At 61.1% G+C, this 57,671-nt stretch carries 32 protein-coding genes, 5 tRNA genes, 3 pseudogenes and 1 riboswitch (1 of these 41 running past the window's edge); of the genes and pseudogenes, 14 read left to right on the forward strand and 26 right to left on the reverse strand.

Translation table 11 applies throughout. From position 1 onward, the window contains the following. Positions 1–92, forward strand: a pseudogene (locus M2367_RS19315) (transcription/translation regulatory transformer protein RfaH); the annotation flags it as partial. A 189-nt stretch (positions 93–281) separates the two neighbouring features. Here the strand turns inward: M2367_RS19315 and M2367_RS19325 are convergent. From M2367_RS19325 to arcB, 4 genes are all read right to left on the reverse strand, one after another. Next, positions 282–2,255 carry a methyl-accepting chemotaxis protein gene (locus M2367_RS19325; protein ID WP_259237970.1) on the reverse strand — a complete coding sequence of 658 codons (1,974 nt, stop codon included), beginning with the start codon at positions 2,253–2,255 and terminating at the stop codon, positions 282–284. A gap of 301 nt (positions 2,256–2,556) precedes the next feature. Further along, entirely contained in the window at positions 2,557–2,760 is a 204-nt protein-coding gene (locus tag M2367_RS19330) for a DUF1127 domain-containing protein (RefSeq protein ID WP_005892507.1), read from the reverse strand. A 318-nt stretch (positions 2,761–3,078) separates the two neighbouring features. After that, positions 3,079–4,452 (reverse strand): dGTPase, encoded by a 1,374-nt coding sequence (dgt, locus tag M2367_RS19335; protein ID WP_259237974.1) that lies wholly within the window; start codon positions 4,450–4,452, stop codon positions 3,079–3,081. A 4-nt stretch (positions 4,453–4,456) separates the two neighbouring features. Continuing rightward, positions 4,457–6,772 (reverse strand): aerobic respiration two-component sensor histidine kinase ArcB, encoded by a 2,316-nt coding sequence (gene arcB, locus M2367_RS19340; protein ID WP_259237977.1) that lies wholly within the window; start codon positions 6,770–6,772, stop codon positions 4,457–4,459. Positions 6,773–7,093: 321 nt separating this feature from the next. Between arcB and M2367_RS19345 the strand changes: the two genes are divergently transcribed. After that, positions 7,094–8,080 carry a DUF2860 domain-containing protein gene (locus M2367_RS19345; protein WP_259237978.1) on the forward strand — a complete coding sequence of 329 codons (987 nt, stop codon included), beginning with the start codon at positions 7,094–7,096 and terminating at the stop codon, positions 8,078–8,080. A 96-nt stretch (positions 8,081–8,176) separates the two neighbouring features. Here the strand turns inward: M2367_RS19345 and M2367_RS19350 are convergent, their stop codons facing one another. The 4 genes from M2367_RS19350 to M2367_RS19365 all read right to left on the reverse strand — a co-directional run bounded on the left by M2367_RS19350 (position 8,177) and on the right by M2367_RS19365 (position 11,233). Beyond that, complete coding sequence (locus tag M2367_RS19350; protein WP_042040320.1) at positions 8,177–8,881, reverse strand: DUF3334 family protein; 705 nt, start codon at positions 8,879–8,881, stop codon at positions 8,177–8,179. 98 nt (positions 8,882–8,979) lie between these two features. Further along, complete coding sequence (locus M2367_RS19355) at positions 8,980–9,417, reverse strand: HIT domain-containing protein (protein WP_259237981.1); 438 nt, start codon at positions 9,415–9,417, stop codon at positions 8,980–8,982. A 114-nt stretch (positions 9,418–9,531) separates the two neighbouring features. Next, complete coding sequence (locus M2367_RS19360) at positions 9,532–10,170, reverse strand: DUF2057 domain-containing protein (protein WP_259237984.1); 639 nt, start codon at positions 10,168–10,170, stop codon at positions 9,532–9,534. A 163-nt stretch (positions 10,171–10,333) separates the two neighbouring features. Further along, positions 10,334–11,233 carry a LysR family transcriptional regulator gene (locus tag M2367_RS19365; RefSeq protein WP_259237985.1) on the reverse strand — a complete coding sequence of 300 codons (900 nt, stop codon included), beginning with the start codon at positions 11,231–11,233 and terminating at the stop codon, positions 10,334–10,336. A 98-nt stretch (positions 11,234–11,331) separates the two neighbouring features. On the opposite strand from M2367_RS19365, the gene M2367_RS19370 reads away from it, so the two are divergent. Next, positions 11,332–11,934, forward strand: coding sequence for a short chain dehydrogenase (locus M2367_RS19370; RefSeq protein ID WP_259237987.1), 603 nt, complete (start codon positions 11,332–11,334; stop codon positions 11,932–11,934). Positions 11,935–12,064: 130 nt separating this feature from the next. On the opposite strand, the gene M2367_RS19375 is transcribed toward M2367_RS19370, so the two are convergent. From M2367_RS19375 to dapA, 3 genes are all read right to left on the reverse strand, one after another. After that, on the reverse strand, positions 12,065–13,168 hold the full coding sequence (locus M2367_RS19375) for a phosphoribosylaminoimidazolesuccinocarboxamide synthase (RefSeq protein ID WP_224432140.1): 1,104 nt from the start codon (positions 13,166–13,168) through the stop codon (positions 12,065–12,067). 145 nt (positions 13,169–13,313) lie between these two features. Next, positions 13,314–14,441 (reverse strand): outer membrane protein assembly factor BamC, encoded by a 1,128-nt coding sequence (gene bamC / locus M2367_RS19380; RefSeq protein WP_157013878.1) that lies wholly within the window; start codon positions 14,439–14,441, stop codon positions 13,314–13,316. Further along, positions 14,434–15,321 (reverse strand): 4-hydroxy-tetrahydrodipicolinate synthase, encoded by an 888-nt coding sequence (gene dapA / locus M2367_RS19385; RefSeq protein WP_259237992.1) that lies wholly within the window; start codon positions 15,319–15,321, stop codon positions 14,434–14,436. Before dapA ends, bamC begins: the two co-directional genes overlap by 8 nt. Before the next feature lie 190 nt (positions 15,322–15,511). On the opposite strand from dapA, the gene M2367_RS19390 reads away from it, so the two are divergent. The 3 genes from M2367_RS19390 to M2367_RS19400 all read left to right on the forward strand — a co-directional run bounded on the left by M2367_RS19390 (position 15,512) and on the right by M2367_RS19400 (position 17,313). Beyond that, a complete protein-coding gene (locus tag M2367_RS19390; RefSeq protein ID WP_224432138.1) occupies positions 15,512–16,045 on the forward strand; it encodes a glycine cleavage system protein R in 534 nt (177 codons plus the stop codon). A 59-nt stretch (positions 16,046–16,104) separates the two neighbouring features. Beyond that, entirely contained in the window at positions 16,105–16,569 is a 465-nt protein-coding gene (bcp, locus tag M2367_RS19395) for a thioredoxin-dependent thiol peroxidase (RefSeq protein WP_224432944.1), read from the forward strand. A gap of 243 nt (positions 16,570–16,812) precedes the next feature. Next, positions 16,813–17,313, forward strand: coding sequence for a YfbU family protein (locus M2367_RS19400; protein ID WP_259237994.1), 501 nt, complete (start codon positions 16,813–16,815; stop codon positions 17,311–17,313). 70 nt (positions 17,314–17,383) lie between these two features. Here the strand turns inward: M2367_RS19400 and yfbV are convergent, their stop codons facing one another. Beyond that, positions 17,384–17,824 (reverse strand): terminus macrodomain insulation protein YfbV, encoded by a 441-nt coding sequence (yfbV, locus tag M2367_RS19405; RefSeq protein WP_042040332.1) that lies wholly within the window; start codon positions 17,822–17,824, stop codon positions 17,384–17,386. A 303-nt stretch (positions 17,825–18,127) separates the two neighbouring features. On the opposite strand from yfbV, the gene M2367_RS19410 reads away from it, so the two are divergent. The 3 genes from M2367_RS19410 to M2367_RS19420 all read left to right on the forward strand — a co-directional run bounded on the left by M2367_RS19410 (position 18,128) and on the right by M2367_RS19420 (position 22,893). Then, positions 18,128–19,330: an acetate kinase gene (locus M2367_RS19410; RefSeq protein ID WP_259237998.1), complete on the forward strand. Its 1,203-nt coding sequence runs from the start codon at positions 18,128–18,130 to the stop codon at positions 19,328–19,330. A gap of 70 nt (positions 19,331–19,400) precedes the next feature. Further along, complete coding sequence (pta, locus tag M2367_RS19415) at positions 19,401–21,560, forward strand: phosphate acetyltransferase (RefSeq protein ID WP_259238001.1); 2,160 nt, start codon at positions 19,401–19,403, stop codon at positions 21,558–21,560. A 418-nt stretch (positions 21,561–21,978) separates the two neighbouring features. Beyond that, positions 21,979–22,893 (forward strand): TIGR01777 family oxidoreductase, encoded by a 915-nt coding sequence (locus M2367_RS19420; protein ID WP_259238003.1) that lies wholly within the window; start codon positions 21,979–21,981, stop codon positions 22,891–22,893. Between the two features lie 81 nt (positions 22,894–22,974). Here M2367_RS19420 and M2367_RS19425 read toward each other — a convergent pair whose 3' ends face one another. Then, positions 22,975–25,413, reverse strand: a complete 2,439-nt coding sequence (locus M2367_RS19425) for an ABC transporter permease (protein ID WP_259238004.1) — start codon at positions 25,411–25,413, stop codon at positions 22,975–22,977. A 259-nt stretch (positions 25,414–25,672) separates the two neighbouring features. Beyond that, positions 25,673–26,341: pseudogene (locus M2367_RS19430) on the reverse strand (ABC transporter ATP-binding protein); the annotation flags it as partial. On the opposite strand from M2367_RS19430, the gene M2367_RS19435 reads away from it, so the two are divergent. Next, positions 26,340–26,945, forward strand: coding sequence for an arylesterase (locus M2367_RS19435; RefSeq protein WP_259238005.1), 606 nt, complete (start codon positions 26,340–26,342; stop codon positions 26,943–26,945). The pseudogene M2367_RS19430 and the gene M2367_RS19435 sit on opposite strands and share 2 nt — an antisense overlap. A gap of 71 nt (positions 26,946–27,016) precedes the next feature. On the opposite strand, the gene M2367_RS19440 is transcribed toward M2367_RS19435, so the two are convergent. From M2367_RS19440 to gltX, 9 genes and pseudogenes are all read right to left on the reverse strand, one after another. Next, positions 27,017–27,958 (reverse strand): chemotaxis protein CheV, encoded by a 942-nt coding sequence (locus M2367_RS19440; protein WP_042040342.1) that lies wholly within the window; start codon positions 27,956–27,958, stop codon positions 27,017–27,019. A 152-nt stretch (positions 27,959–28,110) separates the two neighbouring features. Beyond that, the gene (locus M2367_RS19445) at positions 28,111–31,140 is read right to left on the reverse strand and encodes a glycosyl hydrolase family 18 protein (protein WP_404972887.1); all 3,030 of its coding nucleotides are present in this window, start codon (positions 31,138–31,140) and stop codon (positions 28,111–28,113) included. Positions 31,141–31,252: 112 nt separating this feature from the next. Continuing rightward, positions 31,253–31,339, reverse strand: a riboswitch (cyclic di-GMP riboswitch). A 341-nt stretch (positions 31,340–31,680) separates the two neighbouring features. Continuing rightward, positions 31,681–31,756 (reverse strand) — tRNA-Ala (locus M2367_RS19450). 58 nt (positions 31,757–31,814) lie between these two features. Further along, positions 31,815–31,890 (reverse strand) — tRNA-Ala (locus M2367_RS19455). A 58-nt stretch (positions 31,891–31,948) separates the two neighbouring features. After that, positions 31,949–32,024: transfer RNA gene (locus tag M2367_RS19460), tRNA-Ala, on the reverse strand. A gap of 64 nt (positions 32,025–32,088) precedes the next feature. Beyond that, positions 32,089–32,164 (reverse strand) — tRNA-Ala (locus M2367_RS19465). A gap of 28 nt (positions 32,165–32,192) precedes the next feature. Beyond that, positions 32,193–32,268 (reverse strand) — tRNA-Ala (locus M2367_RS19470). 384 nt (positions 32,269–32,652) lie between these two features. After that, positions 32,653–32,757: pseudogene (locus M2367_RS19480) on the reverse strand (glutamyl-tRNA synthetase); the annotation flags it as partial. A 42-nt stretch (positions 32,758–32,799) separates the two neighbouring features. After that, positions 32,800–34,215, reverse strand: coding sequence for a glutamate--tRNA ligase (gene gltX / locus M2367_RS19485; RefSeq protein WP_259238008.1), 1,416 nt, complete (start codon positions 34,213–34,215; stop codon positions 32,800–32,802). 447 nt (positions 34,216–34,662) lie between these two features. Here gltX and M2367_RS19490 point away from each other — a divergent pair, with 447 nt between their 5' ends. The 3 genes from M2367_RS19490 (at position 34,663) to M2367_RS19500 (ending at position 38,027) form a co-directional block, all read left to right on the forward strand. Next, positions 34,663–36,765: a methyl-accepting chemotaxis protein gene (locus M2367_RS19490; protein WP_259238010.1), complete on the forward strand. Its 2,103-nt coding sequence runs from the start codon at positions 34,663–34,665 to the stop codon at positions 36,763–36,765. Positions 36,766–36,865: 100 nt separating this feature from the next. Beyond that, positions 36,866–37,531, forward strand: coding sequence for a LysM-like peptidoglycan-binding domain-containing protein (locus tag M2367_RS19495; protein ID WP_224432127.1), 666 nt, complete (start codon positions 36,866–36,868; stop codon positions 37,529–37,531). Between the two features lie 286 nt (positions 37,532–37,817). Then, entirely contained in the window at positions 37,818–38,027 is a 210-nt protein-coding gene (locus M2367_RS19500) for a cold-shock protein (protein ID WP_005317918.1), read from the forward strand. A 205-nt stretch (positions 38,028–38,232) separates the two neighbouring features. Here the strand turns inward: M2367_RS19500 and M2367_RS19505 are convergent, their stop codons facing one another. The 3 genes from M2367_RS19505 to M2367_RS19515 all read right to left on the reverse strand — a co-directional run bounded on the left by M2367_RS19505 (position 38,233) and on the right by M2367_RS19515 (position 56,006). Beyond that, positions 38,233–53,319 carry an Ig-like domain-containing protein gene (locus M2367_RS19505; protein ID WP_259238020.1) on the reverse strand — a complete coding sequence of 5,029 codons (15,087 nt, stop codon included), beginning with the start codon at positions 53,317–53,319 and terminating at the stop codon, positions 38,233–38,235. A gap of 234 nt (positions 53,320–53,553) precedes the next feature. Next, entirely contained in the window at positions 53,554–55,215 is a 1,662-nt protein-coding gene (locus tag M2367_RS19510) for a putative transporter (protein WP_259238022.1), read from the reverse strand. A 158-nt stretch (positions 55,216–55,373) separates the two neighbouring features. Next, the gene (locus tag M2367_RS19515) at positions 55,374–56,006 is read right to left on the reverse strand and encodes a hemolysin III family protein (protein WP_042041269.1); all 633 of its coding nucleotides are present in this window, start codon (positions 56,004–56,006) and stop codon (positions 55,374–55,376) included. Positions 56,007–56,241: 235 nt separating this feature from the next. Between M2367_RS19515 and M2367_RS19520 the strand changes: the two genes are divergently transcribed. Then, on the forward strand, positions 56,242–57,671 hold the 5' portion of the coding sequence (locus tag M2367_RS19520) for an aminotransferase class V-fold PLP-dependent enzyme (protein ID WP_042041274.1). 82 nt of this gene lie beyond the right edge of the window; the window shows 1,430 of its 1,512 coding nt (coding positions 1–1,430); it begins with the start codon at positions 56,242–56,244; the stop codon falls past the right edge of the window.

The following is a 57,671-nucleotide window of genomic DNA, read 5'->3' on the forward strand; positions in this document are numbered from 1 at the left end:
TGACGAGAAGCGCACCCTCTCTGCTGGTCAGCCTGCTCAACCAGGAAACCAGCAGCAGCTTCGACAACCAGGCCTTTCGCCGTCTGGACTGACATGAATCCCGATGGTGAGAAGCGCACCCTCTCTGCTGGTCAGCCTGCTCAACCAGGAAATCAGCAGCAGCTTCGACAATCAGGCCTTTCGCCGTCTGGACTGATAGCGCCCCAGCGGGCACAGGATCCGCCAATATAACAAGGCCCCGCAACCTGACAGGTTGCGGGGCCTTCTCGTTGTGGATCAAGTCATTGTAATTCGAAGCGGCTGATCGCCAGACTGAGCCGCCCTGTGTCTTGAGCGAGGCGGGCAACGATGGCCTCCCCTTGCTGGCTATGATGGCTTGACTGGGCGCTGAGCCCGGCTATCTCCTCCACGATGCCCGCCACTTCCCGGGCGGTGCGCGATTGCTGCTCAGTGGCCGTGGCGATGGTGGCAAGCTGAAGGCAGAGCGCCTGTACCTGGCCGATGGCCCCCTGCAGGGTCTGACTGACGCTGCCGACCGCGCGGCTCCCCTCCTCCACCAACAGGGTGCCACCGCGCACCGTGGCCACGGTCTGACGGGTCTGCTGCTGGATACTGGCGATGGTCTGGCTGATTTCGGCGGTGGATTGGCTGGTGCGACTGGCCAACTGGCGCACCTCGTCGGCCACCACTGCGAAGCCTCGCCCCTGCTCACCGGCCCGCGCCGCCTCGATGGCGGCATTGAGAGCCAATAAATTGGTCTGCTCGGCGATGGTGGCGATCACCTCGGTGACTCTGCCCACCTGCTCGCTCTGGGCGCTAAGCCGCATCATGGCGTCATTGGCCTCGGCTATCATGGCGGCGATGGCGCCCATGGTATCCACCATCTGGCCGAGTGCCTGATCCCCGGCCCGGCTCTGCACTTCGGCATCCGCCGCGGCGCGGGCGGCCTGGGCAATGCTGCCCGCCACCCCTTCGCTGGTGACCGAGATCTGGTCAATGGCTGCGGCGACATTGCCCACCCGCTGATGCTGGCTGGCGAGATCCGCCACTATGGTGCGAGTCGTGTGACTCACTTCACCGCAGGCCCCCTCCACCTGGCTGACCGCGCCCTGGATATCGGCCACCAGCTGGCGCAACTGGGCCGACATCTGGTTCAGAGAACCGGTCAGCCCCCCCAGCTCATCACGGCGGCGCACCGGCAGTGGTTCGGCGGGCAGGCAGCCGGATGCCACCAGACTGGCACGGCGCTCGAGCAGACGGATGTCCCCCGTCAGATGGCGACTGAGCCAGAAGGCCACCAGGGTGCTGAGCAGCAAGACGGCCAGGGTAGAGGCGATCAACATGGTGCGAATACGGCTACTGGCACCATCCATCTGCGCCCCCATTCGCGCCACCTCGGCATGGGTCTGACTGACCTGATCCGCAAGCTGGCCGGCCAGCTCGTGCAGCACAGGCTCAATCTCTTTGGCCATCAGATAGTTGGCTCTGTTCCAGTCCGGTGCCTGACGTTTGGCGATCACCTGCCCGACCAGGTCACTGAAGGGGGTCGACATCTCCTCGAACAGCCCCCAAAGCCTCTTCTGCGCCTCGGTGAAGTCGGCAGCCTGCCCCCCGATCTCCGCGACCCGCTGGCGGTGGAACTGGTAGTAATCCTGATACTTCTGACGGTAGTCAGCCTCCCCCGAGATGAGGTAATCACGCAGCGCCGAGAGTGCGTTGGATAGACCGTTATAGGCATCCCCCACCTGTTTGAGCAGGCGGCGTCTGTCTCCGGGCAGCAGGCTCTCCTCGCTCGCCACCTCCTCGTTGGTGAAGGATTGCAGCTGATCCAGGGCAGCCTCCGCCAGGGGACCGGCTTCTTGCAGCATCAGGGTATGGGCAGGCAAGTTGTCATCGGTGTGGGCCAGATCCCACAGCTGCTGCTGACTCAGCTTGAAGACGGCCAAGCGCTCGCCCAGCGCCGGGGCCATGGTCTGCCCCTCGATGCGCTGCCAGGCATCCTGCCACTCCTGCTTGAGCCGCTGTGCCTGGGCGGGATCCTCACCGAGGATGAGATAACCACGCAGGGCTGAGACGGTGGCCACCAGCGCCTTCTGACTCGCCTCATCTCGCTGCAAGGCGGGCAGGGCCTGGTGCATCAGTGCCTGTTCCGAGGCACTGATCTTGTTTTGTTGATGATGAATGAGTACCGCTGACAGCAGGATCAGCAGATTGACGAAGCCGAAGGCGAGTAACAATTTTGCGGAAATTTTCATGAACATCCTTGTTCCGGGGAGAGCGCTTGAGCGCTGCGTCGATGAGTCTGGCGACCAGCGGATGCTACCTGTAGCGAGCTCTGCTGATGGCGGGGCGGCTCCTTGCCAACCAGGTTCGAGACTATCACAGTCACAACTGGCAGGGGCAGCCACTGGACTCGCTACCAGGTGGCCCTTCAGGACTTATCGGACCGATGGTGGGGGTTCATGAGGGAAAACACCGGGGAAGATAGAATGATTTTCGGCGAAGCGGGCCCCGGGGGCCCGCTGTTAGCCGGGATGGGGGCAAGGCCCCCATCCATCAGGTTATTCGATTCCCAAGCCGGTAATCGGTTTGGTATTCCCGCTCACGCAGGTGGGAAACCTGCACGGCCTCTCCTTCCAACCCAATGTCTTTGAGCAGGGCGGGTGAGAGATTGAGCAGGGTACGGCGCTGCTCGATACGGGTGATACGAAACTCGATGAGGCGCGCGGCGCCACGCAGCAGGGTCAGTTCGATAGACATATGATCTCTCCGTTTGAACGTTGCAGTTCTCCCGAAGAGCGGGGAAATTCACCCGGCGGAAGAACCGCGGGTGATAAATAGTGACAGTGTTACCTGCTCACTCCACGCGGCAAAAGGGTACGAACGGACACACGGTCAGTGCCGTGTCGAGTCGCAACGTTGAACATTGAATGTTGCATATTCGTCTCCTTAACGTGAAAAGTGGAACAAGTGTCGAGAGTGTAAAAAAGCAGCGGATTCAATTCAAGCGTCCCCCTTGCCCTCACCCCCATCTGGGGAGGGAGACCACTTCAGCCTGTCACTGCAGGGATGACCGCCTCAGATGCCGGAGAGCAGCCGGTACTCCTCCAGCACATAGGTATCCGTCATGCCGCTGACGTAATCGAGCAGCAGCCGCATCCGGTAATACCACTCCTGCTCGGCGCGGCTCTGGAAACGCGCATCCAAGCTTGCCACCGCCAGGCGGTATGCCTTGAGGTGGCGCGCCGACAAGCGGTGGAACAGGCGACGGGCGAAGAAGAGCTCGGCCCCCCCTGCTCCTGCCAGCAAGCGGGCAAACTGGGGCTCTGGCAAGGCCAGCAGGCAGGAGTAGGTCGACAGCACGCCACGCAGGGCGGCGTAGCCTTCGAGCTCCAGCGCCTCCACTTCCGGGCGCATGAACACCTGTTCACGGGCCACTTGCTTCAGGGTCTCGAGCACCCGGGCCGCCGGTGCCTGACCACTGAGCAGCGCATGGGGGTAACTGCCGCAGAGGATAGCCTCATGCTCGGCCAGATAGGTCTGCGCCGCCAGAGCCACCAGATCATCGGTCAGCCGCTGCCGGAAATGAGGGAAGAACCCCTCGGGCGCCTGTCGGGATTCTTGCAACAAGGCCTGCATATACTCCCCCTCGTCGGCCCGCGCCAAGGCGCGCCTCAGCTCGCTCTGGCTGAGGATGCGCCTGTCCACCGCATCTTCGAGATCCGCGATGCAGTAGGAGATGTCATCCGCCGCCTCCATGATGTAGACCAAGGGGTGACGACAGCCAGGGGCCAGCCCCAGGCTCAGGCTCAACTGTGCATAGAGGGGTTGCTCGCTGAAGAAGATGCCGCGCTTGGTCGCCCAGCCATGATGCTGGGCCTGGCCGCCGGCGTGGCTGAGCTGCTCCGGGTATTTGCACAAGGCAGCCAGCTGCCCCAGGGTCAGGTTGAGCTCATGCAGGCTGTGCACCAGGCGCAGGCTCTGGGCATTGCCATCAAAGCCGAGCAGGTCGGCGCGCAATAGCGGCCACTGTGCACTCCCCTGCCCCACGGCCGTCGCAAACAGAGGGTCGAGCTGTTCGCCGAGCCACTGCCCCATCACCTGTTCACCAAAATGGCCGAATGGCGGGTTGCCCACGTCATGGAGCAGGCAGGCCATCTCCACCAGATTGATAAACGACCAGGGGCAGACGGCATCCAGGGGCAGTGCCCCTAAAATTTGGCGACTGATCTGGCGGCCGGTCTCCTGCACCTCCAGGGAGTGAGTCAGCCGGCTACGCACCGAGGCCTTGACATCAAGAGGGAACACTTGAGTCTTTTGCTGCAGGCGGCGCACCGGCGCCGCCTGGACGATGCGGGCCCTGTCAAACTCGGTCGCCGCCAGCAGGCTCTCCTCCCCCTCAGGCAGGATCCGGGGATGGATGCGCAGGGCCGGGATCAGGGTCTGGTACATGGGGTCACTCCTGCAGCCAGCTGCGTAGTCGGGCTATGTCGCCGGGATAGGCAAGACGCAGCGATTCAATCCAGTCTTCCACATTCTCCCACCAGGCGGGCTGATCCGGGGTCTGGATCAGCTGGGCCAGCTGTTGCAGGCGGCGCAGGCCGATGGAGCCGGCGGCGCCCTTGATCTTGTGGGCCTCCTCCACGACTCCCGCCTGATCCCTGGCAATCATGTTCGAGTCGAGCACGGCCATGTAGTCCGGCATCATCTTCTCGAACAGATCCACGCTCGACAGCAGGATCGGCTTGCCGACCGTGTCGGCGTAGTCAGTCAAAAAGCCCAGATCCAGCAAGTCGTTCTGCTGCGTCTGCTCGGTGGCGGCCTCAGCCTCCTCGTCGGCCAGATCGGCAAACAGGTGCGCGATCACGGCGCGCACCGCCTGGGAGCGCAGCGGCTTGTTGATCACATCCTGCATGCCGCGCGCGAGGTAATACTGGCGATCGCCGGTGACGTTGGCGGTCAGCGCCACCATGGGGGGCAGGCTGTCGCCATACTGGTCCAGCAGGGTACTGGCGACATCGAATCCGGTCATGTCAGGCAGCTGGATATCGAGCAGGATCAGATCGAAGTCATCCGGATTGGCCATGGCGATGGCCTCACTGCCGGTGCGGGCCACCTTGACCTCATGCCCCAGTTTACCGAGCAGGGCGCAGGCGACGGTGACATTGAGCTCGACATCCTCCACCAGCAGTATGTCGAGGGTGAGACCACTGTCGGGGGACTCGGGTTCGCTCACCGGCTCGACGCAGGCCACCTCCAGCTCGGCGGTGAAGCAGGAGCCCTCCCCGACATCGCTGTCCACATAGAGCTGACCGCCCATGGATTGCACCAACTGGCGGGAGACCGCGAGACCGATACCGGTGCCGGTGGCATGCTTCTGCCCCTCCACCTGGTAGTACATGGCGAAGATCTTCTCCTGCTGGGGACGGGGAATGCCGATGCCGGTGTCTTCCACCTCGAAGTGCAGTGCCAGCTTGCCCGGCGCTTCGGCCTCATGGGCGAGGCAACGGATGGTCACCCCCCCCTCGTCGGTGAACTTGACCGCGTTGCCCACCAGATTCCACAGCACCTGACGCAAGCGGGTTCCGTCGGCCATGACGAACTGCGGCATGTCGCCATCCCGGTCGAAATGCAGATAGAGCCCCTTCTGCTCGGCCTGGATGCGCGACAGGGTCTCCAGCTCATCGAGGAAGGCGGGCAGGTCAATGCGGGTCGGTACTATCTCCAGCCTGCGCCGGTCGAGTTTGTCGAGATCGATAATGTCGTTGAAGATGTTGCCGAGGGTCACGGCGCTCAGGTGGATGGTCTTGAGCTGCTGGTGCTGGGCGGGAGAGAGCGGCGTGTCCATCAGCATCCGGCTCAGGCCCACTATGCCATTGAGGGGGGTGCGCAGCTCGTGGCTGATGGTGGCGATGAAGGTGGTCTTGTCGCGACTCGCCTTCTCCAGCTTGTCCTGATACTGCTTGCGCTCGGTGATGTCACGGCCAAAGCCGAGCAGGCCGAGCCGCTTGCCGAAACGGTCGAAGAAGGGCACCTTGCGCAGTTCGAAGTAAGCCTTGCGGCCATCGGGATATTCGAGCCACTGCTCATAGGTCATGGGTTCATTGGTGGCGAATACCTGTCGGTCGGTCTCCACCACTTTATTGGCGATATCCAGCTTGTAGACATCAAATGGCGTCAGACCGATCAGCTCAGCCTCGACCCGGCCAGTGAGCTGCTCCATGGCGGTATTGCAGCCGGAGAACTGCTCGTCCTCGTTGCGGTAATAGACCAGATCCGGGGAGCAATCGATGAAGGATCGCAACAGGGCGGTGCGCTCCCCCAGGTGCAGCTGGGCCTTCTCGCGCTGAAACACCTCGTTCTCCAGATCTTCGATGGCCTGCTGGCGCAGAGTCTCGGCCCGGTTGGTCTCGGCTATCTGGACGTTGAGACGACTGATGTTCTCCTGTAGCTGGCTGTTGAGTTCGAGGTCGCGCTCGCGCATCTCTTGCAGCTTGCGCACCATACGGCTCAGCCGTTGCCGGGAGTCCTCGAGTTGATCCACCACGATGGAGAGAAAGTAAACGGCCCAGGGGGTGACCAGCAGACCGAAGAAGACGGAGCGCACCAGATCGACCACATCGATGGTGCCGCGCAGAAACAGGGTCACCCCCATCTGGATGGAAACCGCCAGCACTATGATGGCCGCCGCCAGGAACATGCTGAATCGCACCAGTCCCAGCTTGGTCATCAGATCCACATAATACTGGGCCCAGGATTTAATCTGCTTCATCTCGTTGTTTTCTCCCCGTTATTCGCTTCCCAGAATACCAGCCTCAACGCCGGAACGCTTGCCCTCCCTCGCGGGGATGGCGCCTCGCCCCCGCCTTTGTGAGCCAAGCCCCACTGGCGTCCATGCGGCGATCTGCTCCTGGTCAGCCCGCGGAGGAAGCAAGAGCCCGGCTCCCCCGCCCTTTACCTGACAAAAAACTCAGTAGAATCAGGCACCACGCCTCGGCCAAAACAGCCTCCATTGGCGCAGACAGCCGCCCATCAGCGCCCTATAATGCCCATCGCTTATTAGTTTGAAACGTTCTCGTTTGAGGAGTGAGAAATGCACAAGAGTCTGTTGCTCGGTCTCGGCTTGTTGGCCGCAGGTCCCCTTCATGCCGAGATCATCGAGATCCCGGCACAGTCTGGTTTCTCCGGCTTCCTGCTCGGTGGCATCAACGCCAGCAGCTACGAATCCAACTTCTACAAGGGACATGACAGTCATGACCGCATCGACAACCTGGGCTCGGCCGAGCGCTCCGATGGCCTGACCCCCCTGATCAATGCGGATCTGCGTTACACCTTCGCCGACTCCCGTACCCAGTTGTTCCTCGGTAACCTTATCCAGGATGCGGTGCGTTTCGACTTCACCCAGCAGTTCGGGGTGCGGCAGCAACTTGGCGACAAGGGCATCATCGCCGGCTCTTACGTGTTCAGTGCCCTGCCCACCGAACAGTGGCAGGATCCCTTCGCCACCGGGGTAGACAGAGAGACTACGGATCGCAGCTCCCGCGGCATGCGTCTGAGCTGGGACAAGATCTGGGGCTCGAATTTCAACGGCAAGGCGACGATGCGCAAGATTGATATCGACAACGAACACAGCGGCGAACGCTATGGCCGCGATGTCGCCCAGCAGCTGGATCGCAACGGTCATGAGTATGCATTTGAACTCGGTTACCTGTGGCGCTTTGCCCCGGGTCAGCTGCTCGAGCCTGCACTGGTCTACAAGCAGGCGGATCTCGATGGCCGCGCCGAGAGCTATGACAGCACAGGTGTGCAGCTGAGCTATGGCGTCAAGGGCAGCCAATGGTCTCTGGTCAGCAACCTCTATCTGGGCCAGCGTGACTACGATGCCGTCCAGCCAATCTTTGGCCGACGCGCCGATGCCAAAGAGTTCGCCATCGGTGGCTCATTCTTCTGGCACCAGCTGTTCGGGGTCGCCCCCCTGTCCGGAGTGGTGAGCGCCAGCTATGCCAAGGCCGATTCGGACATCAGCTTCTATGACAGTAACGCCAGCTCCCTGAGCGCCGGCCTGCTCTACAACTTCTGAGTGCTGAGCTCATAGCAAGAAGGCCACCCTGGGGTGGCCTTCTTGCATCAGGGGTGGGCGGTCGGCCCATGCTGGCGAGCACTCGCTAACCCGGAACTAGAGGCCGAGGGAGTCGAGCAGATCGTCATGATCGTTGGCCATTGCGGCCTTGGGAGCGGCGCTCGGCGGCGCCACCTGGCCCTGTTTGGTGAGGGCAATCAGCTCGTCCGGGCTCAGCTCCTCCTGATCCCGTCCCTCATTGTGCAGACGGATGAACTCCGCCTTGTCCATCGCCAGCTCCAGATAGAAGATGTTGTTGCGGGCGGTGAAGAAGGTGACACGGCGCGACTCGGGATTATCCAGGTTGGTATCGACGCTCAACATCACCTGCTTGTTCAGGGCCAGCATCTTGGGCTGGTTCTGGGTGATGTGAGTCTCCAGATCGCGACCCACCTTGTGGGTGAAGTTGCCGACTATCTGGTTCATCAACTCCCCCATCACGTTGCTCACCTCGTCGGAGGTGTGGGAGATGGCGAGATCCGCCTTGGAGAGGCCCATGCTCAGCATGTAGCTCTCGTAGAGCTCCATGGCCGCGGCGGCAGAGAAGTTGATCACCACCAAACCGGAGAAACCGCCGTCGAACAGCACGAAGCAACCGATGTCGGGCTTGAGACAGGTCTTGCTTATTTTCTGCACCATGCCGGAGAAGCGCACCTGACTCTGGCTGGCGGCACTCAGCACCTTGGTGACCGAGTTGCACAGGCTCAGTAGTACATCTTCCGTGGTCAGCACGGTATCGTCATCGGCTCTCGTTACTATCATGATCTCTTCCTGAACGGCGAAAATGGGCTTATCTATAGCACAACTCGGCGGCGCGCACTGCTCCTTGCCATCAGGCTGGGAGCCAGCGCCCTCTTGAGTCACTCATCAGCATTGACCGGAGTGAAATCGACGAGGGTGGCGAGCGCCGTCCGCCATGTATCGGCCTCGCTCGCCAAAACTTGTGGATCATAGGCGATGACCGGGTGAGCCCCCCAGATGGGACCCGGCCAGGCCTTGTCGGCGATGAAGCGCGCCACATGATGCAGATGCAGTTGGGGCACCAGATTGCCGAGGGCCGCCACATTGAGTTTGTCAGGGCGCAGGCGCTGCTCCATCAAGGTCGCGACGGCGCAGGACTCTTGCATCAACTGCTGCTGCTGAAGGGGAGCCAGATGATGGATTTCCCGCAGATCGGCAACCCTGGGCACCAGGATCAACCAGGGATACTGACTCTCTTTGGCGAGCAAGACACGGCACAGGGGCAAGTCGCCGAGCACTCGAGTGTCGGCGGCCAGGCGGGGATGCAGTTCGAACATGAAAACCTCGGCGCGGTTAAGGGGGCACTGATGTGGGCCCACCTTACTGTATGCGCTTTGGCAAGGAAAGCAGGAGAGCGGACGGCAAGCGCGCTCTCCTGCTCGTCACTGACACTAGAGCTGAGGAACGGCCCAGCCGATGAAGCGCTTGCGCAGCGCCGGATCGGCCTGCAGGAACAGTTGCTGCAACTGGGCCTCCAGGCCGCTGGCGCTCAGCGGCCGAGGGCTTGCCCCCTGCACGGCCTGCGCCGGGGCGATCAGTGCCAGCGCCGCAACCCCGCCATCCCGGTTGTAATCGGCCAGGCGCTCGGGCCAATCGATGCCCAGTTGCAGACCCTGGCTGGCCAGCTCATCCTGAGTGAAGGCGACCGGCTGGCCCTGACCATCATCCAGACTAAGCTTGGGCGCCTTGGCAAAGGCGGCCATCTGCTCGCCACTGTTCAGTGCACCGGCGGCGACATCCGGCAGCAGTTGCAGCTGACTGCTGTGGCGTTCGACCCGAACCACCTGCGGCTCCGAAAGATGATGGGTGTCGTTGTCGCTGCTGGTGCGGCTCTCTTCCACCCCGTCATAGCGGATCAGCAGCTGAGCGACACCCTCCTTCAGGGTGGCGCTGTGCTCATCGAGGATCTTGCCCTCTTGCACCGCCAGCAGCTGAAACGGCGCAGGCACCGATACCCTGATCTCGGCCAGCGCGGCCGCACTCCATGACCCTGCGCCCAATAACAGGGCAAGGCCCCATGCTCTGTTCATCCTGTCATCCATTATCTGTTGCACTCATGGCCCGCTACCTTAACGAGCCTTTGTGACAGACAGATAACAGCCAGGAGTGGCCATCTGGCCGGGGGGGTTGCTATTTGCGCACTGTGCGGCGGATATCCTCATCCCCCCTGTTTTACCCAACGCTTGAGCGCCCTCACACCAGATAGTGCGGATGCTCTTGAAACCACGCCTGCAACAGTTGCTTGAACAGTTTGATCTTGCGCGGTACCCGCCGCTGCTGGGCATGGAGGATGTGAACGGGATGCAGCGCGCTTTGCCAGTCGGGCAGCAGCAAGCTCAGTTGGCCCCGATCCAGCAGGGGCTCGACCAGCATCAACGGGCACTTGGTGGGCCCCATGTCGGCCACCGCCAGTTGCACCAGGGTGCTGTAGTGATTGGCGCGCACCCGGCCCTGCACCAGTATGCTGACCTCCTCCCCTTCCCTGTTGAAATGCCACTGCTCCCAGGCAGGATTATGATCTTGCAGCAAACAGGAGTGGGCGGCGAGTTCATAGGGGGTCGTCGGCAGACCATGGCCCGCCACCCAGGCTGGGCTCGCCACCACCACATCCCTGAGCCGTCCCAGCGAGAGGGCGACCAGATTGTCCGGGATCCGCTCCATGGCACGCAGGGCGATGTCATGTTCCCCCTGGCGCATGTCGAGGGCGGTATTGGTGAAGTTGAACTCGACCGTCACCCCGGGGCAGAGGCGCGCGAAGCGCTCAAGCAGCTCGGCCGCCATCCTGTCTCCGGTGCTGACCGGGCAGGTGAAACGCAATCGGCCGCTGTCCTCTTCCGTCAGTGCCTGTATGTCCTGCTCAGCCTGCTGGGCCAGGGCAAAGATCTGACCCGCCTGCTGGTAGAGGGTCTTGCCTGCCTCGGTCAGGCTGAGCCTGCGGGTGGTACGTTGCAACAACTGGGCATTGAGGCTGCGCTCCAGGCTGCTGACATGGCGGCTGAGCATGCCTTTGCTCACCCCCAGTGCGTCGGCTGCGGCCGAGAAACTGCCCCTCAGTACCACCTGATAGAAGCTCGATAGATGGCCTATCTCCACTTAATTGACTCCAAAATGACAACAATTGGTTTATTTTAAGCGCTTTTTCTTCTTTTTTGGCGCGCTATTATCAACACATCCCAACAAGGAGTGCAGCCATGAAAATAGTGATTGTCGGTGCCAGTGGCACAGTCGGTTCCGCCGTCAGCAACCTGCTGGCAACTCAGCATGAGATTGTCCGGGTCGGCCGCAGCCAGGGAGATGCCACCGTCGACATGACGGATGGTGCCTCCATCGCCGCCCTGTTTGCAGGCATCGGCCAGTTCGATGCCCTGGTGGTCGCCAGCGGCAATGTGGCCTTCGCCCCTCTCACCGAGCTGACCGATGAGCAGTGGCAACTCGGTCTGGAGAGCAAGCTGATGGGCCAAGTCAAACTGACCCGCGCCGCCATTCCCTATCTGAACGAAGGGGGTTCCATCACCCTGATCAGCGGCATATTGAGCGAAGAGCCCATCAACTGGGGCAGCAGTGCCACCACCATCAATGGCGCCATAGAACACTTCGCCAAGGCAGCCGCCTGCGAGCTGCCCAAAGGGCTGCGCATCAATGTGGTGAGCCCGACCGTGTTGACCGAGTCGATGGATAAGTACGCAGCCTTCTTCCCCGGCTTCGAGCCCGTGCCGGCCGCCCGAGTGGCTCTTGCCTATCAGAAATCCGTGCTCGGGGTGCAGACCGGCCAGGTGTTCAGGGTCAATGCTTGATCCCTGCGGCCTCGCTGCCAAGCCAGATCAGCAATAAAAAACGGGCCCCGCAATGGGGCCCGTTCATTTATCAGCTGGCTGCTTTCATCACCAGCAAACGTTTGTTTTTCGGCGATAAAAAAGCGTAGCCTCAGTCGATCAGGCCGTACTGCTCACGCAGCACCTCGATGATCTCCTGCTTGGGATTGGCACTGCGCACCAGCTTGTGGCCGATGATCTTCTCGGCGATACCCACGTAGGTGTTGGAGATATCCATCATCACCTCGGTGGGCAATTTGTTGTCCCGAGCCAGGGCAAAACGTTCCGGCATGCGGTGCTTGTTGAGCAGGATGTCCGGATCCGGGAAGTGGTTCAGCAGCCACTGACGGAAACCCTCTTTGGATTTCTCGATGATCTCGCCTTCGCGCAGGGCCGGGCCGTCCCAGATGCGGGAGCTGTCCGGGGTGCCCACTTCATCCATATAGATGAGCTTTTCGCGGCCTTCGGCATCATGGACGTAGCCAAACTCGAACTTGGTGTCGACAAAGACCTGATCCAGCGCGGCCAGGGCATCGCTGATGACACTGAAGCCTTCCTTGAGCAGCACTTCGTAGCGATCTATGTCATCCAGACTGCTGAAGTTGAAGCCCTGGTAGTGGCGCTCGATGTCGGCACGGGAGACGTTGACGTCATCGGCCTCGGGCACCCCTTCCAGACCGGTCAGCACACCCTTGGTAGAAGGGGTGATCAGGGTCTCAGGCAGCTTCTGATCCTTATTCAGACCTTCCGGCAGTGTGATACCGCAGAATTCGCGCTCGCCATTCTTGTAGGCACGCCACATGGAGCCGGTGATGTACTGGCGGGCAATGGCCTCGATCATCACGGGACGGGCTTTTTGCACTATCCAGACGAAGGGGTGCGGGATGTCCAGGATGTGGCTGTCGGCCAGTCCCTTCTCCTTGAACAACTTGAACCAGTGGCTGGAGATGGCATTGAGTGCCGCGCCCTTGCCCGGTACGCCGTTCAGTCCGTCCACCCCCTGCCAGATGCAGTCGAAGGCAGAGATACGGTCACTGATCACCATGATGGCCAGCGGCGCATCGGCCGGCACATCATAGCCTTTCTCTCTGATGAGCCGGGCACTGTCTGCCGGGGTCAACCAGTAGACGCTGCGCACTTTGCCGGAATGGACAGGTTTATCGGTACGGATCGGTAAATCGTCATTCACCGCCAATACTTGATCTGCAAGACTCATGGCTTTTAACACTTCCTGTTGTGGGGGTTGATAAAACACACATGCCAGGCCCCTGTTGCTGGGGACCAGCCAAACACACGCACCAAGCAAGCCCCCAGTTTGTAGGGGATTAACCTAATAAAACAGGGGCACTAGGCCCCTGTTTCTATTCTGCTGTTGCTGCGGCTTGATCGGCCTGGGCCTTGGCGAATGCCTCGGACAGACTGATATACATCTGGGAGATAGTCCCGGACGACACAGGTTTTTTATCCTTGTCGAACAGGGTGATGGAGGTCTTGCCCCCCGCCATCTCGCCGAGCTGGAAGCGGTATTTATCCTCCTCCAGCTTGAAGGGCTCAGCCCCCTTGGCTTGCCAGAAATCGCTGCCCGGATCGTCATACTCGACGTCGATCCAGCCCAGAGACTGTTGGGTATCCTTGATGACGAAACCGTAGCCAGGCAGGATCTGGTTGAGGCGACGCCACACCTGATCGAAGGATCCCCCGGCAATCCAGGCGCTCAAATCGTTGTTGTCCAGACCGAGCTGCAACGCCATGCCATCGCTGGATTTGTGCTGCTCGCGCGCCTTGAGCTCTTTGTCGTAATAGAGGGAGAACTGGTTCAGGGCGCGGGTCGCGTAGCGTTTGGCCTCGGCTGGCGTCAGGCTGGTCGTGGTCTCACCGTCGAGGATCTCTTCATGATCGACCACCTTCACCGACATGTTGACCGCATGGCGCTGGAGATCATTTTTCAAGACGAACTGGTAACGCTGACGGATCTGATAATCGTCATCTTCCTCACCCCAGCCATCGAGCGCCAAGGTGTTGTCGAACCAGCCGGTCTCCAGTACACCGCTCTGGCGATCCAGCGTCTCGGTAGTGACCTTGTATTTGGCCAGGAAGTTCATCAGGAAGGCCCAGGTATCATTCTGAATATCCTGCTGGGTGCTCAGGGCATAGAAAGAGACCGTGGGGTCGGCCGCATTGGCCACCACCTGGCTACCCGGTACCACAGTCAACAACTGGGCGGGTGGACGCACGTCCACCTTGGCACCAATGGCGCCTTCGCGGCTGCTCTCGGGCAGGGCGGGGATATTGAAATCGCTGTTAAAGGCGGGGCTCTGCAACCCGGCAGGTATCAGGAAAGCGCGGCCTTCCAGGCGGGCTTCCTCATACTCGAAACCACGGTTGGCCATCTTGCGTTCTGCCGGTGAGCTGCAACCGGCCAGTACGGCCAGGGTCACCACACTCATGGCCAGACGCACTGCACTTCCCTTTCCGTTTGTTTTAAACACTCGCCATCAACTCCGCAGTCGTCAGAGCCTGCGTCATCGCCTGTTTGCCCTCGGGGGTGAGGTCGGTCAGCGGCAGACGCAGGGTCGCCGTCGCTATCAATCCCAATCGGGCACAGGCCCACTTGACGGGGATGGGACTCGGCTCGCAGAACAGAGTCCGATGCAACGGCATCAATCGATTGTTGATGTCATGGGCCAGACCGGCATCGCCAGTCAGGGCAGCACGACACATGTCGGCCATCTGGGCCGCCGCAATATTGGTGGTGACGGAGATGACCCCATCGCCCCCTTGCAGCATAAAATCACATCCAGTCGCATCATCGCCACTGTAGAGAAGAAAATCGGATCCACACAACTCGCGCAGCAGCGGCGTGCGCGTCAGATCGCCGGTTGCCTCTTTCAAGCCGATGATCCCCGGCACCTTGGCCAGCCGAGCCACTGTCTCGGGTTTGAGATCGCAACAGGTGCGCCCCGGCACATTATAAAGAATTTGAGGCAGACCACTAGCCTCGGCGATCGCACAATAGTGACGATAGAGACCTTCTTGGGTCGGTTTATTGTAATAAGGGGTGACAGAGAGACCCGCTACCACGCCAGTTTGGGCGAGACGTTGAGAGAGCGCGATAGCGTGAGCCGTGCTGTTGGAGCCACAACCGGCGATGACAGGCACGCGTCCGCCAGCCAGGGCCACGGTCCTTTCCACAACGGCGATATGCTCCTGCTCACTCAGGGTAACCGACTCCCCCGTGGTGCCGACCGAGACGATGGCCGAGGTCCCGGCAGCCACGTGGTACTCGACAAGACGGGCCAGACTGGCCCAATCGACTTCACCTGAAGCCAGCATAGGGGTGACAAGAGCGACAAGACTACCGCGTAACATGGATATTTCTCCCGATTTTCAGGGGCGTAATGGTAAAGCTGACCCCTTTGAAAAACAAGGGAGGCAGGTGGCAAGCCGTGTTACCATCCGCCACAAAACGGCGCTATGTCCGCAATGGTGTTCCCCTGCGTGGACCACGGCTCACCCGAGCCTTCTTGCGCCAGAATAATGAATGGACGAGAGAGGACTTATGACGCATTACCTGGTCGTAACGGCCATCGGCACGGACAGGCCTGGCATAGTAAACGAAGTGACTCGCCACGTGAGTGGCTGTGGCTGCAACATTGTCGACAGCCGCCTTGGCATCTTCGGCAACGAATTCACCTTCATCATGCTGCTGTCCGGTGACTGGAACAGCCTGATGCAGCTCGAAATAAGCCTGCCCCTGCGCAGTCAGGAGTGGGATCTCATCACCATGATGAAGCGCACCGAGCGCCACCACTCCCTGCAATACGACACCAATGCCAGTGCCGAGATCCTGATCCGTGACGAGCCGGGCATCGTCAGTCAGTGCACCCAGTTCTTCATTGATCATGGCTGGGACATCCAGGCCATGCAGACCGAAACCCGGGAGCAGCAGCCTTACAACCGTTTCAAGGCCGCCTTTCAACTCAACCTGACCCGCACGGGCGAGGTCACCGATTCCGAGGCCGCCTTCGCGACCTTCTGTCAGAACCTGGGCGCCGAGTCGTTCGAATTTATCATCCACCGCAAGCATGCTTGAGGTGGGATCCCCCCGATTGCCCGCTTCACCAAGGAGCCAAGATGTCCGCCATTGAACCCATCACCCCCTTGTCAGCCGGTGCCATGGCACCCGATTTCACCCTGCAAGATCAGGATGGCCAACCAGTTCGCCTGAGCGATCTGCGCGGCAAGAAGGTACTGGTCTACTTCTATCCCAAGGCGATGACCCCGGGTTGTACCACCCAGGCCTGCGGCCTGCGCGACGTCAATGCGGAGCTGGCCACCCTCAATGTGGAGGTGCTTGCCATCAGCCCGGATGCCAGCACACGCCTCAAAAAATTCGCACAGCGCGACAGCCTCAATTTCCGGCTGCTCAGCGACGAAGACCATGCCGTGGCAGATGCCTTCGGGGTCTGGGGTCCGAAGAAATTCATGGGCAAGGAGTATGACGGCATCCATCGCCTGAGCTTCCTCATCGACGAGGAGGGCAAGATTGTCCACCGCTTCGACAAGTTCAAGACCAGCAACCACCACCAGGTGGTGCTGGACTTCGTCAAGGGCTAAGCCCATCCCCGCAACCGGGGCAGCCCTCCCAGCCATGGCTGGGATGAGACAGATGAAACAAGAGAGGGCCCGGGGCCCTCTCTTGCTGTGTGCCGTTGTGTCGCACTCTCTTTGATACCCCCACGTTGGGCACGACCCGACTCACCGCCAGGTTTTTTGACGACAACTCCCCTTCGAGATCAAAAAATTCATCTGATATCTGGGTTAACTTGGTGCCAGTTTCATCTTGCAGCGAGAAAACCCATGAACATGAGCCACACCGAGCGCCTGATCCTCAGCAACCAGTACGAGATCCTGGCCAAGCTCAACCCGGAGCAAGCTGCCCACTATCAGCGCGCCAGTACCATCATCGAAAAGGGTTACTGCCTGCAGATCCTCGAGCTGGAAAAACACTTCGGCCACCTGGATCTGGCCACCTGCCAAGGGGTGCTGGACACCCTGGAGCTGCACCATGCCCTGGCCATCTCCTGGGGGAACCTGGATCCGGTCAATCAGGGGGAGATAGCAGCCAGTCGACTGCGCTTCAACGGCTACAGCCGCAGCCAGGAAGCCGCCCTGGCAGACTATGTCTGCTTCCTGCTCGAGGTGGACAAGCGCTTCCCCGAGCTGGACTGCCCCTGCGACGAACTCTCCAGCGACATTGCCATGGGTGACAAATACCAGCGGATGCTGGCGGTGTGGCGCCAGTGTCCACGTCAGTACAAGCTCTCCATCCAGGAGATCCGCAAGATCCTGGCCGCCTGAGGGTACCGCCGATGCAAAACCCGCCCGATAAAAAAGGCGCCCCGGGGCGCCTTGATGCATCGAGCTGGGCTCACTCGTAGAGGAAGGATTTATCGAGCTGCTTGAAAGCGGCGTTGAGGGTATCGGCCAGCTCTTCATAGCGAGGCTGGGCCACCAGCTGACGGCGGCCACCCTGCTCGTTCATCTTGCTATTGATCTCCCGATACCAACTGGCCAGAGAGGGCGGCAGGCGGGTGGCGGCACGCTGGCCGAGCCAGTAATAACCTTGCAGCGGCAGGCTGAGCAGGAAGAGCACGCTGGTGATGACCGAAGGCCAGTAGTAATCCTGACCAAACTGGAACTGCAGCATGATGCTGAGCACGGCCAGGGCCGGGATCACCTTGAGGGCAAACTCGGTGGCGCGGATGACACGGTTTTCAGGAAACAGCGGATTGAGCTCGGGACGGCGCGGCCAAATCGTCATATAATGTCGGCCTTGCTGTAACTTAGTTCCAAAAGAATTCATGCTCATATTACCTCCGAGCTAATTTTGAACGTATTAACGGCAAAACCGCGTAAAAATTTGATGGAACATAGCAAAGGTTTAGGATGACTTTGTTATTTTTCAACAATGAGGTTATCCTTTGTCCGCCTATTTTTACCGCCAGTGGCCCCTCGGGCACCCATCGGCAGGCGTCAGGATTTCGGGTCTTGTATCACTATACAAGGGGCAAGCAACAGATTGCCAACCCTCATAAGGATAAGTTGAAGATGTTGGACGCCTTTGCGTCCGTGCAGTCCTCCTACACAACCCAATCTGCGATAGGATTTATTCATGAGTAAGCTGGTTCTTGTACTTAACTGTGGTAGCTCTTCCCTGAAGTTTGCCGTGATCGATGCCACCACAGGCGACGACCTGCTGTCCGGCCTGGCCGAGTGCTTCGGTCTCGACGATGCCCGCATCAAGTGGAAGCTCAACGGCGAGAAAGGCAGTGCCGATCTCGGCGCCGGTGCCGCCCACCAGGAAGCGCTGGACTTCATAGTCAACAAGATCCTGCCCCTGAATCCGGCCCTGGCCGAGAACCTGATCGCCGTCGGTCACCGTGTGGTGCATGGTGGTGAGAAGTTCACCTCCTCCGTGGTCATCACCGACGAAGTGGTCCAGGGCATCGAAGATTGCGCCACCCTGGCCCCGCTGCATAACCCGGCCCACCTGGTCGGCATCCGTGCCGCCCTGAAAGTGTTCCCGCATCTGGCCGACAAGAACGTGGCCGTGTTCGACACCGCTTTCCACCAGACCATGCCCCAGGAAGCCTTCCTGTATGCCCTGCCGTACAAGCTCTACAAAGAGAACGGCATCCGTCGCTACGGCATGCACGGTACCAGCCACTACTACATCAGCCTGGAAGCGGCCAAGATCCTGAACAAGCCGGTCTCCGAGCTGAACATCATCAACTGCCACCTGGGCAACGGCGGCTCCGTCTGCGCCATCAAAAATGGCCAGTCCGTCGACACCTCCATGGGTCTGACCCCGCTGGAAGGTCTGGTGATGGGTACCCGTTGTGGTGATATCGATCCGGCCATCATCTTCCACCTTCATGACAATCTGGGCATGAGCGTGGCCGAGATCAACACCATGCTGACCAAAGAGTCCGGTCTGCAGGGTCTGACTGAAGTCACTTCCGACTGCCGTTTCGTCGAAGACAACTACGACAGCAAAGAAGAAGCCAAGCGTGCCATGGACGTTTACTGCTACCGCCTGGCCAAGTACATCGGCGCTTACGCTGCCGCCATGGATGGTCGTCTGGATGCCGTGGTCTTCACCGGTGGTATCGGTGAAAACTCCGCTCCTATCCGTGAGATGGCCCTGAACAAGCTGGCGCTGCTGGGCTTTGACGTCGACCACGACGCCAACCTGAAAGCCCGCTTCGGCAAGGGTGGCGAGATCTCCAAGGCTGGCTCCACCAAGGCCCTGGTTATCCCGACCAACGAAGAGTGGGTCATTGCCCACGACGCGCTGGATCTCGTCGGCGCATAATTTAGCTGTAGAGCAAGGCCGCCCCAGGGCGGCCTTTTCCTGATCCCAAAAAATGAACAAGGGGTAATAAGTGGCACGCACTATTATGCTCATCCCGGTCGGCACTGGTGTCGGCGTAACTTCCGTGAGTCTTGGCGTGGTTCGCGCCATGGAACGTCACGGTGTCAATGTCAGCTTCTTCAAACCGGTTGCCCAGCCGCGTCCGGGCGAGATTGGAGCCGAGCGCTCCACCGCCGTGATCCGCGCCGCTGCCAACATCAACCCACCCGAGCCCTTCGCCCTCTCCTACGCCGAGAACATGATCACCACCAGCAACACCGATATCTTGCTGGAAGAGATTGTGGCTCGCTTCGAAGAGCACGTGAAAGCCAGCGGCGCCGAAGTGGTGGTGGTCGAGGGCATGGTGCCCACCGACAAACAGCCCTTTGCCAACAAGCTGAACTATGACGTCGCCAAGGCCCTGGACGCCGACATGGTATTCGTCACCCACCCGGGTCATGACTCCAGCCAGAAGCTCAAAGAGCGCATCGAACTGGCCTGCTCCAACTTCGGTGGCGTCAACAACCCCCGCATCGTCGGCTGCGTGATCAACAAGGTGGGCGCACCGGTGGACGAGCACGGCGTGACTCGCCCCGATCTCACCGAGATGTTCGAGGCCCATCACCACACCACAGATGCCGCCCATAACCTGGAAGTGCTGCAGGTGTTTGGCAAGAGCCCGCTGCGCATCCTGGGTTGCATCCCCTGGAACACCCAGCTGATCGCCCCGCGCGCCAAGGATCTCTCCAAGCACCTGGCCGCCAAGATCCTGCACAAGGGTGAACTGGACAGCCGTCGTCTGCAGACCGTGACCTTCTGTGCCCGCTCCATCCACAACATGGTTGAGCACTTCCGTCCGGGCAGCCTGCTGGTTGCCTCCGGCGATCGTTCGGACGTCATCGTCTCCGCCTGTCTGGCCGCCATGAATGGCGTCAAGCTCGGTGCCCTGCTGCTGACCGGCAACTATCACCCGGAACCGCAAGTGATGGCCCTGTGCCAACAGGCCATGGCCACCGGCCTGCCGATCATGATCACCGGCACCAACACCTGGCAGACCGCGGTCAGCCTGCAGAACTTCAACGTCGACATTCCGGAAGATGACCGCGAGCGGATCGAACTGGTGCAGGACTATGTGGCTGGCCACATCGACAAGCACTGGATAGAGTCTCTCTCTGCCAAGTCCACCCGCTCCCGTCGTCTGAGCCCGCCGGCATTCCGTTATCAGCTGACCGAGCTGGCCCGTCAGGCCAACAAGCGCGTCGTGCTGCCAGAAGGGGAAGAGCCGCGCACCATCAAGGCTGCCGCCATCTGTGCCGAGCGTGGCATCGCCCGTCCGGTGCTGCTGGGCAACCCGGAAGAGATCCGCCGCGTCGCCGAACAGCAGGGTGTGGTGCTGACCGATCGCGTCGAGATCATCGACCCGCTGGAAGTGCGCGAGCGCTATGTGCCGCGTCTGGTCGAGCTGCGCAAGAACAAAGGCATGACCGAAGTGGTCGCCCGCGAACAGCTGGAAGACAACGTGGTGCTGGGCACCATGATGCTGGAGCGTGGCGAAGTGGACGGTCTGGTTTCCGGCGCCGTGCACACCACCGCCAACACCATTCGTCCGCCGATGCAGATCATCAAGACTGCCCCGGGTTCGTCGCTGATCTCCTCCATCTTCTTCATGCTGCTGCCTGATCAGGTGCTGGTATACGGTGACTGCGCCATCAACCCGGATCCGAGCGCCGAACAGCTGGCCGAGATTGCCATCCAGTCCGCCGACTCCGCTGCCGCTTTCGGCATCGAGCCGCGCGTCGCCATGATCTCCTACTCCACCGGTACCTCTGGCGCCGGCGCGGACGTAGAGAAAGTGCGTGAAGCGACCGAGCTGGCCAAGGCCAAGCGCCCGGACCTCATCATCGACGGCCCGCTGCAGTACGACGCGGCCATCATGGAGAACGTGGCCAAGTCCAAGGCACCGAACTCACCGGTTGCGGGTAAAGCCACCGTGTTCGTGTTCCCGGATCTGAACACCGGCAACACCACCTACAAGGCGGTACAGCGCTCCGCCGAGCTGGTCTCCATCGGCCCCATGCTGCAAGGCATGCGCAAGCCGGTCAATGACCTGTCCCGTGGCGCCCTGGTGGATGACATCGTCTACACCATCGCCCTGACCGGTATTCAGGCAGCCCAGGCAGAGGCCGAGTAATAGCCCCGCTCTGCCCTCTTGCAAAAACCCGCCTCCTGGCGGGTTTTTTTATGGCTGGCGGGCATTATGTTGATCCCGAAGATCAAATCCGGATCCGGTCAGATCTCGCCCCAGCGCCTAGAGCCTTCGCCAATAGTGATGCAGCGCCTGAGCGAACACTCACATTCGCGCCAGGGGGTTGAGCAATTGCACTCCAGTCGAGATCAGAATGAAATACTCTTTTAAGATCAAGTAACTAACGCTAGACACACCGCTAATCTACAGACTTTTCCACAGCTTTTGTGGATAGTTTCTGGATCATTTGAAAGAAAACAACAGATGCAGATGGTGCCTCTTGGTGTACCTTGCCTCATGCTCATGGCTTGTTCATCCCTTGCCGACTCACTAGAGTAGAGCCAGACAGAGAGGGGAAGACGAGATGAAGATACTGATCACGGGGGGGACAGGTTTTATCGGCCGCAAGTTAGTCGCCCACCTTAAAGTACAGCATCAGGTGGTAGTATTGAGCCGTCAGGGGAGCCATGCGTATCAACTGCTCGGCCACGATATGCAGCTGATTGACTCCCTGGACCGGCTCGACCATCTCAACGACATCGATGTGGTGATCAACCTCGCGGGGGAGCCCATCGCTCAGGGGCGCTGGAACCCGGTTCGCAAGCAACAACTGTGTGATAGCCGCTGGCTGCTGACCGAACAGCTGGTCGATCTCATCAAGCTCTCCACCACCCCCCCCAAGGCACTGCTTAGCGCATCTGCCATCGGCTGGTACGGCCGCCAGGATGACAAGCCACTGGATGAGGGGTGCGATCACCCCAGTCTCGAGTTCACCCATCAGCTCTGCAACCGGTGGGAATCCCTGGCCCTGGCGGCCAGCAGTGAACAGACCCGGGTCTGCATCTTGCGCATTGGCCTGGTGCTGGGGCTAGATGGCGGCGCCCTGCCCAAGATGCTGCCGCCCTACAGGGTCGGGCTCGGCGGCCCCATGGGTAAAGGGCAGCAGGTGGTCTCCTGGATCCACATTCAGGATCTGGTGCGCGCCTGGCTGTTTCTGCTCGAGCATGACGATTGCCAAGGCATCTATAACGGCACGGCGCCCACCCCGGTCAGCAACCGGGAGTTTAGCCAGCAACTGGCCAAGTCGTTGAAGCGCCCCCACCTGATGCGCATTCCCGCCTGGACGCTGCAGCTCATGATGGGCGAGGCCGCCGACCTGCTGCTCACCGGGCAAAGAGTCCTGCCGAAACGGCTGCAGGACGCAGGCTTTCATTTCAGCTTCCCGGCCCTGCCCCAGGCGCTTTGCAATCTGCTGGAACGCCCCCCATCGAGCCCGTAACCAGAGATCCTCAAATAAAAACGCTTCATCCGCCGGATGAAGCGTTTTTTCTTTTTCTCCGGTATCTACCTGGGTGAGCCCTTAGAGCAGCCCCTGACCCAGGCCCCGCAGTCGATCGCTCAGGGTGCCCGCCAGCAACTGGCGCTGCATCCCCTGTCCGGCCAGGGTGACCAGCAAGGCACCCAGCACAGGCAAGCCCAGCCAGATGAACCAGTGGAACTGCCACTGCCCTTCAAACCAGAGCAGTTGCAGAGCCAGGGAACAGATCTCCACCACGGCCGCCCCGCACAATCCCGCCAGCAGGCCCGTCGCCACCAGCTCCCAACGCAACATGCGCTGCAGCAGCTCACTGCTCGCCCCCAGGGTACGCATCAGCAGCAGCTCCCTGCGTCGGCTCGCCATGCTGGCCTGGGTCTGGGTCAGCAACACCAGCAGGGCCGCCACCGTCACCAGCCCCAGCATCAAGGCCAGGGCCCGGCTCACCTGTTGGGAGACCTGGGTCAGCCGGGCGATCAGATCATCCACATCGATGAGGGAGACGGTGGGGTACTGACGTATGAGCGCCACTTCGGCGCCCTTGCCGCTGCTTGGCAACCGATAGCTGCCAAGCCAGGTCGGCGAGAAGTCAGTCAGCAGATCCGGCGAGAAGATCATGTAGAAGTTGGGACGCATGTTGTCCCACTTGATATGGCGCAGGCTGGTGACGCTCGCCTCGAACTCGCGCCCCTCAATGTTGAAGCCCAGTGTGTCGCCCAGCTTGATGCCCAGCCGCCCGGCTACTTCATCATCTACAGAGACCTCGCCTTTGCCCGCCAGCCAGCGCCCCTGGGTGATGCGGTTATCGGCAGGCAACTGCGCCGTGCTGGTGAAGTTGAGTTCCCTGTCGATTCCCTCCCGGCCATTGGGCCCGATGAGGTCGCCGGCAATGCTGGTCAGGCGGCCACGCACCATGGGGTAGAAGTCCGAGGTGACGGCACCCGCTTCGCCGAGAGCTGCGAGTATGGGAATGCGCTCCTCGCTGCTGATGTTGACCAGGAAGCGATTGGGCGCATCGGCGGGCAAGCGGGCGGAAAACTCGTCGAGTAGATCGACCCGGGCCGCCCACAGCAAGCCAAATAACATGAGTGCAAGGGCGAACCCCGCCAACTGGAACAGACCGGCACCTCGCTCCCTGGAGAGATGCGCCAGGGCCAGACGCAAGGCGTGGGGCCCCTGGAGGCGGCCGCCGAGCCTGAGCAGGCCCGCAGCCATCACGGCCAGCAATCCCATCAGCAGCCCCATGCCCGCGACCAGCCCCAGGGACAAGCCCAGCTCGGCGGTGAAGCCCCACACCAGGGCGAACAGACCGAGCAGACCCACCGGCAGCGCCAACCAAGGGGGGACGCTCGCCGACAGCTCACGACGCAGGACCCGCAGCGGCGGCACCTTGAGCAGGCGCAAGAAGGGGATGAAGGCGAGTAGCAGGGTGATAAAGAGCGCCACGGCCACCCCCAGGGCGAATGGACGCCAGGAGGGGGGCGGCAGATCCGCAGGCAAGAGGCCACCGAGCAGATGCAGGGTGAGCCACTGCATGGCGCTGCCCGCCACCAGGCCAAGCAGAGCGCCCACCAGGGTGAGGCAGAGCAGCAGGGTGCCCATCAGGCGCCACAGGGTTCCTCGCGAAGCCCCAAGTGTCTTGAGCAGGGCCACCATGCTGGTCTGGCGTTCGGCAAAATGCCGCACGGCTATGCCCATGGCCAGGGCACCGAGCAAGACCCCCGCCAGGGACGCGAGCCGGAAGAAACGCTCAGCGTTGGCCAGGGAGCGCCCCACCTGTGAGCCTTTGTCATCCGGGGTGACCCACTTCTGCCCCGTCACCAGCTTGGGTTTTATCCAGGCTTCGAAGCGGTTGATGTCGGCCCGCGAGCCCTGAAACAGGTAGCGCCACTGCTGACGGCTGCCGGGCAGCAAGGCGCCGGTTGCCCCTATGTCATCACTGTGGATCAAGGCACGCGGCGCGAGCAGGAAGGGGCTAAATCCCTGATCCGGCTCACGGCCAAGCAGACCCGCCACCTTGAGATGGGTATTGCCCACCTCAAGCGCCTCCCCCACCTTGGCCTCGAGCAGTTGCATCAGCCGTGGCGACAGCCAGATCTCGCCCGGTTTGGGGGCTTGCTGAGGGGTCAGCTCCAGGGTGCCATAGAAGGGGAAACCACTCGGTACCGCACGAATAGAGGCGAGCTGAAACGCCTCGCCGTGAAACAGCATGCTGTTGAAGCTGACCGTGGCTTGCACCGCCAACTTGTCCTGCTGCGCCCTGGCCAGCAGATCGGGACTCAGGGCCCGGCTCGTGCCCAGGGCTCTGTCTGCCGCGATAAAGTCACGACCCGAGGCCTTGAGGCCAGCGTCCAGCCGATCGGCGACCAGGGCCACACTCAGCACGCAGGCGACGCAGAGCGCCAGCGCCAGCACGAACCAGCGCAGCTCGCCACTGGCCCCTTCCCGGCGCAGCAGACGCAGCGCCAATCGTAAATGCATCATTATTGGGGCTCCCTCACGGTTTGACGCTCATGCCATCCTGACCGCATCATTGCGACCTCCTCATGCGCTGACATCCTGTTAACTGGGTCATGACTGCTCTCTATCGACATAAAACCGGATCCCGGGGCCAGCGTCAGGCACGCACGGCGCTGCTGTCATCGCGGTCATCGCGGTCATCGCGGTCATCGCGGTCATCGCGGTCATCGCGGTCATCGCGGTCATCGCGGTCAGCAGCATGGAACTCCTCACCCGGGCTGCCCTGCAAGCGGCCACTTGCCATGGTCAGTTGGCGCTGGCAACGCTGAGCCAGTGCCAGATCATGGGTGACCACCACTAGGGTGGTGCCATGGGTACGGTTGAGTTCGAACAGCAGCTCGATGACGGTATCCCCCGTCTTGCTGTCGAGGTTGCCGGTCGGCTCGTCTGCCAGCAGCAGGCTGGGTCTGGTCATGAAGGCGCGCGCGATGGCGACCCGCTGCTGTTCGCCACCAGAGAGCCTGGGGGGCAAGTGATCCAGCCTGTCTTTCAGGCCGACCGCCGCCAACAGCTCGCGGGCCCTGGGTTCGCAATCGCGCTCGCCACGTAACTCGGCAGGCAGCATGACGTTTTCCAGGGCGCTCAGGGTCGGCAACAGCAGGAAGGATTGGAATACGAAGCCGATGTGATCGGAGCGCAAGCGGGCGCGCCCCTCTTCATCCAGCTCGCCGAGGGAGTGACCCTGAATGCGGATCTCGCCGCTACTGGGCAGATCCAATCCGGCCAGCAGGCCGAGCAGGGTCGATTTGCCCGAACCTGAGGCACCGACCAGAGCCAGGGTCTCCCCCGCCTTGACTTGCAGCGAGATCCCCTCAAGGATGGTCAGATTGTCACTGCCAAGGCGCACAGACTTGCCGAGGTTGCTAATCGAAATGATGGGAGTTGAAGTCATGGCGCGTATCCTGTTCGCCTTAATGTGGGTGATGGCCTGTGGCCAGTTGCAGGCACAGACTCTGTTAGTGCTGGGCGACAGCCTGAGTGCCGGTTATCAGATGCAGGCCGAGCAGAGCTGGCCTGCCCTGCTCCAGCAACAGTGGCAGCAAACCGGTGGCCAGCATCAGTTGATCAACGCCAGCATCAGCGGCGAGACCACGCAAGGGGCCCTCACCAGACTGCCTGTCTTGCTCAAGGAGCACAAGCCGGACTGGCTGCTGATCGAGCTGGGGGGAAATGATGGCCTGCGCGGTTTCCCGCCCGCCATCACTCGCCAGAATCTGGCCAAGATGTTGACCATGGCCAAGCAGCAGGGGATCCACACCATCCTGACCCAGATCCAGCTGCCCCCCAATTACGGGGCCCGTTACCTGCGCCAGTTCGAAACCATATTCCCGGATCTTGCCAAGGAGAATGAGCGGCCACTGCTGCCCTTCTTCCTCGATGATATTGCCACTCGCCCTGAACTCATGCTGAATGATGGCATCCACCCCAAGGCCGAGGCACAGCCGCTCATCCGCGACAAGGTGGCCCGCTTCGTCGAGCCCTTGCTGACTCACTGACAGGCTCTTGTAGAACCAAAAAGGTCAGCAGATGCTGACCTTTTTGGTTGCTGAACCAGCCCGATAGTTTGTCAACCCAGCAACTGACGCAGCCGCTCCTGGGCGACCCCCACCAACAGGTCCGGCTGGAACTTTGAAATGAAGCGGTCACAGCCGACCTTCTTGACCATGGCCTCGTTGAAGTTGCCGCTGAGCGACGTATTGAGGGTGATGAAGAGATCCTGCATGCGCGGGTCGCTGCGCACCTCGTGGGTGAGGCGGTAACCATCCATCTCCGGCATCTCGGCATCGGTGATCATCAGCAGTATTTCGTCGGTCACTCTCTTGCCCGCATCGCACCAGCTCTTGAGCAAACGCAAGGCCTGCAGGCCATCCTGACATTCGATCACTTCGAGTCCGAGTTGCGCCAGGGTATCGCGGATCAGGTTGCGGGCCGTGCTGGAATCATCGACGATCAACACCTTGCGCCCCTGCATCTGCGGCAGCAGTTCTCTATCCAGCACGGCGTCGGAGATGCGGATGTCGTAGGTGATGATCTCGGCCAGCACCTTCTCCACGTCGATGATCTCGACGATCTGCTCGCTATCGCCCTCCCGCAGGCGGGTGATGGCGGTGAGGTAGTTGGCGCGACCCGCCGAGCGCGGCGGCGGCAATATGTCCTTCCAGGTCATATTGGCGATGTTGGCCACCTGGCCGACCAGGAAACCCTGAATGGTACGGTTATATTCGGTGATGATGAGGTTGGCCTCTCCCTCCTGGGCTTGGCCGCGCATGCCGATGGCGCTGCGCAAATCGATGACGGGGATGGAGACACCGCGGATATTGGCCACGCCGCTGATGTTGTGATGAGAGCCAGGCATCTTGTTCAGGTGGGGCAGTTTCACCACCTCGCGCACCTTGAACACGTTGATGGCAAACAGCTGACGGGAGCCGAGTCGAAACATCAGCAACTCCAGGCGATTCTCCCCTACCAGCTGGGTACGTTGATCCACTGAATCCAATATGCTCGCCATGATTGCCCTTCTCTCCCAATCCGAATGCGGTCCAGTATAGGGACTCGCCGATCCCGGTACTATGGCCATTACTATGTTATGTCGGCCGCCACCGGGGTTTTCTTGATAAAAAAACGGGGCCAGAGGCCCCGTTTGTATTGTTAATCTCTCTCTCAGTAGCTGCAAACCAGCTTCCAGCTGCCATCACCCGCCTTGGGCTCGGAGCTGGTCCACCAGTTCGCCTGCCAGACCGCACTGCCATTGGTCATGCGATCGTTGCCATTGGCATGGTCCCCTTGCGGCCAGCTCGGGTAAGCCGGATAGGCCGCCGGATTGACGCTCTGGGAGCTGCAGGTCGTGCCGCCCGGGCCAGGGTTGCTGCCGCCGCCCAGTACCGCCTCGGCCAGGGCCGGGAAGTCGGACTTCAGGCCTATGGTCTGGCTACCGCTGACGAGGCGCACGCCACTTGGCACACCGGCTGCCGGCAGGTAATAGGTCATGGCGACTTCAACATCCGTCCCCGGTGCCCAGGCCTTCCAGCCCGGCAGGGTCAGGGCCACCTTGTGGAAGTCCTTCTCATTGGCGATGCCGTCGGAGTTCTGGTTGCCACCGCTCTCGACCACTGTCAGCCCCATACCGCTCTGATCCGTAATGGTGTCAGAAGTGGAGGTGGGCATCAGGAACTCGATGCGGGTGCCGCCCGGAATGGTCTGGGTGGAGTTGTTGGTCAGCTTCAGGGTCGGATTGATGGGATAGTTGGAATCCCCCTCCTTGAAGCCAGTCAGGCTGACGGCGATGTCGAGCTGAGCGGCCGGGGCCGGCAGATCGTTCTGCTTCAGGCTAGCTTTGCTCGCCGTGGCGAACTTGTCATAGGCCAGGCTGGTGAGGGTGCTGCCCATGACATATTCGTTCTTGGCGGGATCGAAATCATAATCCCCCGCCATCTCCCAGAACATGACGCCACCCAGACCGCGCTTGATGATGTAGTCCAGCTTGTGACCCATGGACTCTTCATCTTCGGTGGAGAGGAACACTTTCTTCTCTTCGTTCCACAGCCAGGGCGCATGGGCCTTGTCATCGTAGTAACGCACGTACTGACCTTGCATCACGTCAGCCGGGTTATTGGCATCCAGCCCCCAAGCCGCGCCGTAGCTGGGCAGGGTAGTGATGCCGAGGCTGGCCGCATGCTCCAGGTTCTTGGCATGCCACATGGGCACGGCGCCGCCACCTATCTCATTGCCGTTCTTGTCCAGATCGTGCCAGATGTTGTCGATACCGACCGCGCCATTGCCACAAGGGATGGTGCTGCCCCCGGTACCCGGTTGGCAGTCGCTCTGGCTTGGCAAGGCTGCCTTGCCATTGAGACCATGGGTACCACCGGTGACCCCCTGCCAGCCACGGGTGTAATAAGGAACACCCACGTTGATCTTGCCAGCCGCCATGGCACCACGGAAGTAGTGCGCCGCCCAGGCTGCGTTCAGGTAACCGATGGCACCGAACTGAGCCTGGTTATAGACACCCCACTGGGCCAGTTCCGGATCTGCCTTGTTGTCGAACAGCGCGGCATTATGGGCCACGAAGTTGTTCCAGGCACCGTGGAAGTCATAGGTCATCAGGTTGACGTAATCCAGATACTGGGTGACCTGGAAGTTCTCCATGCCACGCAGCAGATAGGCCGACGCCGGTGACGCTATGGTCAGCATGTACTTGCGATCGTCTTCGGTGCCCGCGTTGTCGAGCCGCTCACGCAGCGTCTTCATCAGCACTTCATAGTTCGCAAACAGCTTGCCCCGACACAGATTGGAGAGCGGGAAATCATTGGGGTTACCCGCATCCTTCATGGAGGTCGGATATTCGTAATCGATATCCACCCCATCGAAGCCGTACTGGCGAATGAAACTCACCGCCGAGTTGGCCAGCGCATTGATGCCAGCGGTATTGACCGAGCAGTCACCCTTGGTGGTGGCGGCATAGAAACCACGGGTATCGGCCCAGCCGCCCACGGAGATCAAGGTCTTCACGTCTGGATACTGTTTCTTGTACTTGGAGAGCAGGTTGAAGTGGCCCTGATAGGCAAACTCCGGATCCATTTCGGCGCCCGGCACCCCTTCCCAGGTCAGCTTGGTGGCGGCGTCATCCACCTTGATGAGGTGACTCTGCTCATCCACGGCGGCGAACGCATAGTTGATGTGGGTGATCTTGTCCCAGGGGATGTCGTTTACCAGATAGGAAGGCAGACCGTTCTTGCCGGTACGCCAGGAGGTGAAGTAACCGATGACGCGGCGGCCATGGTCATCCCCCATGCACTCGCTGCCATCGGCGCGATAGATCTGGCGAACGTCGCAGGAGAGATTGCCACCGGTGGGCGGCAAGGCCGCCTCTTCGATGCTGACCGACACCGGGGCGGACTCCCCCGACAGGTTCTGGCTGTCTACGGCGACCAGGGTCAGCGCGGCGCTCCCCTTGGTCTGCGGCGTCCAACTCAGCTGCCAGGGCGCACTGCTGTCCTCACCCGCCTTCTTGCCATCCACATAGAGCTCGACCCTGGCCACATCGTTATTGGCATCGGTGACATTGCCGGTCACTGTGACGGCGCGACCCAGGGTGAGTTTGGCCCCGGCGGCCGGGCTGGTGATGCTGGCCTTGGGCGCCTCGGGGGCAACCACGGCCGTCACCGTCACACTGACCTGAGCTTCATCCAGGTTCTTGCCATCCTTGTCCAGGGCGCGAGCCGTGATTTGATGAGCGCCCACTCCGCTGGCAGCCCAACTGGCTGACCAAGGGGCAGAGGTCGCGGCAGCCACCTGACTGCCATCGACCAGATAGACCACCTGGGTCACGGCGCTGCTGCTACCGGCCAGGCTGACGGCCAGAGCCAGTTCTGCACCCACGCTCACCGAGCTGCCCGCGGCCGGGGAAGAGAGTGTCAGGTCCAGTGCAGGGGGAGTCGTATCCTGATACAGCGTCCAGGCATCGGCCCAGACAGTACCTGTGCCCGGGGCGTAGTGAGAGCTGGCACCGCTGCACCAGCCGGAGTAGGGGAATGCTTTGCATTGGTAGAGGCTACCGATGTTGCTGACGATGTCGCCAGCCTTGTAGGCGGTGCCTGCCTGATAGGCGGGGTAAGCCGCGAGTGCCCAACCGGGCAGGGACGCGAGGGCGACCAGCATGGCTAGCCGACTTGGTCTTAAGACTTGTTGCATCTTGTTATCATCCTTGTTTTTTGTCTTGGCAAAACGCTGACCAAGGCAAAGCACAACCGCAACAGGTACGACGAAGAAGACAAGTGACGATGGACGCGTCACTGACTCTTACCTGGGTAACCCCGCTATCCTGGACCCTGGAGTCGGTAGACCGGAGGCTTTGCGTCCCGGTCTTTCAACCGGTTTGCTCTTTACCTGGATTCCATCTGGAACGGCCCGAGTATAGGAAGTCGCCCGCAAATGCTCAATCTTCATTCACAAAGGAAAATATGTTTTGGCGGAACACAAAGAACGCAGGAAAAGTAGCCAAAATGCCGCGAACAGCTAGCAATTAACACGATTATCAGCACAAGCATCGACACCGATATGCCCGAAACCGCTGATATCATGCGCTGGAACTGTGAGCCACCTCATGACTAGGACGCCATACGATGATTGATGAGACGACAATTCATGTCGGGAAGGGGAGCGAAGAGCGGATGCACATAGCAAAAAGGCCACCGCGATGCGGTGGCCTTTAGCTTTCTTGTAACAAGAAATTGGTGGAGCTACGCGGGATCGAACCGCGGACCTCTTGCATGCCATGCAAGCGCTCTCCCAGCTGAGCTATAACCCCGAAACCTTTACTCTTTAGACAATCGGTTCTGGTGTCCGTTTGCCTTACTACGAAATAGTGGTGGAGCTACGCGGGATCGAACCGCGGACCTCTTGCATGCCATGCAAGCGCTCTCCCAGCTGAGCTATAACCCCGAAATCTTTACTCTTTAGACAATCGGTTCTGGTGTCCGTTTGCCTTACTGCTAAATAGTGGTGGAGCTACGCGGGATCGAACCGCGGACCTCTTGCATGCCATGCAAGCGCTCTCCCAGCTGAGCTATAACCCCACAAAGGTCGGCCTGGGTGATACACACCGCACTGCCCTGGGCACTTCATCTTCAATCAAGAATCTGGTGGAGCTACGCGGGATCGAACCGCGGACCTCTTGCATGCCATGCAAGCGCTCTCCCAGCTGAGCTATAACCCCTTAGATTCCAGATTGTTCGAGGAGAATTTGGTGGAGCTACGCGGGATCGAACCGCGGACCTCTTGCATGCCATGCAAGCGCTCTCCCAGCTGAGCTATAACCCCAACTCACCTCGGCGCTACCAAAGTTATCTCCGGCAACGGAGGCGCATGATAGGCATCGACCGCTTTGCTGTCAACCCAAAAATACCCCTCGTCGATGCGTTTAGTCAAAATTCAGGCAGTTAGCTGTTTTTACCGGCAACCCTGTCGCTATCTTGCTGTTTTTGGTCACAAATCACTCTTGGGTACAAACAACAAGGGCCCCCGAACGGGAGCCCTTTCTATGGCAATGAATCGACTTACTCGGCGGCCATCCGCGCTGCGATGTAGGCCAGGGCGAGGTCGATGCGAGCCAGCACCCGCTCCTTGCCCACTAACGCCATCACGGTGTCGGCGATGCCAGGGGAGATTGGCCCAGACCGGTGACGGCAATGTCCGACGGCAAGCTTACTCGGCGGCCATCCGCGCTTCGATATAGGCCAGGGCGCGGTCGATACGAGCCAGCACCCGCTCCTTGCCGACCAAGGCCATCAAGGCGTCGATACCCGGGGAGAGATTATCCCAGACCGGTGACGGCAATGTCCGACGGCAAGCTTACTCGGCGGCCATCCGCGCTGCGATGTAGGCCAGGGCGAGGTCGATGCGGGCAAGTACCCGCTCCTTGCCGACCAAGGCCATCACGGCGTCGATACCCGGAGATTGACCCAGACCGGTGACGGCGACGCGCAGCGGCATGCCGACCTTGCCCATGCCCTGGCCCAGCTCGGCGGCAGTGGCTTCAATCAGCTCGTGCAGCGCCTCCGTGGTCCAGCTATCCAGGGTCGCCAGCTTGGCCCTGGCCAGGGTCAGCGGCTCGGCCGCGACGCCGCGCAGGTGCTTCTTGGCGGCGGCTTCGTCCAGCGCTTCGTACTCTTCGAACAGATAACGGCTCTGGGCGGCCATCTCCACCAGGGTGTTGCAGCGCTCGGCCAGCAGGGTCACCACCTCAGGCAAGGTCGGCCCCTTGCTGGTATCAATGTTCTGCTCCGCCATGTGCCATGCCAGATGCTTGGCGACATAGGCCGGATCCAGGCTGCGCATGTAGTGGTTGTTGAGCCACAACAGCTTGTCGGTGTTGAAGGCGGATGCCGACTTGGAGATGGCATCCAGGCTGAACAGCTTGATCATCTCGTCCAGGGTGAAGATCTCCTGATCGCCGTGGGACCAGCCCAGACGCACCAGGTAGTTCAGCAGGGCTTCCGGCAGGTAGCCGTCGTCGCGGTACTGCATCACGGACACGGCGCCGTGGCGCTTGGAGAGCTTGGCACCGTCGTCGCCCAGGATCATGGAGACGTGGGCAAACTCCGGCACGGGCGCGTTCAGCGCCTTATAGATGTTGATCTGGCGCGGGGTGTTGTTGATGTGGTCTTCGCCACGCACCACGTGGGTGATCTCCATGTCCCAGTCATCGACCACCACGCAGAAGTTATAGGTGGGCGCGCCGTCGGTACGGCGAATGATGAGATCGTCCAGCTCGCTGTTGGCGAACTCGATGCGGCCACGCACGTGATCATCGAACACCACGGAGCCTTCGGTCGGGTTGCGGAAGCGAATGACGTGGGGCGCATCGGCCGGGTGATCGTGAGCGGCATCCCGGCACTTTCCGTCATAGCGCGGCTTCTCGCCGCTGGCCATCTGGCCTTCACGCAGCGCGTCCAACCGCTCCCGCGAGCAGAAGCACTTGTAGGCGCGGCTGTCGGCCAGCATCTCGTCGATCAGGGCGTTGTAGCGATCGAAACGCTTGGTCTGATAATAGGGACCCTCATCCCAGTTCAGCTCCAGCCATTCCATGCCCTCGATGATGGCGTCGATCGCCTCCTGGGTGGAACGTTCCAGATCGGTATCCTCGATACGCAACACGAACTCACCGCCCTGGCTTTTCGCATAGAGCCAGGAGTAGAGCGCGGTACGGGCACCGCCGACATGCAGGAAACCGGTCGGGCTGGGCGCAAAACGGGTTTTGACTTTCATCTTTAAGCCTTGTGTAGAGGGCCTTGGGCCAATGCGTTAGAAAAACCGCCGCATTTTAGCACTCCCGCCCCCGGATGGGAAAACTGGACATTGATCACCCCCTTCAAGATGAGCAACCCGGATATGCAACAGGCTCTCCCCTGGGAGAATCGAACCTAAACCCCAGCAACGGGGCCGAACAACAGGACGGTAACGCTCAGCGCTCCCAATGGGGAAATCTGGGCCTGCGCAGGGTGCAGGGTGCAGGGTGCAGGGTGCAGGGTGCAGGGTGCAGGGTGCAGGGTGCAGGGTGCAGGGTGCAGGGCAAGCATGAATCCCTTTCTCCCCGGACATGAGGAGGATCGCAAAACATCTCGCTATTTTCGGCTCTACTGCTAACAAAAGCTGGAGCTTTCAGCTAATCCGCCGATATTTCAGCCAACTTCACCCTACAACAAGGAACGCATGATGCAGTTTCGTTCTATTTCACACCGCATACTGGTGATGGCCGGGATCGCCATGACCCTCGCACTGGTGATCCTCATCTTGCAGACCCAATATTCGGGCCGCCAGACTCAGCAACTGACCGTCAGTTCCAGCCGTGAAGCCCTGCAAGAAGAGGCATGGCAGAAAGTCAGTGCCGAGGCCCGCGCCGAGGCGGCCGCCATCACACAACTGCTGCAAAAGGGGCTCTCTTATACCCAGCAGATGGCCAGTGTACTGACCCTGCAACAGGAGGGGCTGCTCAGCCTCAGCCGTCCACAGGTCAATGATCTGCTCAAGGCCCAGCTCGCCCTCGAGCCACAGCTCTATGGTGCCTTCGCCGGTTTCGAGCCCAATGGCTTTGCTGGCGATGATGCCCTCTTCGCCGGTCAGACTGAACTGGGCAGTGACCCCCAAGGCCGCTTCGTGCCCTACTTCTATCGTGATGGCACCAAGATAGGCTCGGATCTGCTGCTCTCCATCGAGAAAAGCGACACAGACAGCTTCGGCAACCCGGCCAACGACTACTATGCCTGCCCGAAACAGCAAGGCCAGGCCTGCCTCATCGACCCTTTCAAGGTCGACATCAACGGTCAGCAGGTGTTGGTGAGCACCATCACCAGCCCCATCATGGTCAAGGGTCAGTTCAAGGGGATAGCGGCGCTGGATCTGACGGTAGACTCCATCAATCAGCAGGCCAGGCACCTCAACAGCAACATCTATGACGGCAAGGGTGAGACATTGATCGTCAGTGCCGCCGGGGTGATCACCGGCACCAGTGGCGATGCGGCCCTGCTCGGTGGCCCGGCCGCACAACTACTCGGTCAGGAGTGGCGTCAATACCTCAAGCCAGAGGTGCAGCGCCAGGAACTCAACGAGGCATTTCGGATCTCTGTGCCCATTCAGGTACCTGGCATGCACCGCAACTGGGCCATCATCGTCACCCTGCCCTATCAGGTGGTGCTGGCCCGTGCCGATCAGCTCGAAGCTCAGCTCAACGACCTGAACCGTGCCGCCATGAGCCAGCAGCTGATAGGCGCCCTGCTGGTGCTGGGCTTGGCCCTGGCCGCCATGCTGTTTATTGCGCGCAGCATCACGGGTCCTATCCGGCAGATGGTCAGCTTGGTGGATGACATCGCCGATGGCGAAGGAGACTTGACCAAGCGACTCCAGGCTCACTCAGTCGACGAACTGGGGGATCTGGCCAAAGGCATCAACCGCTTCATCGACAAGCTACAGGGGTTGCTCGGCGATGTACTCTGTACCGCCAGCGAGGTGAACCGTCACGCCGGTGATACCGATCGCATCGCGGGTCAGACGGATCGCAACCTGCAATCTCATCAGGCGGAGATGGAGCAGATGCTGACCGCGGTGCAAGAGATGTCCTATGTCAGTCAGGAGGTAGCGACCCATGCCAACAACACCGCCGACTCCGCCAAGCAGGCCCAGAGCGCGGCCGATGAGGGCAAGGTACGCTTCCAGCAGGTGATCCAGTCGATGCACAAGGTCGCGACGGAGGCTGGCCGGGGGGCCGAGGTGGTCGAAGGGCTGGCCCGGGACAGCGAGCAGATCACCAGCATTCTCACCGTCATTCAGAATATTGCCGATCAGACCAACTTGCTGGCACTCAATGCCGCCATCGAAGCGGCCCGGGCCGGGGATCAGGGCCGTGGCTTTGCCGTGGTGGCCGATGAGGTGCGCCAGCTGGCCCGCAATACTCAGCAGGCGGTACAGAACACTCAGGAGCTGCTCGAGAAGATACGTCACAGCTCGACCAATGCCGTCTGTGCCATCAGTCTCAGCCAGCAATTGACGCAACAGGCCGTGACAGAGGCGGATCTGGCAGAGGCCGCCCTTGGCAGCATCTATCAGGCCATCGCCACCATCAATGACATGACCTACCAGATAGCCTCCGCCGCCGAGGAGCAAAGCTCTGTCTCCGAGACGGTCTCTGGCAATCTGGCCCAGACCAACGTCCTGGCAAATGACATCGCCCAGGATGCAGCCGAGACCGCCAACGCCAGCCAGGCGCTGCGTCAGGCGGCGGAACGATTACAGCAATTACTGGGACAATTCCGACTGCGCTGATAATTTTCCTGTCACGGGCTCTCCCCCTCGGGGACGAGTCCGTTTACCATAGGCGCCTGATTTGCCTGATGGCAGGCAATTGTAGTGAGAGGTAACTGCCGTGCCCACCCCGGATCGTCGCCCCCGTGGCCATAACAGACGAGCACAGCGTCATAAAGACGAGTCTCAAGGATCCCTGCTTGAACGTATCAACGCCGCCAGCCTGCCCCTGCGCCAGCAACTTGGCCAGACTCTGGGGCAGCTGAGAAACCGGGATGCCAGCCGGCCCAAGACGGATCAGGGCCGCAAGTGGCAAACCCCTCTGCCCCGCAAGCACTGCATCGCACTGCTGATCCTGGTGCCAGTCTGGTTGATCCTGCTGGCCTGGGAACCTGCGCCCAGCGCGCCGCAAGCAGCCCCCTCCGGCGTGCTCAGCGTGCCCGTCGCCATCCCGGTCCAAGCCCAGAACGCGCTGCGACAGCCGCAAAATCAGGCAAAGGTTGCCGTCGAACCCGAACCGGTCAATGGCAAGTGGCTGCGGCACAAGGTGGCAGCGGGCGAAACCCTGTTCTCCCTGTTCCGCCAGTTTCAGTTACCCGGGGTCGAGTTGAGCCGCCTCATTGCCATTGAGGGGCCGGACAGACCGCTGACCCGGATGCAAACCGGCAAGTCACTCAACATCCTGGTCGGAGACGATCAACGGATCCAGCGTGTCGAAATCCGGGACGACTTCCAGGTACTCTATCGTTACGATCGCCAGGGTGAGGGTTTTGCGCTCAAGGAGTAAGGTATTCAAGGCGCCGAACAGAAAAAGGAGGCTTGATGCCTCCTTTTTCATGCTCAATCCCTGCCGACAACGGCTTGATTGACCAATAGTTTTACCTTGCTCAAAAAATGAATCCTCGAAAATTGACAAGGATCCGCGCTCACGTACAATCGTTTTTGCTTTAAACAGGGACTGTTGAGCACGACTGAGACGGTTAAACAGGTCAGTCATGCCCTCCCCCTGTCTTCTAGGCAAACCCTGCCTGTACCAGGCGTTAGTTTCATTTTGTTATAGATAGGACTTACACATGTCTGACATTCGCACCGGCCAAGTCAAATGGTTCAACGAGACCAAGGGTTTCGGCTTCATCGAGCAATCCCAGGGCCCGGACGTTTTCGTTCACTTCTCCTCCATCCAGAGCACTGGTTTCAAGACCCTGGCCGAAGGCCAGAAGGTTCAGTTCACCGTGACTCAGGGTCAGAAAGGTCCGCAGGCTGAGAACGTTACCCTTCTCTAAGCAGCCGCCTTGCTAGGAGGAGATCTCTCCTCCTATTTTGCTTCTATTGCCTTCCTATATTGCCTTCCGACTCCCCTCTTCTACCTGATGCTGTTCCTTGCCATGCAAGGCTCAAGTCACTGCTGCTCGCTCTCTCTTCCTGCTTGGCACCATGAAAAACGGTGGCCTGAGCCACCGTCTTGATACTTGCGGGTCCAGCACAGCCTTATTTATCGATCTCCAGCATATGGTTGTTCAACATGAAATCGATCACCTGGGTCGAGGTCGCGCCCGCATTGCCCGTCAGGGTATCGAAGCTGTGATTCATCAGCACTATCTCCTGAGTCACCGGCGCCGCGCTGCTCTCCTTCACCTGCAGGTGCACCCCTTCGTTGTCCTGGAAGACGGAAAGCAACCCCTTCAGGGAGTTCTGGTTCTTGCTGCCATCGCTGTCGAGCAGATCGCTCAGATCCAGCTTGTCCCCTTCGGACTTGGAGAAGTCGAGCACATAGTCCTTGGCGACCGAGCCTGCGACCGTATCCCCCTTCAGCCAGGTGAAGGCATCGGATCCCGCATCCCCCTTCAGGATGTCGTTGCCGAGGCCCCCAGTCAGGATGTCATTACCCAAGCCGCCGCTCAGGGTGTCGTTGCCGGTACCGCCATAGAGGGCATCGTTGCCAGCGTCACCGGAGAGTTCGTCGTTACCTCCCTGGCCGAAGAGGATGTCGTCTCCCAGGCCACCATACAGCTTGTCGTGCCCGCCACGAGTATCACCTGCGACATCAAATGACTTGGCATTGCCCTTGATATATTCGTACAGCTCTACGGTGCTGGGGGCATAGCCGTTCTTCAAGGTCAGGAACTGGGTCAAGCCATCCAGTCCCTTGCCATTGACCCAGTCCGTCGGCTTGGCCGGATTGCCCGCCGCGCCCCAGGGCAGATAATCGGTGTTAATGGCATCGCCAAACAGGATGTCGCTGCCTGCACCGCCCTTGACCGTATCCGAACCAACCTCTGCGGGAGTATTCGTCACCGAGCCACCCACAAGCACGGCCTGGAGATCCTCGGCCTTGGTGATAATGTCGGGTTGACCGATCGGCGGATAGTCCGTCACCTTGGCGAGGTTATCTATCACCAGCGTGGCCGACGTGTTATCCCAACCCCGACTCCAACTCCAACCGTCATCTATATCATTCAATGTAAAGACATAGCGATAATCGGCAGCGACTAAAGGACCACTGTCTATCATTCCGGTCGTATTTAAAGCACTACCGACATTGACCCAGCTCGAGCCATTCCAGCGCTGTAATTGCACCGAGAAACTGTCACCGGAAGAAAAATCGCTATCTGTAGACAAATCAAAGCGGATGCCATTACCCGCCGCCACCGCCAGTGTTGCACTGGTAAAGATCGACGCACCGGAAGAGGCTTTATCAGTTAACTCAATCTTGTCGTTGTCTCTCACAACGGTGCCGGAGCTATCGCCAGCTTTACCCCAACTGCTCGCTCTCCACACACCACTATTACTCGAGAAGTCATTCAGTATTTGCGACTGGCCATATTGACTGCTCGCACCGGTCACCTGGGTATTGTCGAAATACTTCAGGTTACCCTCCGTCACACCGGTACCTATGCCAATCGCCTTGACCTCGCTCAATCCCGACAGAGACGTAAAGACATCGATGGCCTTCTGCATGTCGGCATCATTCGTGGTACCACCGGACGATGATTTGTCACCGTTGTACGTCGTGGGATCACCGTCGGTCAGGAAGTAGGTCAGGTTTTCGAATTTCAGGTCTGTCCCGCTCCCCGGCTTGGTATTGAACCACTCGGTCGCCTTGATGAAGGCATCCTCGTAGTTGGTGCCACCATCAGCAGACAAGGCCGTGATCTTGTTGATCAGCGTCTGCAGGTTTGCCGAGTTGAGATCTTCGATCTTCAACATATTGCTGGCCGACCCGGCGAAACCGATCAGCGTCACGTTGACCACGCCATCGTGGCTGGCCAGCTGGTTGGCCAACACTTTCAGTGCATTGATCGTCAATGTCATCCGATCCTGACCTGAGCTGGGATCCTGATTCCCATTCAGGCCATATTTCATACTGCCTGAGGTATCCACGATCAAGGCGACATTGTAATTCTTGCCAGGCTCGACCGACGTCTTGATGCCACCTATATCGCCCAACAGCACATCATCACCACCGCCGCCATCAAGGGTGTTGTCACCATTCGGATTGGCCGGTTTGATCATGAAGCCGGCGTCTGCCTCGGTAAATTTCACTTCACCCGAGATAGGTTGACCATTCATGTCGTACTCTTGCGAGCCCGACACAACGGTAACCTTGATATTCTGGCTACCGACCGGCAGTTCAATCTGCAGCGACAATTTGCCATCCTGATCCAGCATGCTGGCTGGCACCTTCCAACTGCCGTCAGCCTGCAGAGTACCGCCGGAGACCTCAGCCCCCTGCGGCAGTCCCTTGATGGTCAGCTCGGTAAAGCGCTCGCTACCGTCTGTGTCTATCAAGTCAGCATCAATCTTCAGGGTTGCAAGGTCGGCAACCTTGCTCAGTTGGCCACCCTCAAACTCGTACTTGCCATCTTGCAGATAGAGGGTTTCGACACTGTAGAAGTCATGGTTGGTCACAGCCCCAGTGACAGGGTCCGTATAGACAAGCCGGTAGTCGCAGCTGTTGGGCAAACCGGTCGTGACCAGTTTCAGCGCCTTCATCGAGCCGGGCATGTAGGCAACGTCCTGGCCGTCACCACCGTAATAGGAAGTGGTTGCCTTCAGACTTTGAGAGATAAGCGTATCGTTGCCCCCATCCCCCTGCAGCTTGACCGAGGACGTTGCATTCTTGCCACCTATCAGAATGTCATCTCCGTCACCGCCAATCAGGACCTCATTGACGCTGGCCCCACCGATCAGGGTGTCGTTGCCAGCCCCACCGATCGCCTGGAAGCTTGTACCGCTACCGAACTTGATCGTGTCGTTGCCAGCCCCGCCATCTACCCAGCTGCCATTGCTGGACACCAGATAATCATTCCCTCCGGTCGGGTTCGATGATGGATTTTTGCCTTGCAAGGAGTCTAGGATCTCTTCCACCTTCGCCGCACCCGGAGTCAAACCGCCACTCACCAGCTCAACCTTGAGGGTCACGCCATCTACCACTGGCTTGATATCAATAACGAACTTGGCATTGTCACTGGCATTGACGCCATCGCTGACCTGGTAATCAAAGGCGGCATAATCGCCAAGCTTGTTGCCCGGAGTGCCGCCATTGTTGCCCGCAGCCGAGCTCGACTCATGAAGGTCAGGCAAGAACTGCAGCTTGCCTGCATCAATATCCCCCTTGCTGAATGTCAGCCCGCTATTCACCAGAGCCTGTGTCACTGTCTGCCATTTACCCTCAGCATCCTTGTACTGGAGCAAGCCATCGGCTGGCAGTGAAGTGATTTTGATCGACAGCTGAGCATCTGGTGTATCGGCATCGCTGGCCTTGAAATCGCTCCACTTCAGGGAAAGCGGGGTGTCTTCGGCGCCACTGGCGTAGCCGCCGGAAGTGACGGGAACGGCCAATACCAGTGCAGTATCGCTGCCCGGCAGGGAGGTGTTGCCCGCCTGGTCGGTCTGGGTCGCGGTCACCGTCAACGATGTTCCATTGCCTGGCGTCGCTTCAGTCCAGCTGATAACGCCGTTCTGATAGCCATAGCTCTTGCCATTGTTCGATTGCAGCGTGCCATCAGCTTTCAACGTCAGTTCAACCGTACTGCTGGCGACACCATTGTTGATGATCAGCGTCACCTTGCCGCCCGCGACCAGATCGGCATGGCTGACCCCGGCACGCACCTGGATCTGATCGTTGCCGATCTCGGTCTTGGTCAGCTTCTGGTCGTTGTTCACGTCATCCACGATGACTACCGTCGGCGCGCCAGTGGCGGTGGTATCGCCCATGGTCGCGCTGTCGCTACCCGGCAGGGATTCGTTGCCCGCCCCGTCGACGATGGTGGCGGTCACGGTGAGCTTCACCCCGTCCGCCGGACGGTCAAACTCGTAAGCCACCTTGCCCGCCGTGATGTCGGCATCGCTCAGCACCCGGTCGGCCTGGCCGCTCACCTTGAGGGTGTCACCCGCCTTGGCATCCGCTGGCAGGCCGACGTTGACGTCTACCTTGCCGCTGATTTCGGTGCGGTCGATGGTGCCGTCGTTGTTGACATCTTCGGTGATGACTACGGTTGGCGCGCCGGTGGCGGTGGTGTCGCCCATGACTGCGCTGTCTTTACCTTCAGCCGAAACGTTACCCGCCCCATCCACAATGGTGGCGGTGACGGTCAGCGTCACGCCGTCCGCCGGGCGGTCAAACTCGTAAGCCACCTTGCCCGCCGTGATGTCGGTATCGGTCAATACCCGGTCGGCCTGGCCGCTCACCTTGAGGGTGTCACCCGCCTTGGCATCCGCTGGCAGGCCGACGTTGACGTCTACCTTGCCGCTAATCTCGGTGCGGTCGATGGTGCCGTCGTTGTTGACATCTTCGGTGATGACCACGGTCGGCGCGCCAGTGGCGGTGGTGTCACCCATGGTGGCACTGTCTTTGCCTTCAGCCGAGACGTTACCCGCCCCATCCACAATGGTGGCGGTGACGGTGATCTTCTGACCATCAGCCGGGCGGTCAAACTCGTAGCCCACCTTGCCCGCCGTGATGTCGGCATCGCTCAGCACCCGGTCAGCCTGGCCGCTCACCTTGAGGGTGTCGCCCGCCTTGGCATCGGTCGGCAGGCCGACGTTCACGTCTACCTTGCCGCTGATTTCGGTGCGGTCGATGGTGCCGTCGTTGTTGGCATCTTCGGTGATGACCACGGTCGGCGCGCCGGTCGCGGTGGTGTCGCCCATCACCGCGCTGTCGCTGCCTTCAGCCGAAACGTTGCCGGCGGCATCGACGAGGGTTGCGGTGACGGTCAGCTTCACCCCGTCCGCCGGACGGTCAAACTCGTAGCCCACCTTGCCTGCGCTGATGTCGACATCGGTCAGCACCCGGTCTGCCTGGCCGCTCACCTTGAGGGTGTCGCCGGCCTTGGCTTCCGCCGGCAGGCCGACGTTAACGTCTACCTTGCCGTTGATTTCGGTGCGGTCGATGGTGCCGTCGTTATCGATGTCCTCGGTAATGACTACCGTCGGCGCACCGGTCGCGGTGGTGTCACCCATGGTGGCACTGTCTTTGCCTTCAGCCGAGACGTTACCGGCGGCATCGACGATGCTGGCGGTAACAGTCAGCTTCACCCCGTCCGCCGGACGGTCAAACTCGTAGCCCACCTTGCCGGCCGTGATGTCGGCAGCGCTCAGCACCCGATCGGCCTGGCCGCTCACCTTGAGGGTGTCGCCGGCCTTGGCTTCCGCCGGCAGACCCACCTCGACGTTGATTGCACCATTTATCTCGCTGTTGCTGATGATGCCGTCGTTATCTGTGTCTTCGGTGATGACCACGGTCGGCGCGCCAGTGGCGGTGGTGTCACCCATGGTGGCACTGTCGCTGCCCGGCAGGGATTCGTTGCCCGCCCCATCCACAATGGTGGCGGTGACGGTCAGCTTCACCCCGTCCGCCGGGCGGTCAAACTCGTAAGCCACCTTGCCCGCCGTGATGTCGGCATCGCTCAGCACCCGGTCGGCCTGGCCGCTCACCTTGAGGGTGTCGCCCGCCTTGGCATCGGTCGGCAGGCTGACGTTAACGTCTACCTTGCCGCTAATCTCGGTGTTGCTGATGGTGCCGTCGTTGTTGGCATCTTCGGTGATGACCACGGTCGGCGCACCGGTGGCGGTGGTGTCGCCCATCACCGCGCTGTCGCTGCCTTCTGCCGAAACGTTGCCGGCGGCATCGACGAGGGTGGCGGTGACGGTCAGACCGGCGCCATCAGCCGGACGGTCAAACTCGTAGCCCACCTTGCCTGCGCTGATGTCGGTATCGGTCAGCACCCGATCGGCCTGGCCGCTCACCTTGAGGGTGTCGCCGGCCTTGGCTTCCGCCGGCAGACTCACATCGACGTTGATTGCACCATTTATCTCGCTGTTGCTGATGATGCCGTCGTTGTTGGCATCTTCGGTGATGACCACGGTCGGCGCACCGGTGGCGGTGGTGTCGCCCATGGTGGCACTGTCGCTGCCTGGCAGGGATTCATTGCCCGCCCCATCCACAATGGTGGCGGTGACGGTCAGTTTCACGCCGTCGGCCGGACGGTCAAACTCGTAAGCCACCTTGCCGGCGCTGATGTCGGCATCGCTCAGCACCCGGTCGGCCTGGCCGCTCACCTTGAGGGTGTCCCCGGCCTTGGCTTCCGCTGGCAGGCCGACGTTAACGTCTACCTTGCCGCTAATCTCGCTGTTGCTAATGATGCCGTCATTGTTGGCATCCTCGGTGATGACTACGGTCGGCGCGCCAGTGGCGGTGGTGTCACCCATGACTGCGCTGTCGCTGCCTTCAGCCGAGACGTTACCCGCCCCATCCACAATGGTGGCGGTGACGGTGATCTTCTGGCCGTCGGCCGGGCGGTCAAACTCGTAAGCCACCTTGCCGGCGCTGATGTCGGCATCGCTCAGCACCCGGTCAGCCTGGCCGCTCACCTTGAGGGTGTCCCCGGCCTTGGCATCGGTCGGCAGGCCCACTTCGACATTCACTTTGCCGTTGATTTCGGTGCGGTCGATGGTGCCGTCGTTGTCGGCATCTTCGGTGATGACCACGGTCGGCGCGCCGGTGGCGGTGGTGTCACCCATGGTGGCACTGTCTTTGCCTTCAGCCGAGACGTTACCGGCGGCATCGACGATGGTGGCGGTGACGGTCAGCGTCACGCCATCGGCCGGGCGGTCAAACTCGTAAGCCACCTTGCCCGCCGTGATGTCGGCATCGCTCAGCACCCGGTCAGCCTGGCCGCTCACCTTGAGGGTGTCGCCGGCCTTGGCTTCCGCTGGCAGACTCACCTCGACGTTGACTGCACCATTTATCTCGCTGTTGCTGATGGTGCCGTCGTTGTTGGCATCTTCGGTGATGACCACGGTCGGCGCACCGGTGGCGGTGGTGTCACCCATGGTGGCACTGTCGCGGCCTTCAGCCGAGACGTTACCGGCGGCATCGACGATGGTGGCAGTGACGGTCAGCTTCACCCCGTCCGCCGGGCGGTCAAACTCGTAAGCCACCTTGCCCGCCGTGATGTCGGCATCGCTCAGCACCCGGTCGACCTGGCCACTCACCTTGAGGGTGTCGCCGGCCTTGGCTTCCGCCGGCAGACCCACCTCGACGTTGATTGCACCATTTATCTCGCTGTTGCTGATGATGCCGTCGTTGTTGGTATCTTCGGTGATGACCACGGTCGGCGCACCGGTGGCGGTGGTGTCACCCATCACCGCGCTGTCGCTGCCTTCTGCCGAGACGTTGCCCGCCCCATCCACGAGGGTGGCGGTGACGGTGATCTTCTGACCATCAGCCGGGCGGTCAAACTCGTAAGCCACCTTGCCTGCGCTGATATCGGCATCGCTCAGCACCCGGTCAACCTGGCCGCTCACCTTGAGGGTGTCACCCGCCTTGGCTTCCGCCGGCAGGCCCACCTCGACGTTGATTGCACCATTTATCTCGCTGTTGCTGATGGTGCCGTCGTTGTTGGCATCTTCGGTGATGACCACGGTCGGCGCACCGGTCGCGGTGGTGTCACCCATCACCGCACTGTCGCTGCCTTCTGCCGAGACGTTACCGGCGGCATCGACGATGCTGGCGGTGACAGTCAGCTTCACGCCATCGGCCGGACGGTCAAACTCGTAAGCCACCTTGCCGGCAGTGATGTCGGCATCGCTCAGCACACGGTCAGCCTGGCCGCTCACCTTGAGGGTGTCGCCCGCCTTGGCATCGGTCGGCAGGCCGACGTTAACGTCTACCTTGCCGCTGATTTCGGTGCGGTCGATGGTGCCGTCGTTGTTGGTATCTTCGGTGATGACCACGGTCGGCGCACCGGTCGCGGTGGTGTCACCCATGGTGGCACTGTCTTTGCCTTCAGCCGAGACGTTACCCGCCCCATCCACAATGGTGGCGGTGACGGTGATCTTCTGACCATCAGCCGGGCGGTCAAACTCGTAAGCCACCTTGCCGGCGCTGATGTCGGCATCGCTCAGCACCCGGTCAGCCTGGCCGCTCACCTTGAGGGTGTCCCCGGCCTTGGCATCGGTCGGCAGGCCCACTTCGACATTCACTTTGCCGTTGATTTCGGTGCGGTCGATGGTGCCGTCGTTGTCGGCATCTTCGGTGATGACCACGGTCGGCGCACCGGTGGCGGTGGTGTCGCCCATCACCGCGCTGTCGCTGCCTTCAGCCGAGACGTTACCGGCGGCATCGACGATGCTGGCGGTGACAATCAGCTTCACGCCGTCTGCCGGGCGGTCAAACTCGTAAGCCACCTTGCCCGCCGTGATGTCGGCATCGGTCAGCACCCGGTCTGCCTGGCCGCTCACCTTGAGGGTGTCACCCGCCTTGGCCTCGGCCGGCAGGCCCACCTCGACGTTGATTGCACCATTTATCTCGCTGTTGCTGATGGTGCCGTCGTTGTTGGCATCTTCGGTGATGACCACGGTCGGCGCACCGGTGGCGGTGGTGTCACCCATGGTGGCACTGTCGCTGCCTGGCAGGGATTCGTTGCCCGCACCGTCGACGATGCTGGCGGTGACGGTCAGCGTCACGCCATCGGCCGGGCGGTCAAACTCGTAAGCCACCTTGCCCGCCGTGATGTCGGCATCGGTCAGCACCCGGTCTGCCTGGCCGCTCACCTTGAGGGTGTCGCCAGCCTTGGCATCGGTCGGCAGGCCGACGTTAACGTCTACCTTGCCGCTGATTTCGGTGCGGTCGATGGTGCCGTCGTTGTCGGTATCTTCGGTAATGACTACCGTCGGCGCGCCGGTGCCGGTGGTGTCGCCCATGGTGGCGCTGTCGCTGCCTTCTGCCGAGACGTTACCGGCGGCATCGACGATGGTGGCAGTGACGGTCAGTTTCACGCCATCAGCCGGACGGTCAAACTCGTAGCCCACCTTGCCCGCCGTGACATCGGCATCGCTCAGCACCCGGTCGGCCTGGCCGCTCACCTTGAGGGTGTCGCCAGCCTTGGCCTCGGCCGGCAGGCCCACTTCGACATTCACTTTGCCGTTGATTTCGGTGCGGTCGATAGTGCCGTCGTTGTTGGCATCCTCGGTGATGACCACGGTCGGCGCACCGGTCGCGGTGGTGTCACCCATCACCGCGCTGTCTTTGCCTTCTGCCGAGACGTTACCGGCGGCATCCACGAGGGTGGCGGTGATGGTAATCTTCTGGCCATCAGCCGGACGGTCAAACTCGTAAGCCACCTTGCCCGCCGTGATGTCGGCATCGCTCAGCACCCGGTCTGCCTGGCCGCTCACCTTGAGGGTGTCACCGCCCTTGGCATCGGTCGGCAGGCCGACGTTAACGTCTACCTTGCCGCTGATTTCGGTGCGGTCGATGGTGCCGTCGTTATCGATGTCCTCAGTAATGACTACCGTCGGCGCACCGGTCGCGGTGGTGTCGCCCATCACCGCGCTGTCGCTGCCTTCAGCCGAGACGTTGCCCGCCCCATCCACCAGGGTCGCGGTGACAGTCAGTTTCACGCCGTCGGCCGGACGGTCAAACTCGTAAGCCACCTTGCCGGCGCTGATGTCGGCATCGCTCAGCACCCGGTCTGCCTGGCCGCTCACCTTGAGGGTGTCACCGGCCTTGGCATCGGTCGGCAGGCTGACGTTGACGTCTACCTTGCCGCTAATCTCGGTGTTGCTGATGGTGCCGTCGTTATCTGTGTCTTCGGTGATGGTCACGGTCGGCGCACCGGTGGCGGTGGTGTCACCCATCACCGCGCTGTCGCTGCCCGGCAGGGATACGTTGCCCGCCCCATCCACCAGGGTGGCGGTAACAGTCAGCGTCACGCCGTCGGCCGGACGGTCAAACTCGTAAGCCACCTTGCCCGCCGTGATGTCGGTATCGGTCAGCACCCGGTCGGCCTGGCCGCTCACCTTGAGGGTGTCCCCGGCCTTGGCTTCCGCTGGCAGGCCGACGTTAACGTCTACCTTGCCGCTGATTTCGGTGCGGTCGATGGTGCCGTCGTTATCGATGTCCTCGGTAATGACTACCGTCGGCGCACCGGTCGCGGTGGTGTCGCCCATCACCGCGCTGTCGCTGCCTTCAGCCGAGACGTTGCCCGCCCCATCCACCAGGGTCGCGGTGACAGTCAGTTTCACGCCGTCGGCCGGACGGTCAAACTCGTAAGCCACCTTGCCCGCCGTGATGTCGGTATCGGTCAGCACCCGGTCGGCCTGGCCGCTCACCTTGAGGGTGTCGCCCGCCTTGGCATCGGTCGGCAGGCCGACGTTAACGTCTACCTTGCCGCTAATCTCGCTGTTGCTGATGGTGCCGTCGTTGTTGGCATCCTCGGTGATGACCACGGTCGGCGCACCGGTCGCGGTGGTGTCACCCATCACCGCACTGTCGCTGCCTTCTGCCGAGACGTTACCGGCGGCATCGACGATGCTGGCGGTGACAGTCAGCGTCACGCCGTCCGCCGGACGGTCAAACTCGTAAGCCACCTTGCCGGCCGTGATGTCGGCATCGCTCAGCACACGGTCAGCCTGGCCGCTCACCTTGAGAGTGTCGCCCGCCTTGGCTTCCGCCGGCAGACCCACCTCGACGTTGATTGCACCATTTATCTCGCTGTTGCTGATGGTGCCGTCGTTGTTGGCATCCTCGGTGATGACCACGGTCGGCGCACCGGTGGCGGTGGTGTCGCCCATGGTGGCACTGTCGCTGCCTTCTGCCGAGACGTTACCGGCGGCATCGACGATGCTGGCGGTGACGGTGATCTTCTGGCCATCAGCCGGACGGTCAAACTCGTAGCCCACCTTGCCGGCGCTGATGTCGGTATCGCTCAGCACCCGGTCAGCCTGGCCGCTCACCTTGAGGGTGTCGCCCGCCTTGGCATCGGTCGGCAGGCTGACGTTAACGTCTACCTTGCCGCTAATCTCGGTGCGGTCGATGGTGCCGTCGTTGTTGGCATCTTCGGTGATGGTCACGGTCGGCGCACCGGTCGCGGTGGTGTCGCCCATCACCGCGCTGTCTTTACCTTCAGCCGAAACGTTACCGGCGGCATCGACGATGGTCGCGGTGACGGTCAGACCGGCTCCGTCCGCCGGACGGTCAAACTCGTAAGCCACCTTGCCGGCACTGATGTCGGCATCGCTCAGCACCCGGTCTGCCTGGCCGCTCACCTTGAGGGTGTCGCCGGCCTTGGCATCGGTCGGCAGGCCGACGTTGACGTCTACCTTGCCGCTAATCTCGGTGCGGTCGATGGTGCCGTCGTTGTTGGCATCTTCGGTGATGGTCACGGTCGGCGCACCGGTCGCGGTGGTGTCGCCCATCACCGCGCTGTCTTTACCTTCAGCCGAAACGTTACCGGCGGCATCGACGATGGTCGCGGTGACGGTCAGACCGGCTCCGTCCGCCGGACGGTCAAACTCGTAGCCCACCTTGCCCGCCGTGATGTCGGCATCGCTCAGCACCCGGTCTGCCTGGCCGCTCACCTTGAGGGTGTCGCCAGCCTTGGCCTCGGCCGGCAGACCCACCTCGACGTTTACGGGGCCGCGGATCTCGGTGTTGCTGATGGTGCCGTCGTTGTTGGCATCTTCGGTGATGGTCACGGTCGGCGCACCGGTCGCGGTGGTGTCGCCCATGGTCGCGTTGTCGCTACCCGGCAGGGATTCATTGCCCGCCCCATCCACAATGGTGGCGGTGACGGTCAGTTTCACGCCGTCGGCCGGACGGTCAAACTCGTAAGCCACCTTGCCGGCGCTGATGTCGGCATCGCTCAGCACCCGGTCGGCCTGGCCGCTCACCTTGAGGGTGTCGCCCGCCTTGGCTTCCGCCGGCAGACCCACCTCGACGTTGATTGCACCATTTATCTCGCTGTTGCTGATGATGCCGTCGTTGTTGGCATCTTCGGTGATGACCACGGTCGGCGCGCCAGTGGCGGTGGTGTCACCCATGGTGGCGCTGTCTTTGCTTTCAGCCGAGACGTTACCGGCGGCATCGACGATGCTGGCGGTGACAATCAGCTTCACGCCGTCCGCCGGACGGTCAAACTCGTAAGCCACCTTGCCCGCCGTGATGTCGGCACCGCTCAGCACCCGGTCGGCCTGGCCGCTCACCTTGAGGGTGTCCCCCGCCTTGGCTTCCGCCGGCAGGCCGACCTCGACATTCACTTTGCCGCTGATTTCGGTGCGGTCGATGGTGCCGTCGTTGTTGGCATCCTCGGTGATGACCACGGTCGGCGCACCGGTCGCGGTGGTGTCACCCATCACCGCACTGTCGCTGCCTTCTGCCGAGACGTTACCGGCGGCATCGACGATGCTGGCGGTAACAGTCAGCTTCACGCCGTCCGCCGGACGGTCAAACTCGTAAGCAACCTTGCCAGCGCTGATGTCGGTATCGCTCAGCACCCGGTCGGCCTGGCCGCTCACCTTGAGGGTGTCGCCGGCCTTGGCTTCCGCCGGAAGGCCCACTTCGACATTCACTTTGCCGCTGATTTCGGTGCGGTCGATGGTGCCGTCGTTGTTGGTATCCTCGGTGATGACTACGGTTGGCGCGCCAGTGGCGGTGGTGTCACCCATGACTGCGCTGTCTTTACCTTCGGCCGAAACGTTACCCGCCCCATCCACAATGGTGGCGGTGACGGTCAGTTTCACGCCGTCGGCCGGACGGTCAAACTCGTAGCCCACCTTGCCCGCCGTGATGTCGGTATCGCTCAGCACCCGGTCGGCCTGGCCGCTCACCTTGAGGGTGTCACCCGCCTTGGCATCCGCTGGCAGACCCACCTCGACGTTGATTGCCCCATTTATCTCGCTGTTGCTGATGGTGCCGTCGTTGTTGGCATCTTCGGTGATAACCACGCTCGGCGCGCCAGTGGCGGTGGTGTCGCCCATGGTGGCACTGTCGCTACCCGGCAGGGATACGTTGCCCGCCGCGTCGACGATGGTGGCGGTCACGGTGAGCTTCACCCCGTCCGCCGGACGGTCAAACTCGTAGCCCACCTTGCCTGCGCTGATGTCGGCATCGCTCAGCACCCGGTCGGCCTGGCCGCTCACCTTGAGGGTGTCGCCCGCCTTGGCATCGGTCGGCAGGCCGACGTTAACGTCTACCTTGCCGCTGATTTCGGTGCGGTCGATGGTGCCGTCGTTGTTGGCATCCTCGGTGATGACTACCGTCGGCGCGCCAGTAGCCTGGGTGTCGATGGCCGCGCTGTCGCTGCCGCCGCTTCCCTGGTTGCCGGCCAGATCGGTGTAACTCTCCGGCTTGACGGTGACGGAGGCGGTGCCTTCAAAGTTGGCATCCGGGGTGAAGGTCCCGCTCCACGTCTTGCCGCCGTCACTGCTGATGAGGTTGCTGACGGTGCCGCCGAGCACGGTCAGGTCACTCGGATCGAACCCGGTCACCTGCTCGCTGAAGGTGAAGGTGACGTCACTGGTCTCGCCCACGGTCAGCTGGGTGTCGACGATGTCGACCAGCACGCTCGGGCCCTGGGTGTCCACGCTGTAGCCTTCGCTGTCGGTCGCTGTGGTGCTGTTGCCCGCCGCATCTGTGGTGGTCACGCTGGCATCGATCAGCTTGTCGCCATCCGCCACCAGATCTGCACCCGGCACCTTGATGTTGAAGGTCTTGTCAGCCAGCACCAGGCCGGTAAACGTCTTGCCGTTCACCGTCAGGGTGACGGTGTCGCCCACCCTGACGTCACCACCCACGGTGCCGGTGATCGCGATGTTCTGGTTCGCTTCCGCCGCGTTGATGATGTCATCCGGCGTGATGTCGGCATCCAGGGTGATACGAGCATCCGGCGCCGTGGTGTCGAGCGAGGTGGTGTCATCACGGGCGTCAGCACGGTTGCCCGCCGCATCTGTGGCACTGGCCACGACGGTCAGATTGCCATCCGCCAGCCCGCTCAGATCCGCGGTGGTGCTGTAGTTGCCATTGCCATCGATGACGGCTGTGACAGTCACCTTGTCACCGTTGGCATCAGTGATCACCAGGGTCACGGTGCGACCCGGGCCGACATCGGAGGTGCCAGTGATGGGCGCGTTGCCCACATTGTCGCCGTTCACGTCATCCAGGCTCACCGTGATGTTGGCGGTGGTGTCCACGCTGCCATCATCGGCGGCAGTGCCGGTGTTGCCGGCGGGATCGGTCACGCTGGCAGTCACCTCATAGCCGCCATCCGGCAGAGGGGTGACCACATTCGAGCTGTAAGTCCCATCCGGCTGAACTGTGGCCGTCAGGGTCTGTTGGTTGCCATTGGCATCGGTCACCACCAGGGTCACTGTGCTGCCAGGGGCGGCATTGGTGGTCCCAGTGATGGTCGGAGTGCTGTCGTTGGTGTTATCCGGCGCAGTCACAGTGACGGAAGGCGCCGTGCTGTCCACGCTGCCATCGTCGGCGGCAGTGCCGGTGTTGCCGGCAGGATCGGTCACGGAAGCCGTCACCCTGTAATCGCCATCAGCCAGGGGCGTCACCACATCCACACTGAAACTGCCATCCGGATTGACCGTGGCGATCAGGATCTGCTGATTGCCATTGGCATCGGTCACCACCAGGGTCACTGTGCTGCCGGGGGCGGCATCCGTGATGCCGGTGAGGGTCGGGGTAGCGTCCTTGATATTGTCGGGAGCCGAGACCGAGATCTGCGGTGCTGTCGCATCCAGCAGCAGTTCATCTGCTGCGGCAGGAAGATCCTCTCGCCGCACAATGGCGCTGGCTGGTTCGTCCGTATCGAAACCACCCTGAGCCAGGGTCGAATCGGCGCTGCGATCAACCACAATAAAGCCCCCGTTGCCGCTTCCTCCCGCCACACCGCCACCCGCCGCCGGGGCGCCCCCCGCTGCTGACGCTTCGAATGCCTTGGTCGGATCCACGCCGTCAAGAATGGCAGCCTGCAAGGCTGCAATGTCATCGCTGACAGCCCCCGTGGCCGAGGGTTCACCCTCTCCCTGGTTGAGGGCCAACAGTACACCGTCACCTGCGGGATCCAGCTCATCAGGATGGAGGTCGGTCACTGGCAGCGAGATCTGCAATGTACCGGCGCCAAGGGTGCCTCCCTCAGGCGAGAGCAACTGTGCGCCTTTGGCGACGGCATCCCCTTCGGCCAACTGACGCAGGCTGCCATCCTCACCGACCAGGTATACCGGTTGGGTCAAATGGGTCACGACTATGTCCTGTTCCAAGGTGATGGTATTGGCGCTCATGCTCTCTCCTGATGAGTAATTCCCGATGACGGGCATACAATTTTCCAGCATCCACTTTATTCGAATGAGTCACTAGCAACCAGTGAGGAATTTAGAACGAATGAGGGCTTTTTGAGGGGAAACAGGCTTAGAAACCGGAGGGTTGGCATCTGTTATGCCTACTGATAAAAAACTATTTATTTCAATTGGTTGAAATGGGTCAGTTGGCATCATGCCGTGATGCCAACTGACACGTCAGATGCCAGCCCAGAGCAGTATGGCCAACAGTTGCGGCGAGATGATGCGCAGGAACATCACCAGGGGATAAACCGTCGCGTAGGCAAGCGCACTGGCACCGCTGCTGCTGTGCATGGCGTTGGCAAAAGCCAGGGCCGGGGGATCCGTCATCGAACCCGCCAGCAAACCGCACAGGGTCAGGTAGTTGAGCTTGCCGTAGTGACGCGCCAGTACGCCAACGACCAGCAGAGGGATCAGGGTCAGCGCCATGCCATAGAGCACCCAGGCAGGGCCATCACCGTGAAGCAGGGTATCAACAAAACCCGCACCGGATTTGAACCCGACCACGGCCAGAAACAGCACTATGCCTATCTCCCGCAGGGCAAGGTTGGCGCTGGGAGGCATAAACCAATAGAGCTTACCTATGCTGCCGATCCGGGCGAGGATCAGGGCCACCACCAGAGGGCCGCCAGCCAGGCCCAACTTGAGCGCCGCCGGGAAACCGGGCAGATAGAAGGGAATTGAACCAAGCAACACCCCGAGCCCGATGCCGATGAATACCGGCAGCATCTGCACCTGTTGCAGTTTTTGCTGCACGTTGCCCACGACACAGGTCACGGCTTCTATGGCATCGAGCCGGCCGACCAGGTTAAGGATGTCACCAAATTGCAGGCTGGTCTGGCTGGTGGGAACCAGCTCGATCCCGGCCCGGTTGAGGCGCGAGATGACCACGTCATAGCGCTGCTTGATGTCGAGATCGCGGATCTTCTTGCCGAGCACCTGCTCGTTGGTCACCACCACCCGCTCGACCCGTAATTCGGTACCCCGGGTCGAGAGGGAGGTATCGACCTCCTCCCCCAACACCAGCAATACCTTGCGCAGGGCATGGCGCTCTCCGACCAGATGCAGCAGATCCCCGGTCTGGATGCGGGTATCCGGGCGCGGCACCATCAGCTCATCGCCCCGCTTCAGACGTGAGCAGATCACATCCGTCTCATCCAGACTGGGGATCTCCTTGAGCATGAGTCCGTGCATGTTGGGGTTGCGTACCGCGATATTGATGGTCTGCAGACTCTCGCGGACTGTGCCGGATTCTTGCTCGAAACGAACGGCTTCATCCTCGATCTTGATGTGAAAAAATACGCGCACCAACCACATGGTCAGCAGTATGCCGCAGATCCCGAACGGGTAGGCCACCGCATAGCCCATCCCCATCAGCGCCGTGGAGCCGGGAGCGGCGCCCAGCTCGGCCAGGATCTGCTGACCCGCCCCCAGGGAAGGGGTATTGGTCACGGCCCCGGAGAAGACCCCGAGGATCACCGGCAGCGGCACGTCAAACAGCTTGTGAAGTCCCAGCGCCACCACGCAGCCGAGCACCACCAGCAGAGCGGCAAAACCATTGAGCTTGAGCCCGGAACTGCGCAAGGAGGAGAAGAACCCGGGACCGACCTGGATGCCGATGGTGTAGACAAACAGGATCAGCCCGAACTCCTGGATGAAATGCAGGGTGTGGTCATCGAAACTCACCAGCAAAATACCGGCGAAGTGGCCGACCAGTATACCGCCAAACAGCACCCCCCCTATCCCTAATCCCACCCCGTGGATCTTCCAGTTGCCCAGCCAGAGCCCGAGCACCGCCACCAGGGATAGCATGCTGATAGAAAGCGCGATCTCACTCATTTTCCGCCATCCTTGTTCCGAATTTGACTCGGCCTAGCTTGTCAGCAAAGGAGGGGGATGACTGTGTGGCGGCGCACGATTCTGGCGTAACCTGGAGCAGAAATTACCAATTAAGGGATAGATTCAATGCCCGTGATATGGGTGCTCGCGCTATCGCCTCAGGGTAGAGAGGCCACGTAGCCATAAATGGCCCCGAAGTGGCACAGGCTCCCCCCCAGTACAAACAGGTGCCAGATGGCATGGTTGTAGGGGATCCGCTTGTTGGCGTAGAAGATGACGCCCAGACTGTAGATGAGGCCACCCAGCGCCAGCAATGCCAAGCCGCCAACGGCCAGATTGAGGTAGAGCTGGTAGACCACCAGCAGAGAGAGCCAGCCCAGGATCAGATAGGTGACAAGGGACAGTCGTTTGAAACGATTGATAAAAATAAGTTTGAACACCACCCCGAACAGAGCCAGCAGCCAGATCACCGCCATCAGCCAATCGGCGAGAGGGCTATCGAGCGCGACCAGCAGGAAGGGGGTATAGGTGCCGGCGATCAGCAGATAGATGGCGCAGTGATCGAAGATCTTGCACCAACGCCGCCAGGGCCCCTCCTCCATGCTGTGATAGAGGGTGGAGGCGAGGAATAGCAATATCAGGCTGGCGCTGTAGAGGCCATAACTGAGCCGGGCCAGGGGCCCTTGATCCCACCCCTTGAGCAACAGGCAGATCCCGCCCACTATCCCCAGCCCCAACCCCAGGCCATGACTCCAGCGATTCGCCCACTCTTCACGGGGGGAATAGTCCATCGCACCCACTCTCGATACCAATGATTAGAGGCTTCACTCTAGCCCAAGAGGATTTAAGAGTACAAGTGTTAGCTGAAAAAAGGGAGTGGCTGCCAGCCGCGCCCCTTTGGTGTATCCTCTGCCGCCAGCCCATTGCCCCTGAGTGGTTCTGGTGATGACCCGTATTGATGCCGCCGCGACCCCTTGGCCCATGCGCCCGGATGGCGTGGTCCGCCGGCCTGGTCTGGAGACCCCGATGACGTTGACCGAACTCTTTGCCAAACCGGACCCGGCCTTGGCCGCTGCCGTGACCCGCCTGCTGGAGCGCTTTCACCGCGCCGATGACAGCGAGGCGCCCTATAGGCATGAGCAGTTTTGCCAGCAACTCGATGATGCCACTGTGCCCGGCGAGGGCATGGATACCCAGGCCTATCTGGCACGGCTCGAACAACTGGTGCCTGGCGCTTCCCATCTCGCCTCCCGTCACTACATGGGCCACATGACGGCCCCTCTGCCCGCCTTCACCGGCGAGCTGGCCCGGCTGCTGGTGATGCTCAACCAGAATCCGATGAAGATGGAGTCCTCCCGCCTGCTGAGTTTCCTCGAGCGGGAAGTCCTGGCCAAGCTACACCGCCTCGTCTACCGGGATGAGGATGCGTTTTATCGCAGCCAGATGCATGCCAAAGACGCAGCCCTCGGTGTCATGACCAGCGGCGGCACCATCGCCAACGTCACCGCCCTCTGGCTGGCCCGCAACCATGCGGTGGGCGATAACCTCTTCAATCTGGTCGAGCAGGGTTACCGCGGTGCCGTCATCCTTGGCTCACGCCTGATGCACTACTCCTTCGACAAGGGGATGGACTTGCTGGGGCTGGGCGCGGCCAGTGTGCATCGCCTGGACACGGATGCCGACAATCGCCTCAGCCTGCCCGCCCTGGAGGCCGCCTTGCTCGCGTGCAAGGCCCAGCGCCTCAAGGTGCTCGCCATCATAGGGGTGGCGGGCAGTACCGACTTTGGCTCCGTCGACCCCCTGGTTGAACTCGCCGCCATCGCCCGCCGGGAAGGGGTGCATTTCCACGTGGATGCCGCCTGGGGCGGCCCGACGCTCTTCTCTCCCCGCTATCGGTCGCTACTGGCGGGCATAGAGGCCGCCGATACCGTCACCCTGGATGGCCACAAGCAGCTGCTGATCCCCCTTGGCACCGGCATGCTGCTCTGCAAGCGACCGGATCTGGTGATGGCGGTCAAACGCGAAGCCCCCTACGCCATTCGTGCCAGCTCCTTCGATCAGGGCCGCTTCACCCTGGAAGGCACCCGTCCCGCCAATGCCCTCTATCTGGATGCCGCCTTTCAACTGCTCGGCGAGGCGGGCTATCGCACCCTCATCGAAGCAAACTATGACAAGGCGCGCTGCATGGCGGCGCTGATAGACGCGGATCCTGCCTTCGAGCTGATGTCTGCGCCGGTGATGAACCTGCTCTCCTATCGCTGCATCCCGCCCCACCTGCAGGGTCAGCCCCTGGACGAGGCGGCCAACGACCAGATCAATGCCTTCAACATTGCGCTGCAAAAAGCCCAGCGCGCCGAGGGGCACAGCTTCGTCTCCCGCACCCAGCGCGCACTGAGCCGCTACGACGATCAACCCCTGGTACTGCTGCGCGCCGTGCTGCTCAATCCTCAGATTGA

The organism is Aeromonas sp. BIGb0445 (assembly GCF_024809075.1).
In the GTDB taxonomy this organism is placed as follows: Bacteria; Pseudomonadota; Gammaproteobacteria; order Enterobacterales; family Aeromonadaceae; genus Aeromonas; species Aeromonas rivuli.

Bases quoted from the DNA above. Each gene is read 5' to 3' on its own strand.
- dapA (WP_259237992.1), bottom strand. From the start codon at position 15,321: ATGTTACGCGGTAGTCTTGTCGCTCTTGTCACCCCTATGCTGGCTTCA.
- yfbV (WP_042040332.1), bottom strand. From the start codon at position 17,824: ATGAGCATGAATTCTTTTGGAACTAAGTTACAGCAAGGCCGACATTAT.
- M2367_RS19330 (WP_005892507.1), bottom strand. From the start codon at position 2,760: ATGTCTATCGAACTGACCCTGCTGCGTGGCGCCGCGCGCCTCATCGAG.
- M2367_RS19435 (WP_259238005.1), top strand. From the start codon at position 26,340: ATGGCGCGTATCCTGTTCGCCTTAATGTGGGTGATGGCCTGTGGCCAG.
- M2367_RS19410 (WP_259237998.1), top strand. From the start codon at position 18,128: ATGAGTAAGCTGGTTCTTGTACTTAACTGTGGTAGCTCTTCCCTGAAG.
- M2367_RS19345 (WP_259237978.1), top strand. From the start codon at position 7,094: ATGCACAAGAGTCTGTTGCTCGGTCTCGGCTTGTTGGCCGCAGGTCCC.
- arcB (WP_259237977.1), bottom strand. From the start codon at position 6,772: ATGAAGCAGATTAAATCCTGGGCCCAGTATTATGTGGATCTGATGACC.
- M2367_RS19325 (WP_259237970.1), bottom strand. From the start codon at position 2,255: ATGAAAATTTCCGCAAAATTGTTACTCGCCTTCGGCTTCGTCAATCTG.
- gltX (WP_259238008.1), bottom strand. From the start codon at position 34,215: ATGAAAGTCAAAACCCGTTTTGCGCCCAGCCCGACCGGTTTCCTGCAT.
- M2367_RS19400 (WP_259237994.1), top strand. From the start codon at position 16,813: ATGAACATGAGCCACACCGAGCGCCTGATCCTCAGCAACCAGTACGAG.
- M2367_RS19515 (WP_042041269.1), bottom strand. From the start codon at position 56,006: ATGGACTATTCCCCCCGTGAAGAGTGGGCGAATCGCTGGAGTCATGGC.
- M2367_RS19390 (WP_224432138.1), top strand. From the start codon at position 15,512: ATGACGCATTACCTGGTCGTAACGGCCATCGGCACGGACAGGCCTGGC.
- M2367_RS19440 (WP_042040342.1), bottom strand. From the start codon at position 27,958: ATGGCGAGCATATTGGATTCAGTGGATCAACGTACCCAGCTGGTAGGG.
- dgt (WP_259237974.1), bottom strand. From the start codon at position 4,452: ATGTACCAGACCCTGATCCCGGCCCTGCGCATCCATCCCCGGATCCTG.
- M2367_RS19445 (WP_404972887.1), bottom strand. From the start codon at position 31,140: ATGCAACAAGTCTTAAGACCAAGTCGGCTAGCCATGCTGGTCGCCCTC.
- M2367_RS19505 (WP_259238020.1), bottom strand. From the start codon at position 53,319: ATGAGCGCCAATACCATCACCTTGGAACAGGACATAGTCGTGACCCAT.
- M2367_RS19355 (WP_259237981.1), bottom strand. From the start codon at position 9,417: ATGTTCGAACTGCATCCCCGCCTGGCCGCCGACACTCGAGTGCTCGGC.
- M2367_RS19500 (WP_005317918.1), top strand. From the start codon at position 37,818: ATGTCTGACATTCGCACCGGCCAAGTCAAATGGTTCAACGAGACCAAG.
- M2367_RS19420 (WP_259238003.1), top strand. From the start codon at position 21,979: ATGAAGATACTGATCACGGGGGGGACAGGTTTTATCGGCCGCAAGTTA.
- M2367_RS19370 (WP_259237987.1), top strand. From the start codon at position 11,332: ATGAAAATAGTGATTGTCGGTGCCAGTGGCACAGTCGGTTCCGCCGTC.
- M2367_RS19375 (WP_224432140.1), bottom strand. From the start codon at position 13,168: ATGAGTCTTGCAGATCAAGTATTGGCGGTGAATGACGATTTACCGATC.
- M2367_RS19510 (WP_259238022.1), bottom strand. From the start codon at position 55,215: ATGAGTGAGATCGCGCTTTCTATCAGCATGCTATCCCTGGTGGCGGTG.
- M2367_RS19360 (WP_259237984.1), bottom strand. From the start codon at position 10,170: ATGAACAGAGCATGGGGCCTTGCCCTGTTATTGGGCGCAGGGTCATGG.
- M2367_RS19425 (WP_259238004.1), bottom strand. From the start codon at position 25,413: ATGATGCATTTACGATTGGCGCTGCGTCTGCTGCGCCGGGAAGGGGCC.
- M2367_RS19490 (WP_259238010.1), top strand. From the start codon at position 34,663: ATGCAGTTTCGTTCTATTTCACACCGCATACTGGTGATGGCCGGGATC.
- M2367_RS19350 (WP_042040320.1), bottom strand. From the start codon at position 8,881: ATGATAGTAACGAGAGCCGATGACGATACCGTGCTGACCACGGAAGAT.